This is a genomic window from Streptomyces sp. NPDC048277, from assembly GCF_040652235.1.
Taxonomy (GTDB): domain Bacteria; phylum Actinomycetota; class Actinomycetes; order Streptomycetales; family Streptomycetaceae; genus Streptomyces.
This window is the reverse complement of record NZ_JBEZLQ010000015.1, coordinates 132,281-189,951: the sequence shown is the minus strand read 5'-3', so window position 1 is coordinate 189,951 and position 57,671 is coordinate 132,281. Positions and strand designations below refer to the sequence as shown.

Genomic DNA, 57,671 nt, shown 5'->3' with positions numbered 1-57,671 from the left:
CATCTGGTCGAGGAGAGATCACTGTCTCCCGCTGAGGTGCTGCGCCTCGGATGCGAGGTGGCCGACGGCCTAGCCTTTCTGCACGACCATGGCGTGTTCCACTGCGACATCAAGCCCGCGAACCTCATCAACACCGACCGCGGTTGCCTGATCATCGACTTCAACGTGTCGGTCAGGACCGACGACAGCCTCTCAAAGTCGGGCGGTACCCCTAAGTACGTACCGCCCGACGCGGACCGAACTCGGACGCCGACCACCGACGAGCTAGCGGACCGGGACGTGTACGCCCTGGGGATCACGCTGTACCAGCTCGTCTCCGGGACCTATCCCTGGGGTCGTGCGCCTCAGCCGCCAATCGGCCAGCCGGCGCCGGATCTGAGGGGCTTCGCAGGGCTCGACGACCTTTCCGAGCCATTTACGCAAGCGGTGCGGCGTGCGATCAGCCCGCGGCGCAGCGAACGTTACAGCAGCGCCGCCGAGTTCCTGGCCGCACTGCGGGCAGTGGGGCAGGCTCGGAGTTCTACGAGTCCGCCCGCGAACCACATTCCTGTCACGTTCCACACACCCGCATCGGACAGCAACCCGTATCTTGACCATCTACGATCGCTGTACAGCCAGAGCATCCACAGCAACGCGGGCACGCGTGGCCGGGATATCCATCACCTCTACGTCAGCACGGCACTTGACGATCACCTCTTGCGGGATGTGCTGTCGGGCGAACTCGATCTCGTAGTCATCACCGGCAACGCCGGTGACGGCAAGACAGCCTTCCTGGAGAACCTCCTGGAAGAGGCGGTCAAGCGTGGGGCCATAGAGGGCCCCAGCCGTGAAAACGGCGCGGACTTTCAGCTGGGCGACCGCTGGTTCCACACCAACAACGACGGCAGTCAGGACGAAGGCGAGCGTGGCAACGACGAGGTCCTGACCAAGTTCTTCGGCCCGTATGGCGGGCCGGAGAACAGCTGGAACCCCGCCGCTGCCACTCGGCTCATCGCCATCAACGAGGGACGGCTCGTCGACTTCCTCACCGCCCATCGGGCGCGATTCGAGCGCCTGGCCGAAGTCCTGCACGGGGGGTTGACGGGAAGCGGAGTCGGCGGACAGCGGATCGCCGTGGTCAACCTCAACCGGCGCAGTGTCGTGACGACTCAGGCAGCGGACGGCGAACTACCTGGCTCCAGCTCTCTCTTCGACCGCATGTTGCTGAAGCTCAGCGACCCCGTCCGGTGGTCCGCGTGTGGCAGTTGTTCTCTCAAGGACCAGTGCTATGCACGGCACAATGCGCAGACGTTCGCCGATCCCGACGCCGGCCCCCGAGTGCGGTCCCGCCTACACCAGTTGTACGCGCTGACGCATCTGCGGGGGCGTATGCACATCACCCTCCGCGATCTGCGGTCGGCCCTCGCCTATACCCTCACCTCCGGCCGGGACTGCACGGATATCCACCAGCTGTACCAGGACGGCACTCGGCAGGAGATCCTCGACAGCTACTACTTTTCGAGTTGGATCGGGCCCGAGCGCGGAAACGACAGATTGCTGGCTGAGCTCAGACAGGTGGACGTGGCGTCGGCACCAGCACCGGCACTGGACCGACGGCTGGACTACACCGGACCCCACGACGGATCCGCGCTCGCGGTCTTGGCCGGCCGTGGGGATTACGACCATGCTTTGCTACGTCGGACCCATGAGGAACTGGAGCGGTCCGCCGCGCCCACGCCGGAACAGGTCGCCGAGCACCAGTGGTATCTGGCAGCGGCCCGGCGGCGCTTCTACTTCGAGTCCCTGGACAGCGAGCGGGCCGCCAGGATGCTCCCCTACCGGTCGGCGCAGCGCTTTCTCGACGTACTTGGCGCTCCGCAGCGGCTTCCAGAGCTTCTGCCCGAACTCATCACGGCGATCAATAGGGGAGAAGGACTGCTGGAACCGGGTGCCATGGGGGCCGATCTTGTGCTCCAGATCCGCCGGATTACCGGAGCGACGATCCGAAGTTACCGGGTGTTTCCGGCGTCTCACCTGTCCCTCAGCGGGTCCGGAGCTCCGCAGTCCCCGTACATCGAGGAAGCGGCGGACTCGCTCACCCTCGACTACCGGGGGCCGCTGGGCCATCGAGCCAGCCTGGGTATCCGCCTGGACACATTCGAACTGCTGGACCGCCTGCGTGGTGGCTATCTGCCGTCGCTGGCCGAGCAGCAGGGCCTCCATCTGGGCTTGGCCATCTTCAAGAACGCGCTGTCCTCAGCCCCGTACCAGGAAGTGCTGCTCACCACGAACGGGCGTGAGCCGCACCGAGTACGCCGGGAGAACGACGGACGGCTGGTCATGGAGCGGACCGCCGCCCCGCGCGAGGAGGAGCTGTCGTGACGCTGGGCATGGGTGACAAGGAGTTCCGGCATGCCGGCGTGAGCTACCTCGACTACAAACAGGTCGAGATGGACCGCGTACTCAGCGCGTTCCTGGCACGGCTCAGGCATGACGGCTGGCCGGCCAGGCTGGCCCGTACCGGAGAGCTGACGCTGGAGGACTACACGGACTTCTTTATGGAGAGTCCGCAGCTCTTCGCCGGTTTCGATCAGAACCGGGAGGTGACCTACCGGTGGGTGGAAACCAACCTGGCCGACTTGGTGGGGCGGGGCAGGGCCACCCAGTCCGTGGCCGGGCTGCGACCGCTGCACGGACTGACGTACCAGTTCCGCAATGCTCGCAAGGCCAGGCCCTATGGAGCCGATGAGCACCTGTACGAGATGATCGCGCAGGCCGGCGCGGGCCACGGAGTCCTCAAGCAGCTGAAGGACTTCTTCTTCGCGGGCATCGATCTGCGTACGCTACGCATCACGCCGGGCCCCGATGTCGATGTGGAGACCCAGGCGCTGATCAACCTCTCGGAGTCCAAGCGGAACGAGGTGGCCGACAGCGCCGACAAGCGCGTACCTCGTGTCTCTCATCAGCCGCTGCATGCGCCGTGGTCAGATCTGTTGGTCGAGGACATCCGTCGGATGATGTTCTACCGGACGCTGATGCCTCGTTCCGTCTTCGTGGAATACCTGAAGGTGCTGTTCGCCTTCCATCTGGCGCTCTACCACCTTCGGGCTACGAAGCTGCTGCCCACCATGGTGCGGCAGCCGGGGGCCACCGGTTCCGTCCAGCAGTCCTACGGGTTCTTCCTCGACGTGGCGGGAGTGCCTGGTACCGACAGCGCACGGCTCGCCGAGCGAAGTGCCGACTCCTGGTATGCGCGGATACCGGAATTCGTCCGCGCGACCTTCACCGTCCGGAAGCTGGAGGACTTCGCGGCCGATCTCGCGGCCAAGCACAAGCACGGCGTCAAGCGGAGCGCGACACCTTTCACCGTGCCCTTCCTCATCGGGCTGCTCGGCCCGAAGTACCGTGCGGACCGTGTGGCGTACGGCAACTTCCGCCTGTCGGCGGTGATCGCCGCCGCCCAGTCGGCGCAGGACGAGACCGTCCAGCGGATTCTGGCCCTGGGACTCGACGAGTTCAGTGCCTTCGTGGAGATTGTGACGGCGGAACGTGTCGACTTCCACCGCCGCTACCTCACGGACTGCCTCGACTCCCTGCTCCTCAAGAACCGACCGGGCGCGATGATCACCCAGCCGCGCGGTGGCAGGCGGCGCTTCATCCTGGACGGCCGTCTGCTGGAGGTACTGCTCCAAATCGCATTGCTGCGTCCCGGCGGAGCGCGGGGCTATCACACTGCGGCACTCCGCATCGACGAATTCCTGGAGGTGATCCGTGAACGGTACGGCCTGTACGTGGACCGGATTCCTCCCAGTGACGGTTTCGGTATCCCCAGCATCACCGACCATGCGGCACTGCGCGCCAATCTGACGGCCTTCACCACCCGGCTGCGGGAGATCGGCTTCTACACCGATCTGTCCGACGCCTACCTCGCCCAGACCATCACGCCCCGATACGCCGTTTCTGCCGACGGGACAACGTCATGAGCACGCCTGGAAGCCACGAGAACTCCGTCCCGGTCGGGCTGCGCGAGGTCCGGGAAGATGATCTCACCAACGCGCTGGAGGAGATGCTGGTCCCTCGCCTGGTGGCACTCATGCGGCAACGAGGGGCCGGGCACTGTGCGCGTATCACGGACGTGGACGTGCCGTTGGCGGCACGACTGGCTCAAGGAATCCGGTCCGCTCTCGGAACGAGTGCCCAAGTACACGTTCTCGGAGACCCGGCCGTGGTACCCGAGGACCTTGTGGTAACCAGCACCAAGCTCGTGGAGCTGCGGAACCCTATGCCCACCCCCAACGGGGAGGTATTGCGTCCGCCGCTGCTGGCCTTCGTGCCACCGGGAACGCACGCCAGCGCCGAGGACTCCTTCGGGGTGGCCACGTTCGAGCAGATTGATCTAGGTGATGTCTACGCAGACCTCGTTGAGCGCCTGCGCGGAGCGCTGCCGGCCGCATTGCGGGACGGCGTCGCCCAGGTTTTCGAAGTCCTGGATGAGGCGGCGGCAAAGGATCCCAAACAGGCCCGCGCCGATTCTCGGGACCAGGCCCGATTCCTGCTCAGCGCTCAACACAACGACTACGACCCCGAAGCCGCAGGCGCAGCGCTGTTCGAGGTCGGTCTGGTGCCTGACTTCACCGTCTTCGCCGACACCGACGCGATTCGCGGCCGAGTCACCCAGAACGTACGTGTGGCGGAGAACCTGGCTGACCCCCAGCGTACGGCCCGGCAGCGCGTACTGGATCTCGGACTCTCTCAGCCGCAGTTCCGGGAGCGGCTGCTGGAAGCCGTTGACAAGGTGGGCCTTGACGACCCACGGACACTGGCCCGTAGCATCGCCGTGGACCGGACCAACTGGCCGCTGGCCTTTCAGCACTGGCCGCTGAAAGAGCCGGCCCAGGTGACCGCGGTCCGCGTCACCGTAGCCGAACTGTCCCTGCCGGTCGCCGGGGCCAGTCCCGAAGACGCGACCGATCCGGTCCTCGGCACCATCTCCGGACAGCACTACCTCCCCGTGGGTTCCAGGGGAATGAACAAGTTCAGCGTGGAATTCGCAGTGTCACCCGACCCGCGCCAGGTGACCGGGCTGATCCGCTTCGCGGCAAGGCTGATCTCCGAGGATGGTGGAGCCACCGGAGTCACGGCATACGCGAATGTCACCAAGACCGCCAAGACACTCTTCAAGGCATCATTCACCAAACTCGACAAAGCGGGCCTGGATGCCGGCTGGCATTACGTGAGGGTCGAACCGGTGGACGCCGACGGGCTGCCGCTGCCGGTCGAGCGGTCGTCGGGCGATCGGCAGCAGCCGCAGGAGAGCGACCGGTTCTTCGTTCTTCCCGGCGGAGACATCGACGAGGTTCCTGACCAGCGTTTTCGTAAGGACATCGGAGTCGCCCAGGCGCTCGTCCGACTGCGAGTCCAAGCCGCTGGTGACCGCCGGGATCCTGCCGATGTCCGGCTCCGTTCCACCGTTGCCAAGGCCACATCTGGAAGCGGCCAATACAGCCTGCTGGCCTCCTTCGGTGGTCACGGTGCCGTCGAGATTCCGCTACCTCCGATGCTGACCGATCACCAGCGTTCCGTGCTCACCGCCCCGGACAACATGACCGAGGCCAGGCTGGAGATCTCCGGAGACCAGGCGGGTGATCTGCGTTCGCAGCCGTTGCCCTGGCCGAGCCACATCGAAGACGAGCTGATGGACCGTTTTATCCAGACTCGTCGAACGATCTTCAAACTTGTCACTGGAGACACCGGGTCAGCCACACCGGTACCTACGGTCGAGGGCTGCGATCCGACCGCTTTGCGTGCCGACGCGGGTGAATACGCGGCAGCATACGAAGCCCTGATCCGCTATCAGTTGAGACTGGTCGAGAGTGCCGACGCGGACCAACTGCCTCAACTCCACGCAGAGCTCGGTGGCCTGCTGCGGCTGGACACCCTCACCGTGGAGCACAGCGACCCGCTCGGCGGCCGTCAGGAAGCCCTCCTGGTGCCGCCCACGCATCCACTGCGCCTGCTATGGCTGGTGACGTGGTCCGAACTCGGACGACGCTGGCTCCGTGGTTCCGAGTCGGATGAGCCTTACAGCAGCGCGTACGACAAGGCCACTCTCGCAGCCATCGAGCACACACTGCTGGAGGGCCTGAGTCCGCTGGGGTTTCCGCTAGCGGTGCCGCGTCCCGACGGCCGACTGGCTACCGCGGCCGTGGATCTCACACCGTACTGGGGCGTGTACTTGCCGGCGGGTACGGAAGACCCGCAAGGCATTCTCGCCCAGCTCGCGACCGGGCTTAAGCTGCCCCAGCAGTGGGGCGGCGCATCGGTGGTATCCGGTGGCTCCCTGGCGGACCGAGTGGAGCGCTATCTACGCCTTCATCCCTACATCCGCACCCTCATCATCAATGCGGTTGGTGCAGGTCGGGCCGAGCACCTGGCGGACATGCTCATCGAACTGGAGCGCCGTGCGACAGTGCCGAACATCCGCTACGACATGAGGCTCTATGCGGCCCCAGGCCAGCAGGAATGGAGCGGTGAAGCACTTGCCGAACTGCTGCGTGGTGAATGGAGCACCGTCAACGCCGCCGAAGCGTTCCATGTCCCGAGCGCTGACGGCGCCCCCGCCAAGCTCGCCGTCGCTGTGAGACCTCTCAGCGACCTCGACGACCCTTCCCCCGAGCACGCCTCTCACCTCACACTCCTCTTCGACGTTTTCGGTAGTGAGCAAGTGGACGCGGTTCCCGGTGCCGCACGTTCCGTTGCTCCCGTGCATGGCCTGGTTCAGGACATGGCGATGGAGTACCGCCAGGAGGGCGGGGACGCCACCTGGCGTAAATGGCCCAGACACGGCATCCCGCTCGGCTTGCCCGGTGCCGAAGATCTCAGCGACGTACTCGGCTCGCTTCCCGCAGCCGTGTCCGCTGCCATGGCAACGGTCGCCACAGGGCAGGCCGGCCGAAGTCTGGTGCCGCGAACCTCTCTGGTGCTCACCACCGAAGAGCGAGCTCTGCTGAACCGTGCCCATCGCATCAGTGACTGGGTCATCACCGTGGACCGGACCATGGGTGTCGATTACTTCGACCGTCCGGCAGGCGATGACCGGCCCGACTACGTGATCGACTACGATGCCGACACCATTGGCGGACTCGGACATCACCTCGTCGTGAGCTCACGATCGAGTCAGGAACTACGAACCCTGTTCTCTCCAGTTGCAGATGGGCATGCGATCGCTCTCGATGAGCGGCACACCGGCACCTTCTTCGACCAGCTGCGGCTGCTGTCCGGACGGCTGGCCTTCAAACTGGCATCGGCATCGGCCACGCAGCGGACCGAAGTCCTTGGGCTGGCGCTCGCACGACTCTATCTGGACTATCAGGGCGTGCTCGCAGATCAGGTGCTGGTGCCCTTGGACGCCCATCAGAACCTCTACCGGGAGGCACGTCGGCGTGCCGACGCCGTAGGCGAGACGGTGGGTATGCGCCGTACCGATCTCGCCCTATTCGGCTTCGAACTGGATCGCACAGCCCCGCAGCGCAGGCTGATCACCTGCCGCCTTGTAGAGGTCAAGTGCTACAGCTCGCTCGACGGCATCGCCGCCCACGAGTTGCTGAAGGCCACGATGACCGAGCAGCTCAGGCGCAGTGAGGAAGTCCTGAGACTGCACTTCGCACGCGACGTGGGATCGACCGACCGTCCCGACCGAGTCGTGAAGAATGCGGAGCTTGCGACTTTGCTGCGCTTCCACCTGGATCGCGCGATCCGCTACGACGTCATGCGCACGCCTGGCGCGGCTGCGGAGGCACGTGCCGTGCTCGAAGCTCTCGATCTGGGCTACGCGCTGGAGTTCACTCACACCGGGCTGCTGTTCGACCTCGCGGGCAACGGAAGTGGTACGGAGGTGGAGGGTGGTATCGAATTTCACCGGATCGGCCGCGACCTCATCCGCGAACTCGTCGACGCGGTGCCAACCGACCCATCTCTTGGCAGCGACGCCACCGAAGGCTCGACAACTCTCGCAACGATGGAACTGGCCGTTCCCAGGCTTCCGCAGGCTGCTTTCCGGGCACCGACCCGAATTCGAGAAACGAACTCCGAACAGCACACCGAAGGACCCGAACTGACTCTTTTCGATGTGGAGTCGGCGGAACCCGAGCGCGTAGAGGAGCCGGATCAGCACGTGGAAACCGTAGACGAACCAGGCTCCAGCCACAGTGCCGCGCACGGGGATGATCTAGCGGCTGGTGAGCCGTCACGTGACACGAGCACTGGAGGGCAAGCCTCCCTGACCGGAGCGGAGTCAGCTCCGTCTGCTGGGGCCGCCATGGCAGCCTATGCTCCGGATGTCTACCTGGGCGTGTCAGAACAGTCTCCCCAGTACGGAGTGCTAGGGGAGGTCGCGGGGCGTCGCATCGCGCTCGACCTCAACGGAGCCCACACCATCAGCCTTTTCGGCGTCCAGGGGGGCGGCAAGAGTTACACACTCGGATCAGTCGTGGAGTCGGCTTCCCTGTCGGCCTCTCCTGTCAACCAGCTGCCCAGTCCGCTGGCTACTGTGGTCTTCCACTACAGCCAGACTCTCGACTACGCACCAGAGTTCACCAGCATGGCCGCCGCGAACGACGAGCCGGATCAAGTACGCCTGCTCCAGGAGCGGTACGGAGTGGGACCGGCCGCTCTTGAGGATGTCGTGCTCCTGGTACCCGAGGCACAACTGGCGGACCGGCAAGCCGAGCACCCAGGGCTGGAAGTGCGTCCACTCAAGTTCGCGTCCTCTGAGCTGCGGGCGGAGCACTGGCGGTTTCTGATGGGTGCGGTCGGCAATCAGTCAACGTATATCCGCCAGCTCGGCAGGATCATGCGTGCCCATCGGCACGACCTCGATCTGGAGACTCTGCGCCAGGGCATTGACGAGTCCACACTCACCGACCACATCAAGACGCTGGCACATCAGCGCCTTGATCTGGCCGCCGAGTACATTGACGACAGCGTTCGGGTCAAGGACCTGGTCCGCCCGGGGCGGTTGATCATCGTTGATCTACGAGACGAGTTCATCGAAAAGGACGAGGCTCTGGGCCTCTTCGTCGTGCTGATGCAGCTGTTCGCCGAAGCTCAGGACGCAGATCATCGCTTCAATAAGCTGGTCGTTTTCGACGAGGCCCACAAGTACATCGATAGCCCTGACCTAGTCGCCGGCTTGGTCGACAGCGTACGTCTGATGAGGCACAAGGGGATGACGGTACTGGTCGCCAGTCAAGATCCTCCGTCTGTGCCAATTGCCCTTATTGAGCTGTCCGACCTCGTGATCCTCCACAAATTCACGTCGCCAGCATGGTTGAAGCACCTCCAGAAGGCGAACGCGTCACTTGCTGAACTGACCTCGGCCAAAATGGCCTCCTTGACCCCCGGAAGCGCATATGTCTGGTCGGGGAAGGCTACTGACAGGCAGTTCACCCAAAGAGCCGTCAGGATTGATTTGCGTCCCCGTTTGACTCGTCATGGGGGGGCGACCAAGACAGCGGTGGACGGTGGGTGAGCTTTGCACTCGCGTCACGGACACCAATCACCGCGCACTCGTGATCAGTCGAGGCCAAGGTGCGAGCGGCTGCCGCGGCTCAGCAGCCGCGGCACCGCCCGCTTTCAGATCCCGGCGTGCAGGTGGGCCGCCCAGAGGTAGGGGGACTTTGGATAACGATCACGGGCCTTACGTACGGTGTGGTGCAGAGCACGAGCCGCTGCATCCGTGTCGAGGCCACCATGCTGGTTGGTGTCCCCGCCGAGCTCAGCATAGAAATCAGCTGCCATATGCGAGGCCACCTCGTCGTTGATCTCCCAGAGGGTGCCGATGACGTGGGGAAAACCCGCGAGCTGAAAGGCCGATGTGAGATGGATGGCCTCGTCGATCAGCTCCACGGATTCCATGAACGCTGTTCGGCACGCTGACAGGTAGGCCAGTTGGGCCGAGTCCATCCTCATTTCTGCAAGGCTCGCCACCGTGAGCGGATCACGTTCATGGTCGTGCAGAAGCAACAGGCTCTGGGACGGGTCGTCGGGGTCGTGGGCACCGTGGCACGCGAAATGAACGATCCCGCAATCGGAGAGGGTCTTCAGGACCCGAGCCTTGGTCGGTCGTGCCTCCGGCCCGGGGACAGTCATGCCGTCTTCAGCCTCTGCATCCGGCTCCATAAGGAGCGTCGGCTCAGGCAGCAAGCCGCACAGCAGTGCGGCTTCTTCCGAGACGTGGTCCAGGCGGCCTTGGACGCCCGGGGTTGTGGGCATGGCCACGATCAGTGATCGGCTCACAGTTGGCGCGAAGGTGAGATGACGGCGCGCGTGGTGCAGTGCGCGGATAGTGGTGGTGTACGAGGAGACGACACGGTCCATGACTGTCGGCGGTTCCCTGTCTCTCAAGCCCGCCCGGGGCGGCTCGGAGTGACGGCCGGCAGCGTGCAGGGGTAGCAGTGAGAGGAGCCCGCCAGGTGCCCACCAGACGCGGGGCCACGGCTCTCCGGGAAAGGGCTCGCCGGCGAAACCGAGGCTACGCAAGACCGGTTCGGCCGCCGCGTCCCACAGCCACTCCAAGACAGCGTGAAGCGTCGATTGCGCCTCTTTTCGAGTGAGGGGCGATGTGCGAGGATCCGCAACGGTTTCCAGGGCCCTGTGGAAGGTCTGTATCTGGTCGATGACGAGGTCGTACGTGAGGTCGGGCAGGTTCAGGGACTCGATTCCATCGGACGTCAGCAGCAGTGCGTCGCTGCGGTAGTGGCTGACGTTGAAGCTCACCACTGGGCCGGAGGTGGCTTGTGTCAGGAGCTCACTGACGGCGGGGGGACGAGCGAAGCTGGCGAATCCGTCCTGCGTTCGGATGCTGTCCAGCGTGGCCTGAAGTTGGTCGGCGCGGCTGCGTCGTTGCTCCTCAGCATCGACCGCACGTACGGCGGCGCTGGCTTGCCCCTCGGCCTCTGTGGGGGAGGCCATTTCCATCGGCCGGTCGAGCTCGTCCCGAAGTACCTCGAAGCGATGGGCCAGGTCAGGATGGCACTCGCGAAGCTCTGCGAGATCACTCCGCATGTCCAGCGCCTGGCTGTGGAGGACGCCGCGGCCCACCTCGATCAACTGCAGTGCCCGCGCTGCCCGATCAGCGGGTGTGCCTTCGTGAGAAGCAAGAGCCAGTGCCGCAGCGTCTCCGGCCAGCCCGGACCACTTGCCCATGGCGTGCTGCTGGTCACGACGGCTCAGCCGGCGGTCTGCCACTTCGGGCAGTAGGTGTATAGCACCGGCCAGGAGATCGGCTGCGAGATCAGGATCCGACCGTCCGGTCATTGAGGCCGCTGCCTGAGCGGCCCGAATCCGAATCGAGGGCCTGGACCCGTCGGCTCGCGCGCCTTCCATGTGGGCGGCCAGTGCGCGATCAAAGTCGTGTCGCGAGTAGGTCCGCTGATACCGGCGATGCAGGACAGTCCCGAACTGGAACAGGTAATCGGCGCGCTCCGGATGTTCCGCGGGCGCGATGTCGAGCGCGGCCTGGCACGCAACCACCGCGTCATCCAGATCCGCTATAGACCCGGTCTTCTCGAACCTGACGGTCAGCACACCTCCCAGCATGGACAAGTACCTCGGGCGCTCAGGGTGGTGGGACGGGACGGTGGCGGTCGCATCATGTCCCGCCGCGACTGCTCCATCCAGGTCCTCAAAGCCTCCAGTGCGCTGGAAACGGGCGTGCAGGGCGGCGCACAGATTCGCGAGGAAACGAGGGCGGTCAGGACTGGTTGCATCCACAATGCCGAGGACATCGCGGTTCCTTCGGATCACCTCGTCGAGGTCTTGAGGGTCGCCGTTCCGTTCGTAACGTTGCAACAACACTGTGGCGAGATTGGACAGCATCGCCGCCAAGGCGGAGTGTTCACGGGGTGCCGTATCCACAGCTCCGTGCGCGAACTCGATCGCGGCGTCCAGGTCCGACAACGCCCCGGTGTTCTTGAACCGAGTCCACAGCATCAGACCGACGTTGGACAGACGGGTCGGCCGGTCGACGTGACCGTCCGCGGTGGCCTGAGCGGAAGCGCGACTGGCACTGATCGCCTCGTCCAGGTCTGTCATATCACCAGTGCATTCGAAACGCTGCCCGAGGGAGATGGCCAGGTTGTTGAGGACCGCGTTGAACTCGGTCTGGTGCGGGGTGATTTCCCGGGAGGCAGCGCGGTTCATCTCGATCGCCGTATCGAGGTCAGATCTGTCGCCGCCGAGACGATATCGCGCCAGGAGAGCTTGACCCAGGCCGGAGAGACGAAGCCCACGAGCCCGGTGCCCCGGCGGGAGCATCTCCAGAGCTTCCCGGAAAGCAATGACAGATCGGTCTAAATATGCTGTTTCACCGGTGCGCTGGAATCGAGTCAGCGTGACGGTGCCGAGCCCAGACAGGAACATTGAGCGCGCAGGATGTTCCTCGGGAGCCGCTTCGACTGCGGCCTGGCAGCACTCGATCGCGTTGTCCAAATCCGCCAGTACGCCGGTGCTTTCATATCGGCCGTGCCAGGCGGTCCCCAGATTGTGAAGAACTCCTGCCTTTTCGTGGTCCTCGGTACGAAGGTCTGACGCTTCCTGAAAGGCTTCGATCGCCGCGTCCAGGTCTGACAGGATGCCTCTCTCGGTGAACCTGGTCTTCAGCGCGGTACCCAGGTTGTTGAGCCCGCCAGCCCTGTCGGCAGGGGCGCCCGCGGAAGCTTGGACTGCCAATCGGCCGGTCGCGATCGCATCGTCCAGGTCCGCCGCCGCGCCTGTATGGGTGAAGCGCTGCATCAGCACACCTGACAGGTTGGACAGCATGACCGGCTGGTTCGAGTGCCCTGTTGCCGTGCTTTCCACTGCGCCCTGGGCAGCGTCGATCGCCGCGTCCAGATCCGCTGGTTCGCCACCGGCGTCGAAGTGGCTTTTCAGCATGACGGAAAGATTGGACAGCGTTTCCGCGTGCTCACTTGCTCCATGTGGAATAGCTCCTGCGATGCGCCGCAGGAGATCGGTCACTCTTGCGCGCAGCGCCGGGTCCGGCGAAGGGTTCATCCCTTGCTGGATCCTCCAGACGAAGGCAAGCGCGCGCTGGGCCACATCTGGAACCAGTTCGTCCGGCAATTCCTCCTCACCGGCACCGAACAGGAAGCAGGGCGTGAACTTGGCGACGGCCTGCTCTCTGTCCCGCTGCCCAGCCTCTTCGGGAAGTGCCCGGTACCTGAAAGCGTGCAACCAGCCGAGGACGTAATGACCTTCCAGGTCGGACTCGTCGTTTCGGAGTATCGCGGCAAGTTGGCGTGCCTCGACCGATGCTTCCGGCTCCAGCACGACAGCGAGGTCTTGTTCCCGGGCCAGCCGTTCCAGCCGTAAGCCCACTACAGCAATCCGCTTCTCCAGTTCGTCTTCCCTTGCGAAGTCCTGCTCACGACTCTGCATGAACCGCCCTGTCACTTCCCGTTCCTCGGTAGATCTGGTTGCTGCGCCGTTCAGGCCCGACAAGGCGGACCGTTGCATTCGATGGAGCTCACGAAACTGGTCCCGACACGGGCGCCGGACTGTTCAGCCGTCGCATGACCTCGCCACCCAGCAAAGGTCCCATCGGTTGTTCCTCGATGCGCAGCTTGTCGGCCAGGTCCGTCAGGTGAAGGCGCACGGATGCCTCCAGCAGCGCGGCATAGGTGTCCGCGGCCGTACGGAGGCGACGTGCCGAAATGATCAAGAGCGTGGCGCTGAGCGGTGCCGCGGGCCACCACCACCAGGCCAGAGGCAGATAGAGCAGGGCCCACCCACCGAGAACGGCAGCCCGTGTCAGTGCGGCGCGGCCCCTTCCGATCTCACCGCGTATCTCTTCCGACAGCAGGATCCAGAGATGTGGCCAAACAATGAGGAGATTGACGTGCGCGTCTCGGTCCAGCCGGACCGTCGCGGCATGGATTCGGTCACCGCTCCAGGTCGGCCGTTCAGGCCGTTCTACGGAGATGCGCTCGCACTTGCGCGCGGCACGATGACGCTCCCGGGTCTTGGGCCGGTCAGCCAGACGCGGAGCGCGTTCCCGAAGCATCAGGGCTTCGTACTCCGCCCGCGCCTCGTCCCAGCGATGCTGCCTGCGTGCCACGCGGCACTCGGCCAGCTCGCCGAACGGCCACGGCCAGACACCCCAGCCGGCGGCCAGGGCGACACGTTCGACGACGGAGCCAAGGGACTGGGCGGCAAGTCCGGTGGCGGCCGCACCAGCCAGGACGGCAGCCAGCAGCACGACCTGGCCGCCCACCGTGGTCACTTGGGGAGAGCGGGCGGCATCCGAGATCGCGTGGATGAGTCGGTCAACGTCCAGCGCGGCACTGTGCCCGAAGGTGTGTCCGGCTGCGGCGACCGCCAAGTACAGCGCGCCTGGCAGTACGAGCAGGGTCAGCCACCTCTCGGCCAGCTTCTTGCCGAGTTCGCCGAGAAGTACTCCCACTACGGGAGCCTCTCCCGGATCAGCGCCGTCTCGGCGGGGGCAAACTGGCAGCGTGGCACGTCGTCGTACACTTCATGACCGGATCGACCGATGCACAGCTGCAAGGGGCACCGGTACACAACGTCCAAATCAGCAACACCGGCCGGCATCGCGCTGCGGCCTGATCCTCCATACACCCCCGATGGGTCGCCTGCGCGTCGAACCGCTGCGTGCAAGGCGTCCAGAAGGGCAGCGAGCGAGACGTCGTCCGCGGGCGGACTGCCGACTGCGGCTTCGACAGCACGCAAGGCGGCGGCGTCCTCGTCGAGCAGCGTGGCGAGTTCGTCCCGATGCCCACACACGTACGACAGTGCCTTGGCGATGCTCAAGCCGACTACTTCCGCCTGGCTCGTCATGCAGAACCCCGCCCCTTGTTCCTTGTTGATCCACCAGGCAGCCATTCTTGCTCCACATGTGAAGGTGCACGCCCGGGTTCGGCCAACTCGCTCTGGCAGATCAGGGAGGAAGGCGTCGAGGTCCTTGAAAGGATGGTTCAGCCGATCTCCTCTGCGCGAGCGATGGGCGGCCGTGCACCACGCGTCACGTGGCCGCTGACACCGCACGGCGTCGTGCAAATTCGCTTGCGTAACGCGGCGTGCTGAAGCGCCCGTCACGCTGTCACCCCGCCGCTTGGGAGAAATCTGGGAAAAGATCTTCTCCAAGAGCCCCCGCGAGACCACCCGAGACCAACCACCACCAACGCTCTGACCTGCACAGATACCACCCACAGCAGGTGGCCAACATGATCGAACCTCATTCGGGACGAAGAGGTCGTGGGTTCAAATCCCGCCACCCCGACAGCCGAAACAGCAGGTAGACCCACCTACTCATGTGAGTAGGTGGGTCTATTTGTTTGGTCTGCGTGACTATCGATTCCCGAGTGTCTACGGCCGCTGCGGCCGGCGGGGCGAGCGGGCGCCGGGACTTCCGGGGCTGCATCGCGGGCAGCACCCGACGGCGCTGCCACCCGAAAGGGGAACCACATGCGCATCCGACGAATCCTCGCCGCCGTCATCGCCACGGCAGCCCTCGCCGGACTCGGCCTCACAGGCGCAGCCATCGCCACCACACAGAATGGCTCGGGCTACACCACCCCTTCCCAGTGCAGGGAGGGCGGCGGAGAGCCCTATCTGCACAACACCGTCAAATGCTGGGGCGGTAAATACGACGGGATGACCGTCGACTGAACCCCACAAGGCGCCCCGCAGCCACGCGCCGCGGAGCGCTCCCGCGCGAGCGTGGCCGGGAGAGTCGCAGGGACGTGCCGACCGTAGTTCGCATCGAGGGGGCCCGCGGGGAATCGAGGTTGGCCAGGGCACTTACCGCCCCACGCTGCCCAAGGCCGGGATTCCCAGGTCAGACCTGTGGTCCCCCAACCTTGCTCCTAAAGCAGTGCGCTATTGCACAACAACGGCCGTGGCGTCGAGCGATTCGTATTTCCGGGTCCCACCAGCCGGACACGGGTAGGACCGCCATCTGCCCTGCCACCCCTCGTCCTCGGGAGGGGCGGCCCATGGTTGACCTATGTGAGGACTGGGCTCCCGAGCGGATTCGGGAGGCCTGGGATCGGTGTTCGGCCGGTGAGTGTTACGTGCTCGATCTGGCCTTCGTGCGGGAGTCTGCCGTGGAGGAGGACGAGGACGGCGCCTGATCGTCAGGGTTGAGGGCACGGGCCGACGCCTCTTCGGTGGTCGGTCGGGGTGGGGTGGTGGCGGGGGTGGTTGTCGTGGTTTCGAGGTGGCGGTGGGCTCGGGCTGCCGGCAGGGCGGGGAGTGCGAGTGCGGCGGCGGCCGAGACGGTGCCGGCGAGGATGAGGGCGGCTCGGGCGCCGAGGGTGTCCGACACCAGGCCCGTCAGCGGGGCGCCGACGGGGGTGCCGCCGAGGAGGACGAGGAAGTAGACGGACATGACGCGGCCGCGCAGGTGCGGGGCGGCGTTGAGTTGGGTCAGGGCGTTGGCGGTGGTGGTCACGGTCACGGCGGCGAAGCCGGTGGGGATCAGCAGGGCCATGAAGGTGCCGTAGCCCGGCATCAGGCCCAGCGCGGCTTCCAGTGCGCCGAAGACGACCGTGGTGGTGGTCAGGCGTCGGGTGCTGGGTGGCTTTCCGCGGCTCGCTCCGTATGCCGCGCCGAGGAGGCTGCCCACGGCGTAGGCGGCGGAGAGGTAGCCGAAGGCGGCGGCGCCCGAGTGGAAGACCGTGATGGCCACCAGCGAGGTGGTGACCTGGAAGTTCAGGCCGAAGGTGCCGACGACGGCGATGAGGCCGATCGGCAGGAGGAGGTCCGGGGTGGTGGTGATGGATTGGAAGGCTTCGCGTAGGCGCGGCGGATGAGGGTGGGCTCGGGCGTTTGGTTTGGGTGGGGGGAGGGTGGTCAGGGCGTAGAGGACGGCCAGGTAGGAGACGGCGTTCATCAGGAATACGGGGGCCGTGCCGAAGGTCGCTACCGTCAGGCCCGCCAGGGCGGGGCCGAGGATGCGGGCCAGGTTGAACTGGGCGGAGTTCAGGCTGACCGCGGTGGGCACGTGCTCCCGGGAGACCAGTTCCGAGATGTACGCGGTACGGGCGGGGCCGTCCACGGCGGTGGCGGTGCCCAGGGCGAAGGCCAGGGCGTAGACGGAGAGCAGGTTCACCGCGCCGGTCGCGGTGAGGAGTCCGAGCAGGAGCGACTGCATCGCCATGGCCGTCTGGGTCAGGAGGAGCAGCCGTTGTTTCGGGCAGCGGTCGGCCAGGACGCCTCCGGCCAGGCCGAACAGGGTCTGGGGGAGGAACTGCAGCGCGGTCACGATGCCCACCGCGCTGCCGCTGTCGCCGGTGAGGTGGAGGACGAGCAGGTCCTGGGCGGCGCGCTGCATCCAGGTGCCGATGTTCGAGGTCAGCTGGCCGAGCAGGTAGCGGCGGAAGGCGCGGATGGAGAGGGCGGTGAGGGCGGTCGGCAGCCGGGGGGACGCCCTCATGAGATCCGGTGGGCGTGCGTGGAGTACGGGGGACGCGGCGCCGGCGCCGGTGCTTCGTCGATGTGGTGGAAGGTCGGGTGGGGGTGCATGAGGAAGCCGTGGTGGGAGATGTTCCAGGCGTAGGCGCCGGCCATGGCGAAGGCGATACGGTCGCCGACCCGCAGTCGTTCGACCATGATCCGGCTCGCCAGGACGTCCTTGGGGGTGCAGAGCTGCCCGACCAGCGTCACCGGTTCGTCGCGGGCCTCCGGACGTGGCCAGGGCCGGAGCCAGGTGGCGTCGGGGATCACGTGGAAGGGCTGGTCGTGCTGTTTCGCTGCGGGGGTGCGGAGGTGGTGGGTGCCTCCGCGCAGTACCGCGAACGCGTGCCCCCGGCTGAACTTGAGGTCCAGGACCTGGGTGACGTACCAGCCGCAGTACGCCGTGACCGAGCGGCCCGGTTCGATCCGGAGGGTGAGGTGGGGGTGGTGGCGGGCGAGCGTCCGGCGCAGGCCGGCTCCGAAGGCGGGCCAGTCGAACACCCTTGGTGGATGCGTGTAGTCGACGCCCATTCCGCCGCCTACGTTGACCTCGGTGAGGTCGATCCCGCGGTCCCTGGCCCAGGTCCCCGCCCACGTCAGGATCTTGTCGACGAGGGTGAGCTGGGGCCGGGCCTGGAGTCCGCTGGCCAGGTGGACGTGCAGGCCGCGCAGTCGGACGCCCGGGGCGGACGCCATCACGTCCAGACAGCGGTCCAGTTGTACGGGATCCATGCCGAAGGGGCCGCCGCCCATGGCCAGGGCGACCGGGCCCACGTCGACGGGCAGGTTGACGCGCAGCAGGATGTCCGCGGTCCGGTCCCCCAGAAGAGAGAGGAGCAGACGGAGTTCGTGTTCGCTCTCGATGTGCAGCCGCTCGACTCCCGCATCCAGTGCACGGGTCAGCTCCTGCTCCGTCTTGCCGGGGCCGCCGAAGGCGATCGGTACGCCGGGGACGAGCGCGCGGACGTGGGCCAGTTCGCCGCCGGAGGCCACCTCGAAGCCGTGGACGTGGTCGGCGAGGGTCCGCAGGATCCGGGGGTCGGAGTTGGCCTTGGCCGCGTACAGCAGCTCGACGCGTTCCGGCAGGGCCGCCCGGATCCTGCTCACGTGCTCGCGCAGGGCCGGCAGGTCGTAGACGTAGGCGGGCAGGTCGCCCTCGGGCAGTGCGGTGACGAGGTCGTACGTCGCCGATCTCACCGGATCACCTCGCGGGGGAAGTCCGCGCCGAGCGGGCTGGGCAGGGGGACGTAGGTCGCGTGCCGGTCGGCCTTGCGGGACCAGCGCAGCAGGAGGTTGGCCTTGGCGGGCAGCGGCACGCCGGACAGCAGGGCGCGCAGCCGGGGCGGTTCGGCGGCGGTGCGGGCGTAGGCGTCGAGGTGGTCGCGGACCAGGCCCCACAGGGCGGGTTCCCGCGCCGGGTCGAGGTCGGCCAGGGCGGCGAGCACTTCGGCGGTGTGGTTGACCAGGAGGCAGTACGCGACCCGGTTCCAGCCGTGTTCGGGGTCGTAGGTGAGGGGACCGCGGACGTCGTCCGGCAGGTCGTCGAGGGTGCGCCGGTGGTGCTCGGGCAGCAGCTTGGTGCCCTCCAGGTCGCGGAAGAGCATCTGCGCGGGCATGCCGTCGGGGGTCACGCCGACGACGACGTTCTGCAGGTGGGGTTCCAGTACGACGCCGTGGTCGAAGTAGGCGGCGAGCACCGGTGGCAGCAGCAGCCCCAGGTACGCGTCCCACCAGGCCAGGACGTCCCCCTCGCCGCGGGCGAGCAGATGGGAGACGTGGGCGGTGCCGGTCGGGTACTCGTCCGCGACCGCGGCGGCGAGCAGGGGGGTCACCCCCGGCCGCAGATGACGGCGCAGACCCGAGCGCACGACGACACCGAGACCCTCCAGGAGCGCGGTGTCGCCGGTGTCGAGGGTGCGGTAGCCGGGCTCGGCCAGGAGCGCGCAGCCCGGGAAACGGGCGGTGAGCCCGGCGAACAGGGGCTGGAGCAGACGGTTGAGGGCGACGGCGCCGGACAGCTCGTAACTCGCGTGTTTGCGGAGGCAGTTGGTGAGGCGGACGTTCAGGCTGAACTTGAGGAACGTGTCGCTGCCGGGGTCGTAGAGCGTGCGCACCGACGCGGTCGGCACCAGTTCCGGTCCGCTCACGCCGGTGTCGACGACATCGCCGGCGGCCATCGCCTCGCGCAGCCGGTCGTTCCCCTGCAGCAGCCGGAACTGCCAGGGGTGCGCCGGCAGTATCGCGAATCCCGGGTCGGCCGCCGGATCCGGACGCAGCGCGTCCATCTCCTGCAGTTCGCCCTCCTCACGCACGAGGGGGCGGCGCACGGCCAGGTAGCGCAGCCGGAACCGTGCGCCGGTCTCCGGGCCGTACGCCAGCCAGTCCGCCGGGTCGCCGGTGCGGGCCTTGGGCGTGGGGTGGAAGCGGTGGCCAAACACCAGGGACTGTTCCGACGCCACGTACGGGTCCGGGTGCGGCGCGGTGTGCGCCCGCCCGGCCCGCTCTTCCAGCGCGGTGTGCATCGTCTCCCGGCTGTCGGCGACCTGGGGGACGAACTCCTCGTTGCCGACGCCCGTACGCAGTTCCAGTTCGTCCTGGATGTAACCGGCCAGCTCCCGCCAGCCCACGGTCGCCCAGCCGTCGTCGTCGAGCCGCTGCACCGGGCCCCGGAAGCGGTGCGCCCCGATCAGCGAGACCCGGCGCAGCCGGGACCGCAGCAGGGTGCCACGGCGCGGCAGCCGGAGCAGGAGGTGATCGCCGTCCACCGTCACCTGGTGCTCGGGGGCGGACACCTCGCGGATCAGGCAGTTGAGCAGGGTGTGGGCGGTGACGACGTCGGCCGTCACGGCGTCGGCTGTCACGGCCGGCTCGACGGGTGACGTGGTTGTGGTGGTGGTGGCGGTCGTGGTCGTGGTGTCGGGGGCGGTGCCGGTGGTCATACGGTCGCTCCTGGGGACTGAGGGGTGGAAGGGGCGGAGGGTCGTGGGCGGGGGCAACGTCGGTGTCGGGGGATGTCAGCGGTACCGCGCCAGCGGGTTGGGGACGGGCGTCCACTGCGCCTTGCCCGGGTTCTCGGCCAGGCGCATTGCGACGGTCGCCTTCAGCGGCATCGTGTCCCCGAAGAACGCCGCTTCGTCCTCCCGGTCCGGCAGCCCGGCGCAGACCCGGCGGGCGACCTCGGCCACCGCGCCCCACAGCGTCCCGGGCTCGGCCCCACGGGTCCGGGCGAGGACGTCGACGAGTTCGCTGAAGACCCCGCTGACCAGCCCGCCGAACAGCTTGGTGCGCAGCGCGTCCAGGTCGTCCCCCGCGCGGGTGCCCAGCAGCGGCGGCAGCGTGAAGCCGCTGCGGGCAAGGCGGCGCGGGCTGACCCGTACGCCGTCCAGATCCCGGTACAGCACCCGCACCGGCCGCCCGTCCCGCAGCACGACCAGGGTGTTCTGGCCGTGCGCCTCCAGGGCGACCCCCATGGACAGCAGGGTCAGTGCGGGCGGCAGCACGAGCCCGGCGAAGTCCGCCAGCCAGCGCACCGGGTCTCCCGACACCACGGCGGCTCCGGTCGCGTGGACGGCGGTGAGCGGAACCGCGATCTCCCTGGCGTCCGCGTCCAGGTGACAGTCGGTCGACTCGCGGACCATCGCCGCCAGGCTCGCGGAGGGCTGCCCGGCCACGCGCACCGCGCCGCCGCCCAGTTCACGCAGGACGCGAAGGCTGCCGCCGTACCCGGCCTTGTCGACGAGGGCCGCGACCAGGTCGGACAGCGGGGGGCCGTCGGCGACCTCGGCCGGGGTGATGGTGCGCCGGTAGTTGGTGACCTGCACGTCGAGTGCCGTCTTGATGTGGCAGCCGGGCAGGACGCCCAGCGGTGCCAGGGTGCGCAGCGAGAGCAACGGCCGGGCCGGGACCGTCTCCTCCACCACGGCCAGGTCGGGGTGGCGCGCGAGTACGTGGTCCCGCTGCCAGGGGTGCAGCGGCATCAGGATCGCGTCGCCGTCCCGCAGCTCGCGTGGCCAGGACCCGGCCCCCTGCCAGCGGTCAGCCGGGACACGCAGCAGCGCCAGCCGGACGACCGGGTGGTGCTCGGGGGCGTAGGCGAGCACCTCGGCGATCGACATGCCGGTACGCGTACGGCAGCAGGGATGCTGGGGGTGGCCGTCGACCACCGCCTGCTCCGCGTCCGCCGAGTCGTTCGGGGGAGCCGTCCGGTCGGCGTTCGCGGCTCTGGCCAGCGCCAGGTTGACGACGCTGTTGTCGAGCTCCGCCGCCAGTCGCTCCGCCGCGGGGGTGCGTAGGCCCAGCTGCGCCAGGAGCTCCGCGGGCCCGCCGATCGGTCCTGCGGGCCCGGACACCGTGAAGTCCTCGGGCACCTCGGCGAACCGCCGCGCGCAGGACGCGGCCGCCGAGAGTGCGCCGCCCCGACGCAGCCCGAGCACCAGGGCGTCGGACTCCCGGCGATGCCCGGTCACCCCGGGCATCGGTTCTCGTACGAAGGCCCCCCACAGGCGGCCCAGCACGGTCGCGCGTGCGCCCGGGAGCATGGCCAGGAAGGGCTCCGCCAAGTCCGGTCGGACGCGGCGCAGTTCGTCAAGGGGCGGTTCTTCAACGGGCATACGGTGTCCCAGGTGCTGGTGGGGGCGCTGATGAGGGTGCTGGCGGGTGCGCTGACGGGTGCGCTGATCACGCGGTGCTCGGATGGCACCGGCCGTGCAACCGACGCTAGGGGACACCGATCCAGCGGATTGCCAGAGCAATGACAGCGAGGCTCCCGGAAGCCCGTGAAGAAACGTCGCGCCCCATCGACTGCCAGAGCGATTCGCAGCGGTCACGCCCGGTCCACGCGCCCCGGTCTTAAATATGTTTTCGACTGCGATCAGGATGGCCGGGCCCGACGATCGCCCTCGCCGTGTTCGAAGGTCTTAACTCTCCCCTTGCTCCACGCTGTCGGCCCCCTGCATGTTCCTGTCCATCCGTACTGCGGCGGTTACGCCATTCGTGGTGAACCCGGTCGACCGCGAGGACAGGGAACACCGGCTCGGGCAGCCTTTTCGGCATGCGTGTCTTGCTGATCGAGGACGACGACCGGGTGGCCGGACCGTTGGCGGAGGGGCTGCGCCGTTTCGGGTTCACGGTGGAACACGCCGGAACGGGTGCCGCCGGGCTCGCCGCGCCGGAGGCGCAGATGGTGCTGCTGGACCTGGGGCTGCCCGACATGGACGGCATCGACGTCTGCCGTGCGCTCCGGTCCCGCTCGTCGGTGCCGATCATCATGATCACGGCCAGGGACGACGAGGTGGACCGGGTCCTCGGTCTGGAGCTGGGCGCGGACGACTACGTCTCCAAGCCGTTCGGCGTGCGGGAGCTCGTCGCCCGCATCCGGGCCGTCACCCGCCGCGCCCGGCCCGCGATGCCGGACGCCGGCCACGAGGAGCCCCATCCCTCGGACGACCCGGCACGGCGGGGGACGTCCGGCGGCGCGCCGCACGGCACGCCCGGTGCGCTGGGCCCGGCCTCCGGCCCCCTGCACGGCATGCCCGGTGCCCTGCGCGGCACGCCCGACGTCCAGCGGATCGGCCCGCTGGCCATCGACCGCCGCACCCGCCAGGTACGTCTGCACGAGTCGCCCGTCGCCCTCGCCCCCAAGGAGTTCGACCTGCTCACCTGCCTCGCGGAGGACCCGGGTGCCGTCTGCTCGCGCCGGCAGATCCTCGACACGGCGTGGGAACCGAACTACTTCGGCCCCACCAAGACCCTGGACGTCCACATCGCCACGCTGCGCCGCAAACTCGGTGACTCCGCGTGGATCGAGAACATCCGCGGCATCGGCTTCCGCCTCGTACCACCGGCGCACCTCGACACCGCGTCCGCCTCGTCCGCCTCGTCCACCGCGTCCACCGCGTCCGCCGTACCCGCCGTGCCCGCCACACCCGCCACACCCGCCACACCCGCCACACCCGCCACACCCGCCACACCCGCCACACCCGCCGTATCCACCGCACCCGCCGCCGTGCCGGCCCCCGGCGGAGAGTCCCGGTGACGCGTCGTCTCCTGCTCAGTCACCTGAGTCTCATACTGCTCGTCCTGCTCGCGCTCGAAGTGCCGTTCGGTGTCTTCTACGGCCGCAGCGAGCTGTCCCGCTTCTCCCACGCGGCGCAGCAGAGCGCGATGACGCTCGCCGCGGTCTGCGAGGAGAAAATGGAGCACGGTCTGTCGGCCGATCTCCCGGACGTGGCCCGTGACTACGGGCGGCGCACCCACAGCCGGGTCCTCGTCACCGGGCACGAGGGCGCTGTCCTGACCGACACCGCCGCCCGGGCTCCGGTCGGCGAGAACCTTTCCGCGGAAGCGGACATCTCCACCGCGTTGAGCGGTCACCCCGCCGTCGTCACCCGCGACGGCCCCGCCCCGGGCGGCGAGGTCCTCTTCGTCACCGTGCCGGGCGGCTCCGCCGCCACCGTCCCCTGTGTGGTGCGGACGGTGTACGCGCTGGGCCCGCTCAGGGCGCGGGTCCACACCGTATGGCTGGTTCTCGGCGTGGTCGGGCTGGGGGTCCTGGCCACCGTCTCCCTGATCGGCTTCGCCCTCGCCCGCTCGATCACGCGTCCCGTGCAGGCCCTGGAACGGGCCACGGCGCAGCTCGCCGAGGGCCGGATCACCGATCCGCCGGCCACCGATCACGGACCGCCGGAACTGCGCCGGCTGGCCGCGTCGTTCACGAGGACCGCGACCCGGCTCCAGCATCTGCTCCAGGCCCAGCAGGCGTTCTCCTCCGAGGTGTCGCACCAGCTGAAGACCCCGCTGACCGCCCTGCGCCTGCGCCTGGAGAACTTCGAGCCGTACCTCGCCCCCTGCGCCCAGGACAGCCTCGACCAGGCGCTCGCGGAGATGGAGCGGCTGAGCCGGATGGTGCAGGGGCTGCTCGCGCTCGCCCGGCTGGAGGCCTCCGCGATCAGCCCGGTGGCGGTCGGTCTCGACGCCGTCGTCGCCGATCGCGCGGCCGTCTGGACGGCCTTCGCGGAGGAGCAGGGCGTCGGCATCACCGTCTCGGGAAGCGCAGGTGTCCGGGTGTGGGCGGTCCCGGGGGCGCTGGAGCAGATCATCGACAACCTGCTCTCCAACGCACTGCGCGTGTCCCCGCCGGGAACGGCCGTCACGCTGGCGACCGTCACCGCCCAGCGGGAGAACGGCCGTACACCGCCCGTGGCCGAGCTGCATGTGGTCGACCAGGGGCCCGGTATGACGGAGGCGGACCGCGCCCGTGCCTTCGACCGGTTCTGGCGGGCCCCCGACGCCGACCACGACGGCACGGGCCTCGGCCTGCCGGTGGTCCGCCGGCTCGCCCACGCCGGCGGTGGTGACGTCACCCTGGAGGCGGCCCCGGGCGGCGGACTCGACGCCGTCGTCCGCCTCCGGTGCGCGGACAGCCACCCGCACCGGGAACGTCCGGTGACCTCGGCGGACCGCCGGGGGCACCGGAGCACGCAGAGCGGGGTGGGACCGGCGGGGGGACGGCCGTAGCGCCGCCTCGGCCTCGGGCCGTCGGGGTGTCGCGGCAGACGGCCCGCCGTGGTCTCAGCTCTGCACGTCCCGGCGGGAGACGGCCAGGTAACCCACGAAGCAGACGATGGCCGCCGTCCAGGCGAGGGTCACCGGTCCCAGGCCGAAGGCCAGGCCGCCCCTGCTGTGAGGGAGCGCCATCCAGTCGGCGAGCGAGGCGCCGAGGGGACGGGTGATGACGTAGGCGGTCCAGAAGGCGGGTACGGCGCTCAGTACGCCGGCCCGGTGGGCCAGGGCGGGTACGCAGATCGCGACGGCGAAGAGGACGGCGGAACCGAAGTAGCCGAGGCCGGCCGTGGCGGTCAGGTCGCCGGCGGCGGTGCCGAGCGCGAAGGTGGCGAGGACGGCGGCCCAGTAGAAGGCCTCGCGGCGGCGGGTACGGATGCTGTGGATGGACAGGGTCCGCTCGACGGCGTACCAGAGGGCGAACACCGCGACCAGCGCGGTGAAGAAGAGCGGGGTCGACACCGCGTACGGCACGCCGAGGCCGACGTGCAGGACGTCGGCGGCCATCGTGCCGAAGACGCTGACCATGACGATCGCGGTCCAGTACACCCACGCGATGTAGCGGCGTACGGCGAACTGCACGGCGAGGGCGGCCACCAGGGCGACACCGCCGAGCCCGACCGCCGGCACCGGGCCGAACGCATGGGCCAGGAAGTCCGACGCGGTCTCGCCCATCCCGGTGGTGAGCACCTTGATGATCCAGAAGTAGACGGTCACTTCCGGCACCTTGATCGCCAGTGCGCGGTGGCGGTCGAGCGGTCGGTCGTGAAGGAGGTGCTCGGTGGTCATGACACGCACGATGACACGGTGAACTCCCGTCGCCACAGATGCCTTTGCCATTGTTTTGGGTGTTCCGGTGCATGACTTTCAACACCGCGCCGCCAACCTGACCGCAACCTGAACACCTCGACAAAGCTGCTGGTCAGGCCGGTTGGGTTGGTGATAGGCGAGCGCTTTCCCCGGGCGGACCCGTCAGCGGGCCGGCGGAATGCGGGCGGTGGTGATCGTCATCGGGGTGCCGGTGACGGCGATGAGGTAGGTCCCCGACCGGCTGCCGCCCGGCACCGCGCGGAAGCCGCCCGGGGGCCGGACGACGTAGTCGGCGGAGGCGTGCGGGGCCAGGGTGGCCGGGCCGGAGGCGATGGTCCACCAGTTGGAGGCGCCCTGGCCCCTGCGGCTGGCGAAGTGCGGGGAGAGGGACGTGCCCGTGGTGTTGACGGCCCGTACCTCGATGGCGGTGACACCGGCCTGCGCGCCGTGCGTGGCGTAGCGGGGCGTGAGGCCCAGGTGCAGTGGCGGCGGGCTCGCGGCGGCGATCGCGACGCACAGCAGCGCGGGTGTGACCAGCCCGGCCGCCACGACGGCCTTCGTACGACGGCCCGTGAGGCGGGGCAGGCTCGGCAGGCGGGGCTGCCAGGCGGTGGCGAACGCGGCGGCCGGGGCGGTCGCGGCGGCCGCCAGCCACAGCGGGGTCATCATCAGGAAGTAGCCGTCCTGGGAGCGCGTGGCCAGGTAGAACGCCACCCAGGGCAGGACGGTGAGGGCGGGGCCGAGCCGCCGGACGAACAGCACCGTGGCGGCCAGCAGGCCCAGCAGGAGCAGCTGGCTGCCGTACGAGTAGTAGTCCAGACGGCTGCTGCCCGCGGTGAAGTAGTAGGAGATGCCCATCACGCCCTGGCCGTGCAGGATCGCCTTCTGCTCGAGCGGCAGGAGGATGCCGTGCAGCCAGGCCGGGAAGTCCTGTACCGCGAAGTAGGCGTTCACCGCGGACCAGGTGAGGGCGGCCGTGGCGGCGTAGCGGGTGGTGACCGCCAGGGCGCGGCGCGGGCCGAGTTCGCCGCGTCTGACGGCGTACAGGCCGACCAGGAGGAACGGGGCGAGGAACCAGGCGAGTTGCTGGGCGGCGCAGGCCGCGCCCAGACAGGCCGCCCGCAGGACGCCTCTCGGTCCGAGGTCGCCGCCCTGGCCCGTACCGGGCCAGCGGACCACGACCGGGACGAGGAGGGCGAGGGCCATGATGGCCGGGTAGCCGCTGTAGGCGTAGCCGGGCAGGATGCCGAAGCCGAGGCAGACGGCGGTGGCGGCGGACCGCCAGGGCGTCGGGAGCAGGAGCCACAGCAGGACGGAGGAGAGCAGGAGGGCGACCGTGGTGACCAGGGTGGCGGCGGCCGTCGAGTGGACGACGGCGTGCACCGGCGCGGCGAGCAGCGCGGTCAGCGGCGGATAGCCGTAGGTGTAGTCGGCGCCGCCGGACATGGTCTTGGTGACCCCGACGCGCGCGATGTCGAAGAGCCAGGGCCATGCCTGGCCGTAGACCGGATGGCCGTGCAGGATCTCGCTCGCGGCCTGGGCCGTCAGCACGCCTTCGTCGCTGCCGGCGTGGTCGAGCAGGTAGCCGCAGGCCGTCAGGGCGACGGCGGTGATCAGGACGGCCGCGTCGACCCGGATCAGCGCCCGGCGGGTGCGGACGAGAAGGCCGAGCACACCGCAGACGAGGATCGAGGCGTAGCAGACGGAGATGGCACCGGCGACCGCCGGGCGTGCCGCCATCGCCGTGGTCCAGGCGGCGCGGGTGCCGATGAACAGGCTGATCGTGGCCACCAGGGTCATGCCGCGGTGCAGCTGCTGGGGGGCGGTGCCCGGGCTGCCGGGCGGCGGGGCGGAGGCCGGGGGCGGCGCCGCCGGATCCGTCGCCGTACGACGCCGGACCTCGACGCCCGCTCCGGCGCGATACGTGTCAGCCATGACGACGTCTCCTCTTTTCCCGTCCCGAAAGTTACTACTACATGATGTAGAGGGAAACTTAGGGGGTGGCGTTCCCTGACGACGGATAACAACGGAGGCAATCCGCCACCCCTCCGGGACGGGGCCCGCGCACCCCGTTCGGGTGAGGCGCGGAACGAATGCCCTCGTCGGACCGTCTACAGTCAAGGAACGTCTACAAGACTGTAGTCAGTCCGGGCTCGTGCCCGGCGCAGTTCACAGGAAGGAACCCGCTTCCATGGCCACACCGATTCATCCCGCCCGCCGGGACGCCGAGCCGCAGGAGGGTGCCAGGTGATCATGGCCTTCGACGGGTCGTCGATCGACGGCTCCGCCTACCTGGACGTGGTGCGGGCGGCCCGGCATGCGCCGGGCTGGCTGGACGGCGCGGTGTCGTTCTGGTCGACGTACGGGCTCGCGGTGTTCGGTGTGCTCATGGGTCTCGGCTGGTGGTGGGCACGCCGTGCCGGGGCCGCGGCGGCGGTGAGGACGCTGGCCGTGCCCGTGGTCGTGCTCGCGGCGTACGGCCTGGACGCCGTGGTGAAGTCGGCGGTGCGCGAGGACCGGCCGTGCCAGAGCCTCCGGGTGAAGACCCTGGAGACGTGTCCGGCGCCCGGTGACTGGTCCTTCCCGAGCAATCACGCGGCGATCGCCGCCGCGGCCGCCGTGGCGCTGCTGTTCGTCTCCCGTCGGCTGGGGGCGGTCGCGGTCGTGGCCGCCCTGGCGATGGCGGTCTCCCGGGTGTGGGTCGGTGCGCACTACCCGCACGACGTGCTGGTCGGAGTGGTGGTCGGGGGTCTTGTCGCGGCCCTGTCGATGCGCGCGCTGACGCGGTGGTCCGGACCCGTGACCGGGTGGGTCGCCTCGACCCCCCTGAAGGTGCTGCTGCCGCCCGTGGCGGAGGACGACGGAACGGAGGCCGCCGCGGGCGCGGGCGTCGCCTCCGTCTCCGGCGGGCGACACGGACCGGCGTGATCCCGCGGACCTCGCCGCCGCCACCGGTGTCGGTGCCTGCACGGCGTTCGGCGTGCTCACGCCGTCGTGGCCGGCCGGGGTGACGCTTCGCCGGGGCCGGACGCGTGGCCCGGTCAGGCCGTGCGCCGGGCGGTCGGCTGCGGTTCCGCCACGTCCCTCCGGGTGACCGAGAGATAGACGACCAGGCCGAGGATGACGGCGAGGAACAGCGCGCTGGTGACCACGGTGCCGAGGCCGAGGCCGCCGTCGCCGGTGGCCTGGGAGAGGTAGTCGCCGATGGAGGCGCCGAGCGGCCGGGTGAGGACGTAGGCGATCCAGAAGCTCCACACCGCGTCCAGGCCGAGCGTGAAGTGCGCGAGGGCGACGGCGGCGATGGACAGGGCGAACAGGACGGCGGAGAGCCAGTAGCCGAAGTCCAGGCGCTCGGAGACCAGGTCGCCGGCGGAGGTGCCCAGGGCGAAGGTGAACAGGACCGCCAGCCAGTAGAAGGACTCACGGCCGGTGGTGTCGATGTGGTGGATGGACAGCGTCCGCTCGCGCCGGTACCAGACGACGAACACCACCGCGAGGACGATCGCGAAGGCGGTGGTGGTGGTCTCCAGCGGGACGCCCATGTTGTCGGTGAGGTTGTCGCTGACCAGCGTGCCGACGACGCTGATCAGGGCGACGGCCGTCCAGTACACGCCCGCGCGGTAGGCGGTGGTGCGGAACTGGACCACCAGGACGACCGCCAGCAGCGCGCTCATCAGCACGGACACTCCGGTCAGGCCGAGGCCGGCCTTCTCGTTGAGCAGATCGGCCGCGGTCTCGCCGACCGTGGTGCACAGCACCTTGATGATCCAGAAGTACAGGGTGACTTCGGGCACCTTGTTCCAGCCCGCGCGGCGGGCGGCCACCGGCTCGGTGCCGGCCGCCGGTGCGGCGGGGTTCTGCGAGGTCTCGTACGCCATGAGGCCCGACCGTGCCACGGGATACCTGAACACATCCTGACTTCCGCACGGCATCGGCTGCGCCGCGACGCCGATGTTCACCCGCGGCTCGGGCAACAGCGGCAGAAGTCGGCCGCGGGCCGGGGCGCCGCCGCCCGACGTGCGGGAGCATGCTGCCTCAAAAGGAGGAGCGGTCGGACTCCGTGCGGTCGTAGCCGGTGTCCACAGCCGAAGACCACCACCGGTTGCCGGCCCCGGAGCCGCGGCGCCCGCCGGCCCTCGCCGGCACTGGAGCCGCGGCGCCCGTCGCCGGCCCTGGAGCCGCGGCGCCCGCCGCCCGCCGCCCGCCCTGGAGCCGCGCCGCCCGTAGCCCGCCGCCGGTCCCGGAGCCGCGCCGCCCGTAGCCCCCCGCCGGTCCCGGAGCCGCGCCGCCCGTAGCTGGCCCCGGAGCCGTCGCCGGCCCCGGACCCGGACCCGGCCCCTCGCCCCGTCAGTGCACCACGCGGTACAGGTGTTCGGGGCGTCCCGTGGCTCCGTAGCGGAGTTCGAGACGGACCATGCCCTCCTTGACCAGGTAGGAGAGATAGCGCTGGGCGGTGGCGCGGGAGACCCCGGTGCGTTCGGCGGTCTCCGCGGCCGACAGGGCGTCGTGCGCGGTGCGCAGGGTCTGGTGCAGCAGGGCGAGCGTCGGCGCCGAGTGGCCCTTGGCGGGGACCCGGGGCACGGCCGGCGGGCGGGCGGCGCTGAACAGGGCGTCCACATCCGCCTGCTCGGTCTCGGGGACCGTGCCGAGCGCGTCCATCCGGTGCTGGAGCTCGCGGTAGGCGGTGAGCCGCTCGGCCAGGTCGGGTGCTCCGAAGGGCTTGACCAGGTATCCGACGGCGCCGAGTTTCATCGCGATCCGCACCGAGGCGATGTCCCGGTCGGCGGTGATCATGATGGCGTCGGGGCGGTCGCCGCCCTCGTCGCCGCTGAGCCGGCGCAGCACGTCGAGTCCGCTGCCGTCCGGCAGGAAGATGTCGAGCAGCAGCAGGTCGGGGGCGAGGGCGCGCACCGCGGCCAGCGCCTCGGCCACGGTCGCCGCCTGGCCGACCACCTCGAAGCCCTTGACGCGGGACGCGTAGTCGCAGTGGATGCGGCTGACCCGGAAGTCGTCGTCCACCACCAGGGTCCGGATCACCAGCGGTCACCTCCCCCGACGCCGTCCAGTACCGGTGGAGCCGTCGTGAACAGGGCGTCCTGCGGGCCGGGCGCGGTGCCGGACACCGGCATCAGCACCGTGAAGACCGCGCCCGGCCCCTCGCTGACCGTGACCGTGCCGCCGTGCCGCTGCACCAGCCGGTGGACGAGGGCGAGCCCGAGCCCGCGCCGGGCGGTGCCCCGGTCCGGACGGGTCGACCAGCCGTCCTCGAAGATCGACTCGGCGGTGCCGGGCGGGATGCCCGGCCCGGTGTCGGCCACCTCCACCCGCACCGCGTCGACGGCCTCGACGAGGGAGAGGCGCACCTCGGGACCGCCCGGCCCCCGGGCCGGTCCGGTCGCGGACGCGTCGATCGCGTTGTCCAGCAGGTTGCCGACGACGGTGAGCAGCCGGCGCAGATGGGGCGGGTCCTCGCCGAGGGCGGAGTCGTCGCTGAGGACGATCCGCACCCCGCGTTCCGCCGCCACCGTGATCTTGGCGACGATCAGTCCCACGAGCAGCGGGTTGCCGATCCGCTCCCGTACGGACTCGGTCAGCGCCTGCTCGGCGCCGGCGGTCTCGACGGCGAACTCGTAGGCGGCGTCGTGGTCGCCGATGTCCAGCAGCCCGGCCACCGTGTGCATCCGGTTGGTGAACTCGTGCTGCTGGGCGCGCAGCGCGTCGGTCAGGCCGCGCACCGAGTCCAGTTCGCGCAGCAGCCCGATGAGCTCGGTGCGGTCGCGGACGGTGACCACGGCGCCCAGTTCACGGCCGTGCAGGGCCACCGGCATCCGGTTGACGACCAGGCAGTGGTCGTCGGTGAGCACGCTGATGTCGCCGCCCGTCAGGGTGCCGTCCAGGGCGCGCCGCAGCCGCCCGTCCGGCAGCGCCTCCGCGAGCGTGCTGCCGAGCGCGGTGCCGAGGCCGAGCAGTTCGCGGGCCTCGTCGTTGACCACCGTGATCCTGCCGTCGGGGTCGAAGGCGACGACTCCTTCGCGGATGCCGTGCAGCATCGCCTCCCGGTCCTGCAGCAGCCCGGCGATCTCCTCCAGCTCCAGCCCGAACGTCGTCCGCTTGAGCCGCCTGGCCAGCAGGAACGCGGCCGTGGAGCCGAGCGCCACGGCGATGGCGCTGTACACGCCGAAGGTGGGCAGCTCGCGCCACAGCTCGCCCAGCACGTAGTGCTCGGGAATGCCCGCGGACACCTCGCCGACCAGCTCGCCGGTGGGCCCGTACAGCGGAGCCTTGCCGTTGGCGCTGCGCCCGGTCGCGCCCTGGTCGGTGCCGACGTGCGTGGTGCCGTCCAGCACCACGATCCGGTCACCGGTCGGTTCGCCGATCAGCGACGGGTCGGGGTGGGAGTGGCGGATGCCCCGCAGGTCGAGCACGACCACGTACGAGGCGCCGGAGGCCCCGCGGATGCGTTCGGCCACCGACTGCACCACGTCGCCGCCGTCCCCGTCCTGCATGGCCCGGCGGATCTGGGGGTCGGCGGCCGTGGTCTGCGCGATGTCCAGCGCCCGCTGCTCGTAGGCGCGGTCGATCTCGCCCCGCTGCGCGAAGGCGAACAGCACGAAACCGATCAGCCCGGTCAGTGCCAGGATGACCAGCTGGTTGGCCAGGATCCGCGCGGAGAGCCGTCCCTTCCCGCCGCGGCCGACCGGGATTCGGATGGGTTTCACCGGTGTCTCTCGCCTGTCGTACGGCTCCGGGCGCGGCCCCTGCGCCGTACCCGTGGTGGCGTGATTGTGCCCCCGCCCCCGGCCTTCTGCCACCCCCGGCACCGTGAGCAGAACGAGCAGAACCCCTGCTTACACGGCTAACGCGGGATACGGATGAAACAGCGACGTAACACCCGGCGGCCTCTAGCGTCTGCCTTCCTCGACCCCCGGGGTTCGCCCCCCGAGGCTAGGAAGGAGACGGCCTCAGATGGCTTCGCGAAACGATGCCGCGGTGGGCCCGGTCGCCGGGAAAGGCGGCCGGGACAGCGCGCGAGTCGAGATTTCCGGGCTCACCAAACGATTTCTGACTCCCGCGGGTGAGGTGTTCACAGCACTCCAGGACGTCTCGTTCACCGTGGAGCCCGGCCAGTTCTGCGCGGTGGTGGGCCCGACCGGCTGCGGCAAGTCGACGACGCTGGGCATGGTGTCCGGGCTCGACCGGCCCAGCGAGGGCTCGGTCAGGGTCGGCGGGCGTGAGGTGAACGGTGTCACCGACGGCGTCAGCTTCATGTTCCAGGCCGACGCGCTGCTGCCCTGGAAGACCGTCCTCGGCAATGTGCTGATGGGCCCGGTCTTCCGCGGGGTGCCCAAGCAGCGGGCCCAGGCCTCGGCGCGCGACTGGCTGCGCCGGGTGGGCCTGACGGGGTTCGAGGACCGCTATCCGCACCAGCTCTCCGGCGGTATGCGCAAGCGGGTGGCGATGGCCGCGGCGCTGATCAACGAACCCCGGATCCTGATCATGGACGAGCCGTTCGGCGCCCTGGACGTGCAGACCAAGGCGATCATGTCGACCGAGCTGCTCGGTCTGTGGGAGCAGATCCGGCCGTCGGTCATCTTCATCACCCACGACCTCGACGAGGCCGTGGCGCTCGCCGACCGGGTCGTCGTCATGACGTCCAGCCCCGGGTCGGTCAAGGCGGTCTTCGACATCGACCTGCCCCGTCCGCGCGGCTCGGTCCAGGAGATCCGCTTCCAGCCCCGCTTCATCGAACTTCAGCACCAGATCTGGGACTCGCTGCGCGAGGAGGTGGAGCGCGCCTACGCACGCACCGCAGGAGGTACGGCATGAGCACGACGTCCGCTGTTTCCGCCGCTCCCGTCGAGAGCGAAGCACAGCTCTCGGCCGGGGCCGCCGCCAGACGCGCCCGCCGGCGCCGCATCGGCCTGGTGTGGGCGGGCCGCATCGGCCTCGCGGTCATCGTGATCGGCGGCTGGCAGGCGTTCACCGCCTGGGGGATCGTCGACCCGTTCTTCTTCGGGCAGCCCTCCGGCATCGCCAAACGCCTGGTCGACCTGTTCCGCAACGGCACCGAGTTCGGTTCCTTCTACGCGAACATCTGGACCACGATCCAGGAGGCGCTCGCCGGCTTCGCCGTCGGAGCCGCGGCCGGCGTGGTGTTCGGTGTGGCGCTGGGCCAGAGCCGCTTCCTCGCCGACGTCCTCGGCCCCTACATCAAGATGGTCAACGCGATCCCGCGGATCGTCCTCGGCTCGATCTTCATCGTCGCGTTCGGCATCGGCGTGCTGCCCAAGATCCTGCTCGCCGCGGTGCTGGTGTTCTTCATCGTCTTCTTCAACGCCTTCCAGGGCGTGCGCGAGGTCGACCGCAACATCCTCGCCAACGCCAGGGTGCTCGGCGCCTCCCAGCTGCAGATCATCCGGCACGTCACCGTGCCCTCCGCGCTCACCTGGATCATCGCCAGCCTGCACAGCGCCTTCGGCTTCGCCATCGTCGGCGCGCTGGTCGGCGAGGTGCTCGGCGCGCAGAGCGGTCTGGGCCTGGTCATCAAGACCGCGCAGAACAACTTCGACCCCAACGGGGTGTTCGCGACGATGCTCGTCATCTCGGTCATCGTGCTCGGCGCCGAGTGGCTGATCGGCAAGCTCGAACACCGGCTGCTGTCCTGGCGCCCGCCGGCCCCCTCCGAGGCGTCGAACGCCCTCTGACCCGGCCCCTCTTCGCTCCCTCTCTCATCCCCTGTTCCACCCAGGAAGTCCCACCCCAGAAAAGGAATGTGGCCAGCCATGTCCAGACGACCCGTCGCCGTCGCCGCGTCCGTCCTCACCGTTCTCGCCCTCGGCGCGGTCAGCGCCTGCTCCAGCGGTTCGAGCAGCAGTACCGCCGCGAGCGGCGGCTCCGGCACACCGACCGTGAAGCTCATGGTGGGCGGCATAGACAAGCAGATCTACCTGCCCTACCAACTCGCCCAGAACCTCGGCTTCTACAAGAAGTACGGCGTGAACGTCCAGCTCAGCACCGAGCAGGACGGCGGTGTCGGCGCCGAGGAGGCCATGGCCTCGGGCCAGGTGGACATGGCGGGCGCCTGGTACAACCACACGATCGAGTTCCAGGCCAAGGGCAAGGCGGTCGAGGACGTCGTCCAGCTGTCCGGCGCGCCGGGCGAGCGGGAGATGTGCACCAAGAAGTCGGGCGTCACCTCGGGCGCCGACTTCAAGGGCAAGACCCTGGGCGTCACCGACCTGGGGTCGGGCACCGACACGCTCACCCAGTTCCTGGCCGCCAAGAAGGGCGTCAAGACCGGTCAGTTCCACCGCATCGGGGTCGGCGCGGGCTCCACGGCCATCGCCGCCCTGCAGAACGGCAAGGTCGACTGTGTGATGACGACGCAGCCGACGGTCGCCGCGATCCAGAAGAAGGGCGTCGGCACCTCCGCGATCGACCTGGCGACCACGCAGGGCGCCACGGCGGCGATGGGCGGCGCCTACCCCGCGGCCAGTGTGCTCGCCCGCACCGACTGGGTGGACGCGCACAAGGACACGGTGCAGAAGGTCGTCGACGCGCTCGTCGCCACCATGCACTGGATCAACACGCACAGCGCGGCCGACATCGCGAACAAGCTGCCGGCCTCGTTCGTGTCGAACCAGCTGGTGACCAAGGCCGACTACATCACCGCCCTGACCGAGGACAAGGGCCAGTTCCTCCCGGACGGCATCATGCCGGCCGGCGGTCCGAAGACCTCCCTGGCGACGGAGCAGCTGGTCGGCAACGTCAAGGGCTCGGTGGATCTCGGCAAGACGTTCACCAACGAGTTCGCCCTCCAGGCCAACAAGACCGAGGGCTTCAAGACCACCACGACCCCGGCGGGACCGACCGGCTGATCCCCGCGGGTTCCCTTCGGACACGGGGCCGCCCGGGTGACTGCCACCCGGGCGGCCCCGTCCTACGCGCCGCGCGCCGGTGTCCCGTCCTGGCCGACGGGAAGGAGCAGGGTGAACGTGGCCGGGTGCCGGCCGGTCAGGGAGAGCCTGCCGCCGAGGGAGACGGCCAGGTCGCGCGCGAGGGACAGGCCGATGCCCGTTCCCTCGCCGTTCCCGGTGCGGCCGCGGCCGAAGAGCCGGGACGGCTCCTCCGTCACGGCACCCTCGTCGCTGACGTCGAAGGCGAGGGCGTCGTCCAGGTCCCGCACCGTCACCCGGACGGTGCCGCGCCCGTGCACCCGGGCGTTGTCGAGCAGGATGCCGAGCACCTCCGCGACGGGCGCGCCGGGAATCCGGGCGTCGGCCGGAGCGTCCTGGGTGTCGCACTCCAGGCGTCTGCCGTCCTGGGCGAAGAGGCCGTGCCACCGTTCCTCCGTCTCCCGCAGCAGCTGCCGTACCCCGGTCGTCGCGGCGGCGGGCCGGGCGGCCTCTCCGGAACGGGACAGGCGCAGCACCTCCTCGACCGTGTGGTGCAGGCGCTGTGTGGTGGCCAGCGCCTCGGCCAGTACGGGCCGCAGCCGGGCGTCGTCCTCCTGCGCGAGGCCCGCCTCCAGGGCGAGTTGCAGACCGGTGAGCGGGGTGCGCAGCTGGTGCGAGGCGTTGGCCGTGAAGTCCCGTTCGTGGCGCAGGAGTTCGGAGACGCTGTGCAGCATCTCGTTGTGGGTGCGGGCCACCTGGTCGATCTCGGCGATGCTGCTCGGCGCGGCCCGTGCGGTCAGGTCGCCCCCGGTCACGGCCCGGCAGTGCCGGGAGAGGTCTTCCAGCGGAGCGGCCAGGGCCCGCGCCTGACGGCGGGCGACGAGGACGGCGACGGCCAGCGCGAGCACGGCGACCGCGAGCAGCAGCGCCCACGCGGTGAGGACACGGTCGCGTACGGCGGCCGCCGGGGACGAGGCCCGTACGACGCCGATCACCTGCTCGGCGTGGGCGACGGGCACGGTGACCACCAGGTCGCCGTCCGCCCGTTCCCGTACCACCTCGCCGGCCAGGGCGTGCCGGACCGGGGTGTCGCCGGGCCGGGGGCCGCTGCCCGCGCGCAGCCGCAGGTGCGGGTCGTACAGGCCGAGCCGCCCGCCCGCCGGGGGCGCGGGCAGCTCCACCGGGTCGCCGGTCACGAAGTCCGGGCTCACGCGGACGGCGCCGGCCAGGGCCGACCGTTCCAGGGTGTCGCGCTGGTCGGCGTACAGGGACGACCTGATCGCCAGGGCCAGCGGGACGGCGAGGAGGACGACGGCGACCAGGGCGGCGGTCAGGGCGACTCGCACCACGCGCTGTCTCATGCCCTCATCATGCGGGCCGTTCACCTGGGCGGATGCCCTGCGCCACACGGTTTTGCCGTCGTCTAACCCTCGGCGGTCGGGGAGTTAACCGGCGGCTTCCTAGCGTCGGTGCCATGACCGTCCGGTCCGAGGACTCCCCCTGGAGGGCAGTGGCCATGGCAGCACACACAAGGACGTACGCGGTCGTCGGGCTGACCCTCGTGGCGGCGGTGACCGCCGGCTGTTCCGGTTCCGGGTCGCACACCGGCTCGGGTACCCCGGCGTCCGGTACGACCACCGTCAGCGGGCAGAACAAGCCGGCGCCCACCGAGTCCAATCCGCCCGGCGACATCCCCGACAACCAGGTGTACGTCACCTACCGGCCGGCCGGCGGCTCCTTCACCGGCTTCACCCTGAAGGTGCCCGAGGGCTGGGCCCGCACGAGCCAGGGCGGCACCACCGCGTTCACCGACAAGCTCAACACCGTGCAGATCACCGCGGTTTCCGCCGCCGACGCGCCCACGGTCGGCTCGGTCACCAACACGGTCGTGCCCCAACTCCGCACCCAGGTACCGAAGTTCGGCTCGCCCAAGGTGAGCGAGGTGACCCGGCACGCCGGCCGGGTGGTCCTGCTGACCTATCAGGGCGACTCGGCGAAGGACCCGGTCACCGGCAAGGTGGTGCGGGACGCCTTCGAGCGGTACGCGTTCCACCGCGCGGGACACGAGGTGGACCTGACCCTGTCGGGGCCGGTCAACGCCGACAACGTCGACCCGTGGCGCACCGTCAGCGACTCCTTCGCCTGGCAGTGAGAGCCATGTCCCTCGACACACACGAAGACGTCCTCACGGCCCGCGAGCTGTACCGCTTCTACCGGGCCGGGGAGGAGGAGACGCTCGCGCTGCGCGGGGTGTCCCTGAAGGTGCGGCGCGGTGAGACCGTCGCGGTCGTCGGCCCGTCCGGGGCCGGAAAGTCGACCCTCCTGGCGTGCCTGGCCGGTCTGGACGAGCCCTCCGGCGGCGAGGTCCGCGTCGACGGCGTACGGATCAGCCACCGGCCCGAGACCGAGCGGGCCCGGCTGCGGGCCCGGCACATCGGCGTCCTGCTGCAGACCCGCAACCTGCTGCCGCACCTCAGCGTGCGCGACAACGTCCGCCTCCCGCAGCGGGCACGGGGCCGCGGGGCCCCCGTACCGGCCGGGGAACTGCTGGCCCGGGTGGGACTGGCCGCCCGGGCGCACGCCCTGCCGCGCCAGCTGTCCGGCGGGGAGCTCGCGCGGGCCGGGCTCGCCGTGGCGCTGGCCAACGCGCCCGCCGTCCTGCTCGCCGACGAACCGACCGGTGAACTCGACGGCGAGACCGAACAGCTGGTCCTGTCGATGCTGCGGGAGCGGGCCGCCGAGGGGTGCGCGGTGCTGATCGTCACGCACAGCCCGGAAGCCGTCCGCATCGCCGACCGGGTGATCACCCTGACGGACGGAAAGGCCGCCGACGTCCGGCGGCAGGATCGCAAGGAGGCGCACGATGCCGCCGGATGACACGATGCCGCCGGACGACCCGACGCCCTCCGACGAGGTGCTCGTCGGCTGTGCGGACGCGGCCCTGACCTTCGGCCGGGGACCGCAGGCGGTCGTGGCCGTGCACGGCGCCGACCTGGTGGTCCGGGCCGGGGACCGGCTCGCGATCGTCGGCCCCTCGGGGTCGGGCAAGAGCTCGCTGCTGCACCTGCTCGCCGGGCTCGAACAGCCCACCAGCGGCACCGTCACCCGGGCCGCCTCGCTCGGACCGTACGGCATCGGTCTGGTCTTCCAGGGCGACAGCCTGATCCCCGCCCTGGACGTGGCCGAGAACACCGCTCTTCCCCTGGTCCTCGCCGATCGTCCGGAGGGCGAGGCGCGACAGCGCGCGCTCGCGGCACTCGCCCTCGTGGAGGCCGCCGACCTGGCCGACCGGCTGCCCGAGGAGATCTCCGGCGGCCAGGCCCAGCGGGTGGCCGCCGCCCGGGTCCTGGCCCAGGCGCCCCGGCTGATCCTGGCCGACGAACCCACCGGCCGGCTCGACCACGCGACCGGCGCCCGTGTCCTGGACGCCCTGCTCACCGCCGCCGACCGCACCGGCGCGGCCCTCGTCGTCACCACCCACGACCCGGCCGTCGCCGACCGGCTCACCGTCCGCCGCAGCATGCGCGACGGACGCCTGCTCGCGCCCCGCGCATCCGAGGAGATGTCATGATCGCCGCCTGGGCTCGTGGGCTGGCCCGCCACCGCACCGGACGGCTCCTGGCCGCCCTCACGGGCATCGCGCTCGCGGTCGCCCTGGTCGCCGCGCTCGGCTCCTTCCTCACCGCGTCGAAGGCGACCATGACCCAGCGCGCCGTGCGCTCGGTCGCCGTGGACTGGCAGGTCCAGGTGCAGCCCGGCGCCGACCCGAACTCCGTCCTGGCCCTGGTCGCCGGGACCCCCGCCACCCGCGCCGCCCTGCCCGTCGGCTTCGCCCGCACCAGCGGCTTCACCGCCCAGGTGCGGGGCAGCACCCAGACCACCGGCCCCGGCGTGGCCCTCGGCCTGCCCGACGGCTACCGCACCCTGTTCCCCGACGCCGTCCGTGACCTCTCCGGCTCGTCCACGGGTGTCCTGCTGGCCCAGCAGACCGCCTCCAACCTGCACGCCGCCCCCGGCGACACCATCGGCATCCAGCTGCCCGGTGCCGGACTGCGCCAGGTGAAGGTGGACGGGGTGGTCGACCTCCCCCAGGCCGACTCCCTCTTCCAGACCGTCGGCGCCCCCAGCCAGTCCCAGCCGACCGCGCCCCCGGACAACGTCGTCCTGCTGCCCGCCACCCGGTTCGCGTCCCTCACCCGCGGTGCCTCCGGCGTCACCACCCAGATCCACGCCGCCCGCGACACCACCCGGCTGCCCTCCGACCCGGCCGCCGCGTACTCCGCCGTCACCGGCGCCGCCCACAACCTGGAAGCCCGCTCCGCCGGCACCGCCCTGGTCGGCAACAACGTCGGCGCCGCCCTCGACTCCGCCCGCCAGGACGCCCTGTACGCCCAGATCCTCTTCCTCTTCCTCGGTGTGCCGGGCGCGGTGCTGGCCGCCGCGCTGACGGCGGCGGTCGCCTCGGCGGGCGGCGAACGGCGCCGCCAGGAACAGGGGCTGCTGCGGCTACGCGGGCTGCGCCCCCGTCAGATCACCGCTCTCGCCGGGCTGGAGGCCGCCCTGATCGGCCTCGCCGGCGGCCTGGCCGGCCTGGGCGTCGCCGCGCTCACCGGCCGGCTCGCCTTCGGCACCGCCTCCTTCGGCGCGAGCGCGGGCACCTGGTCCGTCTGGTACGCCGTCGCCTTCGTCCTCGGAGCCCTGGTGGCCGCCGGGGCCGTCCTGGTCCCCGCCCTGCGGGACCTGCGCACGGTCACCGTCGCCGACACCCGCAAGCAGGAGGACGTACGACGCTCCCGGTCGCCCTGGTGGCTGCGCTACGGCCTGGACTTCGCCCTGCTCATCGGCTCCTGGCTGGTCTTCCGCGCCTCCTCCGGCAACCAGTACGCCCTGGTCCTCGCGCCCGAGGGCGTGCCCAGCATCTCGGTGTCGTACTGGGCCTTCCTCGGCCCGGCCCTGCTGTGGCTGGGCGCGGCCCTGCTGCTGTGGCGCCTCACCCTGCTCGCCCTCACCCACGGCCGGACCGCCCTGGCCCGGCTGGTCCGGCCGCTGACCGCGACCCTGGCCGGCACCACCGCGGCCGTGCTGGCCCGGCGCCGCCGCCCGTTCGCCCGGTCGGTGGTCCTGCTCGCCCTCGCCGTCTCCTTCGCGATCTCCACCGCGGTCTTCAACGCCACCTACCACCAGCAGGCCGAGGTCGACGCCCGGCTGACCAACGGCGCCGACGTCACCGTCGCCGAACCACCCGGCGCCCGTGTCCCGCCCGCCGCCGGGGCCGCGCTGAAGACCTCCGGCGTACGGCACGTCGAACCCCTCCAGCACCGCTTCGCCTACGTCGGCTCCGACCTCCAGGACCTCTACGGCGTGCGGCCGGACACCATCGCCAAGGCCACCTCGCTCCAGGACGCCTACTTCGCGGGCGGCACCGCGGACCAGCTGATGCGGCGCCTCGCCCAGCGCCCCGACAACCTGCTCGTCAGCGTCGAGACCGTCCACGACTTCCAGCTCTCCCCCGGCGACACCCTCAACCTGCGCGTCCAGGACGCCCGTACCAAGTCCCTGCGCACGGTTCCCTTCCACTACGCCGGCATCGCCAAGGAGTTCCCCACCGCGCCGAAGGACAGCTTCTTCGTCGCCAACGCCTCCTACATCGCCAAGGTCACCGGCGACGACTCGGTCGGCGCCTTCCTCCTCGACACCGGCGGCACGGACCAGCAGCGGATCGCCGCCCAGCTGCGCCGGCAGCTCGGCACCGGGGCCACCGTCACCGACCTCACCCAGACCCGCGGCACCGTCGGCACCAGCCTGACCTCCGTCGACCTGGCCGGCCTCACCCGTATCGAGCTCGCCTTCGCCGTGCTGCTCGCCGCCGGAGCCGGCGGCCTGGTCCTCGCCCTCGGACTCGCCGAACGCCGCCGCACCTTCGCCATCGCCACCGTCCTCGGCGCACGGCCACGCCACCTGCGCGGCATGGTCCTCTCCGAGGCCCTGCTGCTGGCGGCCGGCGGTCTGGCCGGCGGCGCCCTCATCGGCTGGGCCCTGTCGGAGATGCTGGTCAAGGTCCTCACCGGGGTCTTCGATCCCCCGCCGGCGGCCCTGTCGGTCCCCGGCGCCTACCTCGTGCTCACCGGGGCGGCCGCCGTCGCCGCCGTCCTGGCCGCGGCCCTCAACGGCATCCGCGGCAGCCACCGCCCCGCCGTGGAGGAGCTCCGCGACCTGTAACCGCTGTCCGTGAACACGGCACACACCGACGACGCGCCCCTCGCCCGGCCCGCTCCTAGGCTGTCCAGCATGCGCACGCCCGCCGCACCGGACCGCAGCCGACTGCGCGTCCTCGTCGTCGAGGACGACGACACCATCGGCCGCCACCTGGAGACCGGCCTGCGCGGCCACGCCTACGCCCCGACGTGGTGCCGCACCGGGGCGGGCGCTCTGGCGGAAGCCGCGCGGGCACCGTACGACGTGCTGCTGCTGGACCTGGGGCTGCCGGACATGGACGGCCTGGACGTCGCCCGGCAGCTGCGCGCCCGCCTCCCCGACCTGCTGATCGTCGTACTGACGGCACGGACCGACGACATCGACGTCATCGCCGGGCTGGACGCGGGGGCCGACGACTACCTGGTCAAGCCGTTCAGCCTGACCGTGCTGCTCGCCCGGCTGCGGGCCCATCTCCGACGGCACGCGGTGGCCGCGCCGGCCCGGGAGCCGGTGCGGCTGGGCGACCTGGTCGTCGACGTCCCCGCCCGGCGCTGCGCCCTGCACGGGGCGGACGTCCCGCTGCGGGCCAAGGAGTTCGACCTGCTCGCGGTACTGACCGAGCGGGTCGGCGAGGCGGTCTCGCGCGAGGCGCTGATGGCCGAGGTGTGGGACGAGAACTGGTTCGGCTCCACCAAGACCCTCGACGTGACCATGGCGAGCCTGCGACGCAGGCTGACCGAGGCGGCGCGGGCGAGCGGACACCCCACCCGGCTGCCCCGGATCACCACGTTGCGGGGACACGGCTACCGGCTGGAACGGCAACCGGATCCACAGGGCTGAGGAGCAGGGCTCACAGCGCCCAGGACGAGGAGCACGGCCGCCGGAGGTTCACAGCGCCGAGCGGCGGGACAGAAGGGCCAGGACCAGCAGGCCTGGGGCCATCGGCAGCCAGCCGGTGAGCAGGCGGTAGCCGAGGACCGCCGAGACCGCCTCCGGTCCCGGCGCGCCGGCCGCGGTGAGCGCGAGGGCGAGCACGGCGTCCAGCGACCCCAGTCCGCCCGGCGTGGGCAGCAGCGCCGCCGCGCCGCTGGCGACCAGGTAGGCCATCACGACCCGGCCCGTGGGGAGTCCGAGGCCGAGCGCGTGGACCACGGCGACGACCACCCCCGCGTGCAGCAGGGCGAACGCGACCGAGCCGCCCCACAGCGCACAGGCCCGCGCCCGGGACCGGTGCACCTCCCGCACATCGGCGAAGCCCCGGCCCACCGCCCGCCGGAGACGGGCGCTCAGCGCGACCGCGAGGACGACGGCCGCGACCGCCACCGGCACCAGGACGAGCAGCGCAGGGGGCACCCGCGCCGGCAGGCGGACCGTGCCGGGCGAGGCGAGCAGCAGGGCCACGCCCAGCACGCACCGTACGACCCCGCCCACGGCCGCCTTCACCGCGAGCGCCGTCGCCGAGCGCCTGACGGACAGTCCGCAGCGGGTGAGGAACCGCAGGTTGACCACCGTCGCCCCGGCCCCCGCCGGCAGCAGGTGGTTGGCGGCGCAGGCCGCGAACTGTGCCGCCACCAGCCGCCCCGCGGGCAGCCGTTCGGCGACCGCGCCCTGCTGGGCCACGGCCGCGCACACCCAGGTGGCGACGGCGGCCAGACAGGCGAGCAGCAGCCACTCGCCGTCGGCGGCGGCCAGCCGGTCGGTGCCGCTGTCCAGCGTGGCCCGGTGCGCGGCGAGCATCCCGCCGGCGGCGACCAGCACCACCAGGGTGATGCCCAGCTGGACGTACAGGCGCCGGCCCCCGGTCACCGGCAGGCTCTCGGTCGCGGCCACCGCGGTCACCTCCCCCGCCGGACGTAGGGCGCCACATACGCCCGGAGAACGCCGGCCCGCTCCTCGGACCAGGTCCGGGCGTACGCGGGCGGCCGGCCGCCCGGCGGCACGAGGACGGCGACGGGCTGCCGCCGGGCGGCGCGCGTCAGCGCGGCCGCCGTGGTGCTGGCGTCGTGGCCCCCGGTCTGGGCGGAACCGCAGCCGGTGTAGTAGGCGACGGGGACGGCGTCGTAGCCGCTGAGCAGGCACGGTGACCGTACGCCGAGCGTGTGGAGGGCGGCGGCGGTGCGCGACCAGTCGGCGCGGGAGGCGGCGGAACCGTGCACGGTGTGCTCCAGGACGACGTACTGCACGGCCAGATGGCCCGCCAGGCCGACCGCCACCAGGCCGACGGCGAGGGCCCGCGCGGTCCTCCGGGCCGGGGCGGTGACCAGGTGGGCCAGGCCGTGGGCGACGGGAAGGGCGAGCAGGGCGTAGGCGGGCAGCAGGAAGCGGGGGGCCGCGTAGCCGATGAGGAACAGGTAGGGGACGGCGGCCGTGGCGGCGCAGCCCAGCGGCAGCAGGACGGGCAGCGCGCGCCGGGCGCGGACGGCGGCCACCGCGCCGAGGGCGGCCAGCAGCGGCAGCGCGAACCACCACAGGGTCACCGCCGGGCTGGGGGCCGCTCCGGTGCAGGGCCGGCAGAGCGTGCGGCCGCCGAGGCTGCGCAGCTGGTCGACGACGGCCAGGTGCCAGCCGAGACCGCCCTGGATACGGGAGGCGTCGGAGAGGCGCTGCCCGAGGCCGCCGTAGCTCACGTACGCCTCGATCACCCACTCGCCGGCACCCGCCACCAGCCCGGCGGCCAGCACGGCGAGGAGGCGGGGGCGGCGCAGGGCGAGGGCGGCCAGGGGCAGCACCACGTAGACGGCGTCCATCGGGCGCATCCACGCCATCAGCGCCGCGCCCGCGCACACCCCCCACCAGGCCGCCCGGTCCCGGGGGTTCGCGCGGGCGCGCAGGAAGCAGCCCACGCAGACCAGGGCGCCGACGGCGACCCAGTAGTTGGGCATGGCCTCGGGGCCGTAGAACAGCGTCACCCACAGGGAGGCGAACAGGGCGCCCGCCAGGGCCAGGACGCCCGGCGCGACATGGGTGCGCCAGACCCGCAGGGCGAGGTAGAGGGCCAGGCCGGACAGGACGGCGAGGTAGATCCTGAGCAGGACGGTCGAGTCGGACCACGACGCGATCGGGGCGACGAGGAGCGAGATGCCGCGGGCCCGGGGCGCGCTGAAGAAGGCGGCGGGCGTGTGCCCGCTGACCTGGCTGACGTAGACGGTCTCGTCCCAGCCGAGCCCGAGGTCCGGCCGTACGAGGACGAGCTGGGCGAGCGTGAAGACGGCCGCGACCGCGGCGAGCCGGGGTTCGCCGCGCAGCCGCCGGGGCTCGGCGGCCGGTGCCGGAAGACCGGTGCGTGGGGGGCCGGTCCTCGTGGCGTTCGGGCCGTCGGCCATCTCGCACCTCTCGTCGACACAAGCCGGGAGCCGGCTCCTCCTGCTGTCCCGCAGGAGGACAGTCCACCCTACGGCTTGTAGGGTGAGAGCCGAGTGAGAACGCCGCGCCGTCCGTTCAGTCGGCGCCCGGGCGGGCCAGTCCCATGTCGTAGGCGAAGATCACCGCCTGGATGCGGTCCCTGGCGCCGATCTTGGCCAGGACCCGGCCGACATGGGTCTTCACGGTGGACTCGGTCACGACGAAACGGGTGGCGATCTCGCCGTTGGTCCAGCCCTTGCCGATGGCGACGAGGATCTCGCGCTCGCGTTCGGTGAGGGAGGCCAGCCGCGGGTCCTCGCCCGGGTCGCCCCTGCGGGTGGGCACATGCCGGGCGTACTCGTCCAGCAGGCGGCGGGTGAGGGCCGGTGCGATCACCGCGTCGCCCCCGGCGACCGCGCGGATCCCGGCGAGGAGCTCCTCCGGGCGCGCGTCCTTGAGGAGGAAGCCGCTGGCTCCGGCACGGAGCGCGGCGTGCACGTATTCGTCGAGGTCGAACGTGGTCAGCACGAGGACCCGGGAGCGGCCGCCGGCCTCGGTGATCCGGCGGGTGGCCTCGATGCCGTCCATGCCGGGCATCCGTACGTCCATCAGGACCACGTCGGGACGCAGCTCGGCGGCCTTGCGGACGGCCTCGGTGCCGTTCGCGGCCTCCCCGACCACGTCCGTCTCGGGAATGGAGTCGAGCAGCACCCGGAAGCCGTAGCGCTGCAGCTGCTGGTCGTCGACGACGAGCACGGTGGTCACCGGGTACCCGCCTGCGGCGTCAGGTCGAGGGTGGCCGCCACGGTCCAGCCCCCGTCGGCCGCCGGTCCGGCGCTCACGGTCCCTCCGTACAGCGCCGCTCGTTCACGCATGCCCACCAGTCCGTGTCCTTCCTCGTTCCATGGTCCGGGGTGTCCGGCCGTGCCGTTGTCCCGGATGCGGATGACGAGCCGTTCGTCCTCCACGGCGACCGAGAGACTGACCCGGGTGCCGGCACCGGCGTGCTTCAGGGTGTTCGTCAGGGCTTCCTGGACGATGCGGTAGACGGTCAGCTGCATCCCGCGGTCCAGGGCGTCCACCTCACCGGCGGTCCGGTAGACGATCTCCAGGCCGGCGGTGCGTACGCCGTCGCACAGCGTCTCGATGTCCGCGAGGCCGGGCTGGGGGCTGAGCTCGGGCGCCTGGCGGGCGCCGTCCGACGCCTCGCGCAGGACGCCCAGCACCCGGCGCAGCTCGCCGAGGGCCGTCCGGCCGGTGTCGCCGATGAGCTGGAGCGCCTCCTTGCCGCGTTCGGGAGCGATGTCCGTGGCGTACGCGCCCGCGTCGGCGAGGGTGATGATGACGGACAGGTTGTGCCCGACGATATCGTGCATCTCCCGGGCCACCCGGGCGCGTTCCGTGGCGGTGGCCAGCCTGATGCGCTGGTCGCGTTCGGTCTCCAGCCGCACCGCCCGCTCCCGCAGCCCCGCGAGCTGCGCCCGCCGGGTCCGCACCATCAGGCCGACGGCGAGGGCCGCGATCGCCGTGCTCAGCAGGAAGAACAGGGCGTCCCAGACCGACATGGCCGGCGACACCCGCACCGCGACCAGCACCAACGCCAGCGCCATGACCCCGCAGGCCCACGGCAGCCGCCGCAGCCGCCCGTGCAGCGCCAGGCTGTACAGGGCGACGAACAGGGCCACGTCCGCGCGGAGCGCGGCACCCAGCGACCACTGCAGGACGAAGACCGCGGCGATGGCGAAGAAGGCCGCCATGGGCCGGCGCCGCCGCCACAGCAGCGGCAGCACCAGACCGGCCTGCACGGCCAGCATGGCCGCGAGCGGGAGCCGGGTGAAGGCGAACTGGAACCGGTGCCGGCCGTCGCCGTCGCCGTCCCCGGCACCGCCGTGGTGCAGCAGGTCCGGCAGACAGAACATCAGGAAGACCAGCGCCGCCACCGCGGTGTCCAGCACCCACGGATGGGCGCGGTCCGCCTGCCGCAACCGCTGGCCGGCCCGGACGAACCGGGCGACCAGCGGTCCCGTCGCGCCGATGTCCCCGGCGGAGGTGGTCGTCGTCAAGGTGGTCACCTGCCCATGGTGCAGGGCGTCAGACGTCGCTGCGCACCAGCCGGTACGCGGCGCCCGCCAGCGCGAGGACCGTCCAGCCGAGGAAGACCAGCAGTCCGGCGCCCGGCGACAGGGTGGTGCTGTCGTGGGTCAGGGCGAACATCGACTCGCCCGCGTTGCTCGGCAAGTAGGGGCTGATGTTGTCCTGCCAGGAGCTGGGCAGCAGGGAGACCAGCCCGGGGATCAGCATCAGGGAGGCGACCAGCACCGAGATCCCGCCGGCCACCGACCGCAGCAGCGCGCCCAGGGCGGTGCCGATCACACCGACCAGGCCGAGGTAGAGCCCGGCGCCCAGCAGGCTGCGGACGACTCCCGCGTGCGACAGGCTCATCGCGGCCGGGGTGCCGGAGACGATGCCGCTGCCGAAGCCGAAGGCGACGAACGCGCCGAGGGTGGCGACCACCAGCGCGACCAGTCCGAACACGGCCGCCTTCGACCACAGCACGGGCAGCCGGCGCGGTACGGCCGCGAGCGTCGAGCGGATCATTCCGGTGGAGTACTCGCCCGCGGTGACCAGCACGCCGAGCACGCCGAGGGCGAGCTGGGCGAAGTTGGTGCCGAAGAGGGACAGGCTGACGGCCGTCGCGGTGGCGAAGTCCCGGTCCTGGTGCGGGGAGCCGATGCTGGACTTGTAGTGGCTGGCGGCGATCAGGCCGAAGGCGACGAGGAACACCAGGCCGAGGCCCAGGGTGATCCAGGTCGAGCGCAGCGACCACAGCTTGGACCACTCCGAGGCGAGCACCCGCCGTCCGGTCACCCGGTAGGCGGGGCGGGCCGGAGCGGCGGCCGAGGGCGTGTCGAGGGTCGTGGTGAGCGTGCTCATGCGGTCCTCCCGGCGGTCTCGAGGTTCTCGAGGCTCTCGACGGTCGTGGAGCCGTGGTACTCCACGGCATCCCTGGTCAGGTTCATGAAGGCCTCCTCCAGGGACACCGTCCGCGAGGTCAGTTCGAACAGCGCGATCCCGTGCTCGGCCGCCTTCAGACCGATCTCGCGGGCGCTCACCCCGGCCACCTGGAGCTCCTCGGAGCCGGCGCGGCCGGTGATCTCGACACCCGGACCGGCCAGTACGTCCCGCAGCCGCGCCGGGTCCTGGGTGGCCACCGTCACCGTGTCGCCGCCCGCCTCGCGGACGAGGTCGCGCACGGTGGTGTCGGCCAGCAGCCGGCCCCGCCCCACGATGATGAGGTGGTCGGCGACCAGCGCCATCTCACTCATCAGGTGGGACGACACGAACACGGTCCGCCCGTCGTCGGCGAGGCCCTTCAGCAGGTTGCGGATCCAGAGGACGCCCTCCGGGTCGAGCCCGTTGACCGGCTCGTCCAGCATCACCGTCTGCGGGTCGCCCAGCAGGGCCGCCGCGATGCCGAGCCGCTGGCCCATGCCGAGGGAGAAGGCACCGGCCCGCTTCTTCGCCACACTGCCGAGACCGGCCATCTCGACGACCTCGTCGACCCGGCGCCGCGGAATCCCGTGCGTCAGCGCGAGCGCCAGCAGGTGGTTGTAGGCCGAGCGGCCCGGGTGGATCGACTTCGCCTCCAGCAGGGCGCCGACCTCCTGGAGCGGTGCCCGGTGCTGGGCGTAGTGCCGGCCGTTGACCGTCACGGTCCCGCCGGTCGGGGCGTCGAGCCCGACGATCATGCGCATGGTCGTGGACTTCCCGGCGCCGTTGGGGCCGAGGAAGCCGGTCACCGTGCCCGGGCTGACGGTGAAGTCCAGCCCGTCCACGGCCGTCTTCTCGCCGTACCTCTTGGTCAGCCGCTGTGCGTCGATCATTCGCGTCCCTTTCCTGTCGGGCACCGGCGTCCGTCGGCCGCCCCTGACGCCTCACCGACAACGCTAGGAGGCGAAACACCCCGAATCGGTGGTACCGGGGACCGATCCATGCCCACCGGGTCGTACCGCGGTACTACGTGCGGACACTCCCCACGCATGACGGGGGCCCCGGGGACGGCACCGCCGCGGCCCTGGCCTGAATACGGCGGGCTTGGCCAGAACCAGTACGGTTTCCACAGCGTCGTACGGCTTGTGTGCCGACGGCCTGACCTGTGGGGGGACCACATGAGCGGCGAGATCTACTTCAGCAACAACTACCGGGACCTGTGCGAGCGGGACGGGACCGGTGCGGGGTTCCAGTTCGAGTTCTCGTGCGCGCGCTGCTACGACACCTGGCGCTCGCCGTTCGAGCCGTACACCGGGGAGCGCGCCGCCACGTGGCTGCGCAAGGGCGTCGACGTGGCCTGGGGACTGCTCGGCCGTACCGGTACCGGACTGACGTCGGCGGCCGACGGGCTGGCGGGGGCCGGCTACGGCCGCGCCCGCGACCAGGCCTTCCAGCGGGCGATCGACAACGCGAAGGGGCACTTCAACCGGTGCGCCCGCTGCACCGACTACGTGTGCGGCCGGTGCTGGAACGCGGCCCAGGGCCTGTGCCTGCGCTGCGCCCCCGACACGGCGGCCGAGGCCATGGCGGCCCAGCAGCGCGGCCTCAACGACATGGCCTCGCAGCGCGCCTACGCCGCCGGGCAGCAGACCGGGCAGGGCTACGACCCCAGCACGCCCCGCCAACTCGTCTGCCCGCACTGCCGCACCGAGACCCACGGCGCCGCCTTCTGCCCCGGCTGCGGCCACCAACTGGCCCAGTCCGAACGGTGTTCCTCGTGCTCCGCCGTCGTACCGGACGGGGCGGCCTTCTGCCCGGGGTGCGGCACACGGAGGTGACGGCCCCGCCGGGCGGCCGACGCCACGAAGAAACGATCCGGTGCCGCCGCCCTAGCCGCCTTCCCCGGCGGCCCCGGCGGCCCCGGCCCGGCTCGCCGACCGCTGATCGGCCCGGACCGGGTCGGCCCGCACGAGATCCCGTTCGAGGTCGTCAAGAGCCTCCCGAACGGCCGCGATGCGAGCACGCAGGAGGGGGTCGCCGGATGGGTGAAACGCCACCTCAGCCCCGGCCCCCATGTCCGGCCCCGGCCCCGGCTCGGACTCCGGCCTCCGCCCCGGTCTGAGCTCCGCCTCCGCCCCGGACCCCAACTCCCACCTCGGCCCCGGCCTCGTCTCGGACCCGGGACCCGCCGCCAAGTCCGTCTCCGCCCCGGGCCCCGGACCCGCCTCCGGCCCCAACTCCCGCTCGGGCCCCTGCCCCTGCCCCTGTCTGAGCTCCGCCTCCGTTTCCATCTGCCGGGCCTCGTCGAGGGATGTGATGACCACGCCTATCAGGACGTTGACCAGGACGAAGGAGGCGATGAGGACGTACGAGGCGTAGTAGGCGAGGCTCCAGCGGGAGATCTCCAGGCCCGCGTGGACCGCGTCGCCGATGCCGTCCAGGGTCATCAGGAGGAACAGGGTGAGGACGGCGCGGCCGATGGAGCCGTAGTGCTCGGGGTCGTGGTGGCCGAAGAAGACCCAGCCCACCATCGCGTACACGTACAGCAGCAGCGCGCCGACCAGCAGAAAGCTCAGCGTGCCGGGCAGGCTGCGGGCGACCGCGACCAGCACGATCCGCAGCTGCGGCAGGAAGCGGGCGGTGCGCAGCACCCGGGCCAGCCGCAGCAGCCGCAGCACGGTGGTGTTCTCGCGGACCAGCGGGAGGAACGCGCAGAGGACCACCGCCAGGTCGAACAGGTTCCACGGGTCCTTGAAGAAGTCGCGCGGGCGGTCGGCGTGGCCGCCCAGGCGCAGCAGGATCTCCACCGTGAACGCGGCCAGGCACGCGTGCTCGGCCAGCCGTAACCAGACGTGCCACTCCTCGACGACACCGGAGTAGGTCTCCACGCCGAGCAGCCCGGCGTTCAGCAGGATCACGGCGAAGACGGCCAGGGCGAACCAGCGCGCCTCCGTGACGGCACGGCACCGGCGGGCCAGGTCCGGGCGCGGGGACGGGAACTCGACGGCGCTCGTCTGGTCGTACTGCTCCGGCATCGTGCTGCCCCGGCCCCTCGTCGTGCTCAAGTCGTGCTGAAGTCGTGCTGAACCGTCTTCCGGCCGAGTCGGCCGGAAGGCGGGCTTGTTCGGTGATCGCCCCCGGGAGAAACTTCTACAGCACTGTAGATCAACCGGGAGAGAGAAGACCTGATGTTCGGCATGAGTGAGCTGGCCGTGATCCTCGTCGTCGTCATCGTGGTTCTCGGGATCAGGAAACTGCCCGAGCTGGCGCGATCGGCGGGAAAGGCGACCCGGATCCTCAAGAGCGAGGCCCGGGCGCTCAAGGAGAAGGAACGGGACGAAGCCCCGCCGCGCTCCTGAAGGACCGTCCGTTCGCCTCGGCGTGACGTCATCCGCCTATATCCGGGTATGAGAAGCGGTGACCGTCCCGTGGACAAGGGGATCGTGGACAAGGAGATCGTGTGGACCGTATCCGCGACGACGTCGCGCCCGCCGTGCGTGCCGTCTACGGACCCCAGGACCTCAGCTCCGCACCGGCGTTCGCGGGCGGGTTCATCAACTTCGGCCACTGGGACGGGATCCCGCTCGACCGCCCGCTGACCGTCGAGGACCGGGTACGGAGTCAGCGGAACCTCTACCGCCGGGTGCTCGGCACCCTCGGCGGCGCCGACGCCCACGCCGTCGAAGTCGGCTGCGGGCTCGGGCTCGGCGCCGCGCTCGCGCTGGAGGAGTTCGGTTTCGCCGCCGTGACCGGCCTGGACATCCATCCCGAACAACTGGAGCGGGCCCGCCGGGCCAACGCCGGCCTGCTCGCCCGCGCCCCGCAGCGGCTCGGCTTCGCACACGGCGCGGCGGAGCGGATGCCGTTCGAGGACGGCCGGTTCGACCGGCTCTACTCGGTGGAGGCCGCCCAGCACTTCCGCGACCTGCCCGCGTTCGTCCGCGAGGCCGCGCGGGTACTGCGCCCCGGCGGCCGGCTGGCCGTCTCCAGCTTCTTCCTGCCGGCCGGCGCGGAGGACGCGGGCGAGGAACTGGCCGCGCGGCTGATGAGCTTCGCGTCCGGCCTGGACCTGGCCCACCCGCTCGTGTCCCTGCTCGACGCCCTGGACACCGCCGGGCTGACGGACGTACGCGCCGAGTCGATCGGCGATCAGGTCTGGCCGGGCCTGGACCGTTTCCTCTCCGGCATCGACCAGCCCGCGCAGTGGCCGCGCAACTTCCTGCCGGCCTACCGCGACGGCCTGCTGGACTACTACGTCGTCACGGCGGAGCGCCCGCCGAAGGACGCCTGACCTCTACAAGGGCCCGCCTCGGACAGAGACCTGACGGTCGCTCATCCGCTGCGCCCGCCCGGGTGGCACCGGGGTATGTGTCGCGTGGCTGTCCGGCCGTGGCCGAGCCGACTTGATGATCATCGGTGCGTGACGATCCACGACGCCACCCGCACCCTGAACCCCGCCCGCACGGCGCTCGCCCGTGGGCTCGCCGTCCTGGTCTCCCTGCTCTGTCTGCTGACCTCCCTGTCGGCCGCACCGCCCGCCGCCGCGCACGCCGAGCGGCGGCCGCGGGACACCGCCGAGGCCCGCACGGCCGCGTACCTGGACTCGATCCGTGCCGACCCCCGGTTGCTGCGCGACTTCTTCCTGCGTCTGCCCAAGGGCGGTGACCTGCACAACCACCTCTTCGGCGCGGTCAGAACGGAGTATCTGATCAAGCTCGCCGGCGAGGACGGGCTCTGTATCGACACGGCGACGCTGACCGCCGTCGTACCGCCCTGCGGCCCCGGCACCCGTCCGGCCGCCGACGCCCGTGCCGACCGCGGTTTCCGCGAGGCGATCGTCCGTGCCTGGTCGATGCAGGACTTCCCGCCGGACCAGAGCGGTCATGACCATTTCTTCGCCACGTTCGACAAGTTCGCCCTGGTCGCCTCGCTGAACCAGGGCAAGGTGCTCGCCGAGGTCGCCGACTCGGTCGCGGTGCAGCACCAGTTCTATCTGGAGACCATGGTCAACCCGGCCTCCGACGGCGCCGAGCGGCTGGGGGACGAGGTCGGCTGGGACCCCGACCTCGCGGCCCTGCACGCCAGGCTCCTCGCGGGCGGCAGGCTCGACCGGCTCGTGGCCGACGCCCGCAAGGAGACGGACGCCGTCGACGCCGAGTTCCGCACCGCCGCCCGCTGCCGCACCGAGCGGCCCCGCCCCGGCTGCCGGCTGACCGCGCGCCGGATCTACCAGGCCTTCCGCGGCGAATCCCCCGAACGCGTCTTCACGGAGCTGGCCCTGGGCATGCGCCTGGCCGAACGCGACTCCCGCTTCGTCGCCGTCAACCTCGTCCAGCCCGAGGACTGGGACAGCTCGCTGCGGAACTACACCTTGCAGATGCGCATGGTGCGGTACCTGCGCACGGTCTACCCGAGGGCCTATGTCACCCTGCACGCGGGCGAGTTGCGGCCCGGGCTGGTCAAGCCCGAGGACCTGCGGTTCCATATCGCACAGGCCGTGGACATCGCCGGTGCCGAGCGCATCGGCCACGGTGTCGACCTGGTCCACGAGGACGACTGGCAGCGGACAGCCGCCACCATGGCGGCCCGCCAGATCGCCGTCGAGGTCCCGTTCACCAGCAACGCCCAGATCCTCGGCGTCCGCGGCGCCGAGCACCCCTTCGACACCTACCGCGCCTACGGCGTGCCGGTCGTCCTCGCCACCGACGACCCCGGGGTCTCCCGCATCGACATCAGTCACGAGTACCAGTACGCCGCCGAGACGTACGGGCTGTCGTACCCCGAGCTGAAGGACCTGGCCCGGGCCTCCCTGCAGTACGCCTTCCTCCCCGGCCGGAGCCTGTGGCAGGGCAACCCCACCCGCGACGGGTACCGGCCCGCGGAGGTGTGCGCCGGGCAGCTTCCCGGTGCCGGGCGGGCGCCGGGCGCGGAGTGCCGCCGGCTGCTCGCGACGAGCCCGAAGGCCACCGTCCAGTGGCGCCAGGAGGCCGCCTTCGCGTCCTTCGAGAACTATTTCGGATAGGCGCGCGCCCGCTGACTAGTCTGCACGGGTGACGACCGAGCTGACGCTGCTGCCCCGAGTCGCCTGCCGTGGACGGGAGGTCACCGCGCCCCGGCTGCGCGGGCTGCTGGCGCTGCTCGCGGAGGATCTGCGGGCCGGCTGCAGCACGGGCCGGCTGGTGGAGGGGCTGTGGGCGGAGGAACTCCCCGAGCGGCCCGGCAAGGCGGTGCAGATCCTGGTGTCGCGGCTCAGGTCGCAGCTGGGTGCCGAACTGGTCGTGAGTACGCCGACGGGGTACCGGCTGGCGCTGGACGAGACGCAGGTCGACAGCTCCGCGCTGCTGCTGCACGAGGCGGCGAGCGCCGAGCGGGCCAGGGCGGGGGACCACGACGGTGCCCTGGCCCGGGCCGAGGCGGGGCTGGCGCTGTGGGACGGGAGCACGGGCGCCGGGGCGGGCGAGGACCTGCACGATCCGGTGGTGGCGCTGCGCGCCGACCGGCTGCGGGCGTTCCGTTCGCTGGTCCGTGCGCGGGCGCTCGCGCTGGCCCGGGTCGGGCGGCTGGAGGAGGCCGCCGCGCCCCTGGCCGAGCTGGGCCGGGAGCTGCCGCGGGACGAGGAGGTGCTCGCCGAACTGCTGCGCTGCGAGGGCGCCACCGCGGGCCGGGCCACGGCGCTGAACCGGTACGACACCTACCGCCGCCGGCTGCGGGACGAGCTGGGCACCGACCCGGGGCCCCGGCTCAAGGCGGTCTACCAGGAACTGCTGCGCACGGAGGTGCCGCCCGCCCGCCACGGTGTGCCGCACGAGCCGAACCCGCTGCTGGGGCGGGACGCCGACGTCGCCGCCGTGGCCGGGCTGCTGCGCGGTGCCCGGGTGGTCACCGTCGTGGGGCCGGGCGGCCTCGGCAAGACCCGGCTCTCGCACGCGGTGAGCCGGGCGGCCGAGCACCTGGTGGTGCACTTCGTCACCCTGGCCGGTGTCACCGCCGACGACGACGTGGCCGACGAGGTGGCCTCGGCCGTCGGGGGCGGGGAGGGCCGCCAGCTCCCGGGCGGCGTCGGCAAGGACGCGGTGAGCGGGATCGCCGCCGCGCTGGGCCCCGGTCCGGTCCTGCTGGTGCTGGACAACTGCGAGCAGGTGATCGTCGGCGCGTCCGGTCTCGTACAGGCACTGGTGTCGCGTTCGAAGGAACTGCGCGTGCTCGCCACCAGCCGGGCTCCGCTGGGGCTGTCCTCGGAGTCCGTGTACGCGCTGCCGGAGCTGTCCCTGGCGACCGCCGTCGAACTCTTCGAGCAGCGGGCGCGGGCCGCCCGGCCCGGTGTGGAGCTGCCCGCCGGACGGGTGGCCGAGATCTGCCGGCACCTGGACGGGCTGCCGCTGGCCGTGGAACTGGCCGCGGCCCGGGTGCGGGTGCTCTCCGTCGCCGACATCGCACGCCGGCTGCAGGACCGTTTCGCGCTGCTGCGCGGCGGCGCCAGGGACACACCCGAGCGGCACCGCACGCTCCAGGCGGTCGTCGAGTGGAGCTGGCACCTGCTGGAGCCGCAGGGGCGGGCGGCGCTCCGTGCGCTGTCGGTGTTCCCCGGGGGCTTCACCGTGGACGCGGCCGAGTACGTACTCGACGGCACCGGGGACACCCTGACCCTGCTGGAGCAGCTGGCCGACCAGTCCCTGGTCAAGGTGGGGGACAGCCCGTCCGGGGTGCGCTTCCACATGCTGGAGACGCTGCGGGAGTTCGGTGCCGCACGGCGCGCGGAGGCGGGTGAGAGCGCGGCGGTGACGGACCGTTTCCTGTCCTGGGCGCGGGACTTCGGCCGGGCGTACCACGACGCGATGTTCGGCGACGAGGCGGTGGCCTCCTTCGACCGGGTCCGCGCCGAGCAGGACAACCTCGTCCTCGCGCTGCGGTACGCCCTGGCCCGGGCCGACGGGCCGGCCGTCGCCGCCCTCACCGCCGTACTGGCCTCCCTGTGGTCCGTCGGCAACAGCTACACCCGGTTCGTCACGCTCGCCGCCGAGACCGGCGGGCCGCTGTCCCGTTTCCGTCCGGGGCCGGAGCACCCCGAGGACCTGGAGGCGCTGCGGAGCGCGGCGGCGATCTGCACGGCCGGCCTCTTCATGGGCTACGGCCCGCACGCCGTACGGCAGTTGGCCACGCTGCGCCGGCTGCCGCCCGCCCCGCCGGACACCGTGCTGCGGGCGCTGGCCACAGTGCTCTCCGCGGTCCCGGAGATGTACCCGCCGGACTGGGCCCGGCTGCAGGAGATGTGCGACGCCGACGAACCGCTGCTGGCGGGCATCGCGGGGGGCGTGGCCAGCTACCTGTGGGAAGCCGCGTACGACACGGAGCGCGCGCTCGGCCACGCGCGCCGGATGCTCGCCGTGGTGGAGCCGCTCGGCAATCCGATCATGATGCTGCTCGGTCACGGACGGATCAGCGAGCTGTGCCTCAAGACGGAGCGCGGCGCGGAGGCGTACGACCATCTGCGGGCCGCGGACGCGATCGGCGAGGTCGGCGGCTGGTCGGACGCGATCGGCGTCCGCTACGCGCTGGTCTCGGCCTGTCTGCAGCGCGGGGAGATCGACGAGGCGGAGTACTGGCTGGGTCTGGCCGCCCCGGACCGGCAGCCGGAGTCGGCGCAGGCCTTCACCCCCGAACTGCTCCAGGCCCGGGCGGAGATCGCGCTGGCCCGGGGGCTGACCGAGGTCGGGCTCGGCCTGTGGCGGCAGGCCGCCGGGGGGATACGGGAGGCCAGCCGGCTGGCGGCGGACGATCCCTTCCTGGATTCCTGGTCGCTCCAGGTGCAGGCGGCGGCGCTGGCGGCGCACGCCCAGCACGGCCGGTTGGAGCCGGTGGCCCACCTGGCGGACGGGCTGCGGAAACGGCTGCTCGGGATGCTGTCCGGCGCGCCCGGCGCCGGGGATCTGCTGGAGCTGCCGGTGTACGGCTCGGTGCTGCTGGCGCTCGGCTTCGCCGGGCTGGCCCGTGGTGAGACGGCGGCGGTGCGGCTGATGGCGCTGGCGGAGCGGCTGCCGGTGATGCGGGACCTGCCCACCCTGTCCTCGGCGCGGTCCCGGCAGGCGGCCGAGAACGCGGACCGGGCCGCGTACGCCGACGCGAGGTCGGAGTACGCGGCCCTGGAACAGGAGGAACTGCGAGCCACGGCCCTGCGCGAACTCACGGCCGTGACCCGCGGTTGAGGCGAACTCGCCGCAGTAGCCCGCGGTTGAGGCGAACCCACGGCCGTAGTGCGCGGTCGCGAGCTCACCGCCGTAGCCCGCGGTTGAGGCGAACGCACGGCCGTAGCCCACAGCCGACGCGGGCTCACCGCCGTAGCCCGCAGCCGACGCGAACTCACTGCCGCGGCTCGCGGTTGAAGCGAACCCACGGCCGTAGCCCGCGGTTGACGCGAACCCACGG

General features: G+C 71.1%; 40 protein-coding genes (1 of these 40 cut by a window edge). 20 read left to right on the top strand and 20 right to left on the bottom strand.

From position 1 onward, the window contains the following. The 3 genes in view from AB0D85_RS30510 to AB0D85_RS30500 are tightly spaced (each overlapping or abutting the next) and all read left to right on the top strand, a layout consistent with a single transcriptional unit that may run on beyond the window. A protein-coding gene (locus tag AB0D85_RS30510) for a protein kinase (protein WP_362327156.1) crosses the window boundary here: on the top strand, positions 1–2,361 show its 3' portion. Its footprint begins 1,755 nt before the window's first position; only the last 2,361 of its 4,116 coding nucleotides appear in the window; its start codon lies beyond the left edge, outside the window; its stop codon occupies positions 2,359–2,361. After that, entirely contained in the window at positions 2,358–3,962 is a 1,605-nt protein-coding gene (locus tag AB0D85_RS30505; protein WP_362327153.1) for a hypothetical protein, read from the top strand. Before AB0D85_RS30510 ends, AB0D85_RS30505 begins: the two co-directional genes overlap by 4 nt. Beyond that, on the top strand, positions 3,959–9,508 hold the full coding sequence (locus AB0D85_RS30500; protein ID WP_362327150.1) for a hypothetical protein: 5,550 nt from the start codon (positions 3,959–3,961) through the stop codon (positions 9,506–9,508). Before AB0D85_RS30505 ends, AB0D85_RS30500 begins: the two co-directional genes overlap by 4 nt. A gap of 104 nt (positions 9,509–9,612) precedes the next feature. On the opposite strand, the gene AB0D85_RS30495 is transcribed toward AB0D85_RS30500, so the two are convergent. The 3 genes from AB0D85_RS30495 to AB0D85_RS30485 are packed head-to-tail and all read right to left on the bottom strand — an operon-like array spanning position 9,613 to position 14,880. After that, on the bottom strand, positions 9,613–13,494 hold the full coding sequence (locus AB0D85_RS30495) for a CHAT domain-containing protein (RefSeq protein WP_362327147.1): 3,882 nt from the start codon (positions 13,492–13,494) through the stop codon (positions 9,613–9,615). 10 nt (positions 13,495–13,504) lie between these two features. Further along, positions 13,505–14,440: a hypothetical protein gene (locus AB0D85_RS30490; RefSeq protein ID WP_362327144.1), complete on the bottom strand. Its 936-nt coding sequence runs from the start codon at positions 14,438–14,440 to the stop codon at positions 13,505–13,507. Beyond that, on the bottom strand, positions 14,440–14,880 hold the full coding sequence (locus tag AB0D85_RS30485) for a hypothetical protein (RefSeq protein WP_362327141.1): 441 nt from the start codon (positions 14,878–14,880) through the stop codon (positions 14,440–14,442). Before AB0D85_RS30485 ends, AB0D85_RS30490 begins: the two co-directional genes overlap by 1 nt. 582 nt (positions 14,881–15,462) lie before the next feature. On the opposite strand from AB0D85_RS30485, the gene AB0D85_RS30480 reads away from it, so the two are divergent. Then, complete coding sequence (locus AB0D85_RS30480) at positions 15,463–15,666, top strand: hypothetical protein (protein ID WP_362327138.1); 204 nt, start codon at positions 15,463–15,465, stop codon at positions 15,664–15,666. A 400-nt stretch (positions 15,667–16,066) separates the two neighbouring features. Here AB0D85_RS30480 and AB0D85_RS30475 read toward each other — a convergent pair whose 3' ends face one another. The 4 genes from AB0D85_RS30475 to AB0D85_RS30460 form a co-directional block, all read right to left on the bottom strand. After that, positions 16,067–17,434, bottom strand: coding sequence for an MFS transporter (locus AB0D85_RS30475; RefSeq protein ID WP_362327135.1), 1,368 nt, complete (start codon positions 17,432–17,434; stop codon positions 16,067–16,069). Beyond that, positions 17,431–18,651 (bottom strand): type III PLP-dependent enzyme, encoded by a 1,221-nt coding sequence (locus AB0D85_RS30470; protein ID WP_362327132.1) that lies wholly within the window; start codon positions 18,649–18,651, stop codon positions 17,431–17,433. Before AB0D85_RS30470 ends, AB0D85_RS30475 begins: the two co-directional genes overlap by 4 nt. Then, positions 18,648–20,393, bottom strand: a complete 1,746-nt coding sequence (locus AB0D85_RS30465; protein WP_362327129.1) for an IucA/IucC family protein — start codon at positions 20,391–20,393, stop codon at positions 18,648–18,650. The genes AB0D85_RS30470 and AB0D85_RS30465 overlap by 4 nt, the downstream gene beginning before the upstream one ends. A gap of 75 nt (positions 20,394–20,468) precedes the next feature. Beyond that, positions 20,469–22,064 carry an IucA/IucC family protein gene (locus AB0D85_RS30460; RefSeq protein ID WP_362327126.1) on the bottom strand — a complete coding sequence of 532 codons (1,596 nt, stop codon included), beginning with the start codon at positions 22,062–22,064 and terminating at the stop codon, positions 20,469–20,471. Positions 22,065–22,504: 440 nt separating this feature from the next. Here AB0D85_RS30460 and AB0D85_RS30455 point away from each other — a divergent pair, with 440 nt between their 5' ends. After that, positions 22,505–23,488 (top strand): response regulator transcription factor, encoded by a 984-nt coding sequence (locus AB0D85_RS30455; protein ID WP_362327123.1) that lies wholly within the window; start codon positions 22,505–22,507, stop codon positions 23,486–23,488. Continuing rightward, positions 23,485–24,969: a HAMP domain-containing sensor histidine kinase gene (locus AB0D85_RS30450; RefSeq protein WP_362327120.1), complete on the top strand. Its 1,485-nt coding sequence runs from the start codon at positions 23,485–23,487 to the stop codon at positions 24,967–24,969. Before AB0D85_RS30455 ends, AB0D85_RS30450 begins: the two co-directional genes overlap by 4 nt. A 54-nt stretch (positions 24,970–25,023) precedes the next feature. Here the strand turns inward: AB0D85_RS30450 and AB0D85_RS30445 are convergent, their stop codons facing one another. Both AB0D85_RS30445 and AB0D85_RS30440 read right to left on the bottom strand, forming a co-directional pair. Beyond that, positions 25,024–25,803 carry a hypothetical protein gene (locus tag AB0D85_RS30445; protein ID WP_362327117.1) on the bottom strand — a complete coding sequence of 260 codons (780 nt, stop codon included), beginning with the start codon at positions 25,801–25,803 and terminating at the stop codon, positions 25,024–25,026. A 183-nt stretch (positions 25,804–25,986) separates the two neighbouring features. Then, complete coding sequence (locus tag AB0D85_RS30440) at positions 25,987–27,759, bottom strand: hypothetical protein (RefSeq protein ID WP_362327114.1); 1,773 nt, start codon at positions 27,757–27,759, stop codon at positions 25,987–25,989. A gap of 312 nt (positions 27,760–28,071) precedes the next feature. On the opposite strand from AB0D85_RS30440, the gene AB0D85_RS30435 reads away from it, so the two are divergent. Continuing rightward, the gene (locus AB0D85_RS30435) at positions 28,072–28,752 is read left to right on the top strand and encodes a phosphatase PAP2 family protein (protein WP_362327111.1); all 681 of its coding nucleotides are present in this window, start codon (positions 28,072–28,074) and stop codon (positions 28,750–28,752) included. A gap of 113 nt (positions 28,753–28,865) precedes the next feature. Here the strand turns inward: AB0D85_RS30435 and AB0D85_RS30430 are convergent, their stop codons facing one another. From AB0D85_RS30430 to AB0D85_RS30420, 3 genes are all read right to left on the bottom strand, one after another. Continuing rightward, positions 28,866–29,702, bottom strand: a complete 837-nt coding sequence (locus tag AB0D85_RS30430; protein ID WP_362327108.1) for a hypothetical protein — start codon at positions 29,700–29,702, stop codon at positions 28,866–28,868. 469 nt (positions 29,703–30,171) lie between these two features. Then, the gene (locus AB0D85_RS30425; protein WP_362327105.1) at positions 30,172–30,861 is read right to left on the bottom strand and encodes a response regulator; all 690 of its coding nucleotides are present in this window, start codon (positions 30,859–30,861) and stop codon (positions 30,172–30,174) included. Next, on the bottom strand, positions 30,858–32,543 hold the full coding sequence (locus AB0D85_RS30420; RefSeq protein WP_362327102.1) for a sensor histidine kinase: 1,686 nt from the start codon (positions 32,541–32,543) through the stop codon (positions 30,858–30,860). Before AB0D85_RS30420 ends, AB0D85_RS30425 begins: the two co-directional genes overlap by 4 nt. Positions 32,544–32,790: 247 nt before the next feature. Here AB0D85_RS30420 and AB0D85_RS30415 point away from each other — a divergent pair, with 247 nt between their 5' ends. The 3 genes from AB0D85_RS30415 to AB0D85_RS30405 all read left to right on the top strand — a co-directional run bounded on the left by AB0D85_RS30415 (position 32,791) and on the right by AB0D85_RS30405 (position 35,702). Then, positions 32,791–33,651 (top strand): ABC transporter ATP-binding protein, encoded by an 861-nt coding sequence (locus tag AB0D85_RS30415; RefSeq protein WP_362327099.1) that lies wholly within the window; start codon positions 32,791–32,793, stop codon positions 33,649–33,651. Beyond that, complete coding sequence (locus AB0D85_RS30410) at positions 33,648–34,529, top strand: ABC transporter permease (RefSeq protein WP_362327096.1); 882 nt, start codon at positions 33,648–33,650, stop codon at positions 34,527–34,529. Before AB0D85_RS30415 ends, AB0D85_RS30410 begins: the two co-directional genes overlap by 4 nt. 78 nt (positions 34,530–34,607) lie before the next feature. Beyond that, positions 34,608–35,702, top strand: coding sequence for an ABC transporter substrate-binding protein (locus AB0D85_RS30405; protein ID WP_362327093.1), 1,095 nt, complete (start codon positions 34,608–34,610; stop codon positions 35,700–35,702). A gap of 62 nt (positions 35,703–35,764) precedes the next feature. Here the strand turns inward: AB0D85_RS30405 and AB0D85_RS30400 are convergent, their stop codons facing one another. After that, entirely contained in the window at positions 35,765–37,081 is a 1,317-nt protein-coding gene (locus AB0D85_RS30400) for a HAMP domain-containing sensor histidine kinase (protein ID WP_362327091.1), read from the bottom strand. Positions 37,082–37,236: 155 nt separating this feature from the next. On the opposite strand from AB0D85_RS30400, the gene AB0D85_RS30395 reads away from it, so the two are divergent. The 5 genes from AB0D85_RS30395 (at position 37,237) to AB0D85_RS30375 (ending at position 42,755) form a co-directional block, all read left to right on the top strand. Then, positions 37,237–37,872, top strand: a complete 636-nt coding sequence (locus AB0D85_RS30395; RefSeq protein WP_362327089.1) for a hypothetical protein — start codon at positions 37,237–37,239, stop codon at positions 37,870–37,872. Positions 37,873–37,877: 5 nt separating this feature from the next. Further along, complete coding sequence (locus AB0D85_RS30390; RefSeq protein WP_362327085.1) at positions 37,878–38,597, top strand: ABC transporter ATP-binding protein; 720 nt, start codon at positions 37,878–37,880, stop codon at positions 38,595–38,597. Continuing rightward, entirely contained in the window at positions 38,584–39,291 is a 708-nt protein-coding gene (locus AB0D85_RS30385) for an ABC transporter ATP-binding protein (protein ID WP_362327083.1), read from the top strand. Before AB0D85_RS30390 ends, AB0D85_RS30385 begins: the two co-directional genes overlap by 14 nt. Continuing rightward, a complete protein-coding gene (locus AB0D85_RS30380) occupies positions 39,288–41,939 on the top strand; it encodes an FtsX-like permease family protein (RefSeq protein ID WP_362327081.1) in 2,652 nt (883 codons plus the stop codon). The genes AB0D85_RS30385 and AB0D85_RS30380 overlap by 4 nt, the downstream gene beginning before the upstream one ends. A 69-nt stretch (positions 41,940–42,008) precedes the next feature. Next, positions 42,009–42,755 carry a response regulator transcription factor gene (locus tag AB0D85_RS30375; protein WP_362327079.1) on the top strand — a complete coding sequence of 249 codons (747 nt, stop codon included), beginning with the start codon at positions 42,009–42,011 and terminating at the stop codon, positions 42,753–42,755. A 48-nt stretch (positions 42,756–42,803) separates the two neighbouring features. Here AB0D85_RS30375 and AB0D85_RS30370 read toward each other — a convergent pair whose 3' ends face one another. From AB0D85_RS30370 to AB0D85_RS30345, 6 genes are all read right to left on the bottom strand, one after another. Then, positions 42,804–43,745, bottom strand: a complete 942-nt coding sequence (locus tag AB0D85_RS30370; RefSeq protein WP_362327077.1) for a lysylphosphatidylglycerol synthase domain-containing protein — start codon at positions 43,743–43,745, stop codon at positions 42,804–42,806. Between the two features lie 5 nt (positions 43,746–43,750). Next, positions 43,751–45,238: a hypothetical protein gene (locus AB0D85_RS30365; protein ID WP_362327075.1), complete on the bottom strand. Its 1,488-nt coding sequence runs from the start codon at positions 45,236–45,238 to the stop codon at positions 43,751–43,753. A 115-nt stretch (positions 45,239–45,353) separates the two neighbouring features. After that, complete coding sequence (locus tag AB0D85_RS30360; RefSeq protein ID WP_362327073.1) at positions 45,354–46,022, bottom strand: response regulator transcription factor; 669 nt, start codon at positions 46,020–46,022, stop codon at positions 45,354–45,356. Further along, positions 46,019–47,320 carry a sensor histidine kinase gene (locus tag AB0D85_RS30355; protein ID WP_362327338.1) on the bottom strand — a complete coding sequence of 434 codons (1,302 nt, stop codon included), beginning with the start codon at positions 47,318–47,320 and terminating at the stop codon, positions 46,019–46,021. Before AB0D85_RS30355 ends, AB0D85_RS30360 begins: the two co-directional genes overlap by 4 nt. A 28-nt stretch (positions 47,321–47,348) precedes the next feature. After that, the gene (locus AB0D85_RS30350; RefSeq protein ID WP_362327071.1) at positions 47,349–48,191 is read right to left on the bottom strand and encodes an ABC transporter permease; all 843 of its coding nucleotides are present in this window, start codon (positions 48,189–48,191) and stop codon (positions 47,349–47,351) included. Beyond that, a complete protein-coding gene (locus tag AB0D85_RS30345; protein ID WP_362327067.1) occupies positions 48,188–49,141 on the bottom strand; it encodes an ATP-binding cassette domain-containing protein in 954 nt (317 codons plus the stop codon). The genes AB0D85_RS30350 and AB0D85_RS30345 overlap by 4 nt, the downstream gene beginning before the upstream one ends. Before the next feature lie 285 nt (positions 49,142–49,426). Here AB0D85_RS30345 and AB0D85_RS30340 point away from each other — a divergent pair, with 285 nt between their 5' ends. Beyond that, complete coding sequence (locus tag AB0D85_RS30340) at positions 49,427–50,086, top strand: zinc ribbon domain-containing protein (protein WP_362327064.1); 660 nt, start codon at positions 49,427–49,429, stop codon at positions 50,084–50,086. 51 nt (positions 50,087–50,137) lie between these two features. On the opposite strand, the gene AB0D85_RS30335 is transcribed toward AB0D85_RS30340, so the two are convergent. After that, complete coding sequence (locus AB0D85_RS30335) at positions 50,138–51,283, bottom strand: ion transporter (protein ID WP_362327335.1); 1,146 nt, start codon at positions 51,281–51,283, stop codon at positions 50,138–50,140. A 153-nt stretch (positions 51,284–51,436) separates the two neighbouring features. Here AB0D85_RS30335 and AB0D85_RS30330 point away from each other — a divergent pair, with 153 nt between their 5' ends. The 4 genes from AB0D85_RS30330 (at position 51,437) to AB0D85_RS30315 (ending at position 57,451) form a co-directional block, all read left to right on the top strand. Further along, entirely contained in the window at positions 51,437–51,607 is a 171-nt protein-coding gene (locus AB0D85_RS30330; protein ID WP_362327061.1) for a twin-arginine translocase TatA/TatE family subunit, read from the top strand. 101 nt (positions 51,608–51,708) lie between these two features. After that, positions 51,709–52,539, top strand: coding sequence for a methyltransferase domain-containing protein (locus AB0D85_RS30325; protein WP_362327058.1), 831 nt, complete (start codon positions 51,709–51,711; stop codon positions 52,537–52,539). Positions 52,540–52,767: 228 nt separating this feature from the next. Beyond that, positions 52,768–54,270, top strand: coding sequence for an adenosine deaminase (locus AB0D85_RS30320; RefSeq protein ID WP_362327332.1), 1,503 nt, complete (start codon positions 52,768–52,770; stop codon positions 54,268–54,270). 28 nt (positions 54,271–54,298) lie between these two features. Next, on the top strand, positions 54,299–57,451 hold the full coding sequence (locus AB0D85_RS30315) for a BTAD domain-containing putative transcriptional regulator (protein ID WP_362327055.1): 3,153 nt from the start codon (positions 54,299–54,301) through the stop codon (positions 57,449–57,451). Positions 57,452–57,671: the final 220 nt, after the last annotated feature.

Excerpts from the sequence above, each read along its gene's own strand:
- AB0D85_RS30400 (WP_362327091.1), bottom strand. The coding sequence starts at position 37,081 with ATGAGACAGCGCGTGGTGCGAGTCGCCCTGACCGCCGCCCTGGTCGCC.
- AB0D85_RS30350 (WP_362327071.1), bottom strand. The coding sequence starts at position 48,191 with ATGAGCACGCTCACCACGACCCTCGACACGCCCTCGGCCGCCGCTCCG.
- AB0D85_RS30455 (WP_362327123.1), top strand. The coding sequence starts at position 22,505 with ATGCGTGTCTTGCTGATCGAGGACGACGACCGGGTGGCCGGACCGTTG.
- AB0D85_RS30390 (WP_362327085.1), top strand. The coding sequence starts at position 37,878 with ATGTCCCTCGACACACACGAAGACGTCCTCACGGCCCGCGAGCTGTAC.
- AB0D85_RS30380 (WP_362327081.1), top strand. The coding sequence starts at position 39,288 with ATGATCGCCGCCTGGGCTCGTGGGCTGGCCCGCCACCGCACCGGACGG.
- AB0D85_RS30430 (WP_362327108.1), bottom strand. The coding sequence starts at position 29,702 with ATGGCGTACGAGACCTCGCAGAACCCCGCCGCACCGGCGGCCGGCACC.
- AB0D85_RS30460 (WP_362327126.1), bottom strand. The coding sequence starts at position 22,064 with ATGCCCGTTGAAGAACCGCCCCTTGACGAACTGCGCCGCGTCCGACCG.
- AB0D85_RS30415 (WP_362327099.1), top strand. The coding sequence starts at position 32,791 with ATGGCTTCGCGAAACGATGCCGCGGTGGGCCCGGTCGCCGGGAAAGGC.
- AB0D85_RS30480 (WP_362327138.1), top strand. The coding sequence starts at position 15,463 with ATGCGCATCCGACGAATCCTCGCCGCCGTCATCGCCACGGCAGCCCTC.
- AB0D85_RS30340 (WP_362327064.1), top strand. The coding sequence starts at position 49,427 with ATGAGCGGCGAGATCTACTTCAGCAACAACTACCGGGACCTGTGCGAG.
- AB0D85_RS30485 (WP_362327141.1), bottom strand. The coding sequence starts at position 14,880 with ATGGCTGCCTGGTGGATCAACAAGGAACAAGGGGCGGGGTTCTGCATG.
- AB0D85_RS30330 (WP_362327061.1), top strand. The coding sequence starts at position 51,437 with ATGTTCGGCATGAGTGAGCTGGCCGTGATCCTCGTCGTCGTCATCGTG.
- AB0D85_RS30465 (WP_362327129.1), bottom strand. The coding sequence starts at position 20,393 with ATGACCACCGGCACCGCCCCCGACACCACGACCACGACCGCCACCACC.
- AB0D85_RS30365 (WP_362327075.1), bottom strand. The coding sequence starts at position 45,238 with ATGGCCGACGGCCCGAACGCCACGAGGACCGGCCCCCCACGCACCGGT.
- AB0D85_RS30475 (WP_362327135.1), bottom strand. The coding sequence starts at position 17,434 with ATGAGGGCGTCCCCCCGGCTGCCGACCGCCCTCACCGCCCTCTCCATC.
- AB0D85_RS30500 (WP_362327150.1), top strand. The coding sequence starts at position 3,959 with ATGAGCACGCCTGGAAGCCACGAGAACTCCGTCCCGGTCGGGCTGCGC.
- AB0D85_RS30495 (WP_362327147.1), bottom strand. The coding sequence starts at position 13,494 with ATGCAACGGTCCGCCTTGTCGGGCCTGAACGGCGCAGCAACCAGATCT.
- AB0D85_RS30410 (WP_362327096.1), top strand. The coding sequence starts at position 33,648 with ATGAGCACGACGTCCGCTGTTTCCGCCGCTCCCGTCGAGAGCGAAGCA.
- AB0D85_RS30445 (WP_362327117.1), bottom strand. The coding sequence starts at position 25,803 with ATGACCACCGAGCACCTCCTTCACGACCGACCGCTCGACCGCCACCGC.
- AB0D85_RS30345 (WP_362327067.1), bottom strand. The coding sequence starts at position 49,141 with ATGATCGACGCACAGCGGCTGACCAAGAGGTACGGCGAGAAGACGGCC.
- AB0D85_RS30440 (WP_362327114.1), bottom strand. The coding sequence starts at position 27,759 with ATGGCTGACACGTATCGCGCCGGAGCGGGCGTCGAGGTCCGGCGTCGT.
- AB0D85_RS30395 (WP_362327089.1), top strand. The coding sequence starts at position 37,237 with ATGGCAGCACACACAAGGACGTACGCGGTCGTCGGGCTGACCCTCGTG.
- AB0D85_RS30405 (WP_362327093.1), top strand. The coding sequence starts at position 34,608 with ATGTCCAGACGACCCGTCGCCGTCGCCGCGTCCGTCCTCACCGTTCTC.
- AB0D85_RS30375 (WP_362327079.1), top strand. The coding sequence starts at position 42,009 with ATGCGCACGCCCGCCGCACCGGACCGCAGCCGACTGCGCGTCCTCGTC.
- AB0D85_RS30385 (WP_362327083.1), top strand. The coding sequence starts at position 38,584 with ATGCCGCCGGATGACACGATGCCGCCGGACGACCCGACGCCCTCCGAC.
- AB0D85_RS30335 (WP_362327335.1), bottom strand. The coding sequence starts at position 51,283 with ATGCCGGAGCAGTACGACCAGACGAGCGCCGTCGAGTTCCCGTCCCCG.